Here is a 51,934-nt window from a genome sequence, read left to right as displayed (position 1 = left end):
GTGTCCGCGGCATGGATGCCGCGGCCAAGCCTACAGGGACGTACTTGCGGCGTCCCCGCAATCCGACACCGCCCCGCCATCCCCCGGATAGCCCGCTGTTGCCGTTGCTGTTGCTTGCGCAGTGGCCTCTGCAGGTGCAGGGCGCAGCCCTGCCGAACCCACTACTCCGCTACGTGCTCGACCTCGCGCGGCTCCGGCTTGGTGTCGGGCAGCTGCCAGAAGATCAGCGTCGAGGTCAGGGTGATCGCGCCCACGCACAGGAACGTGGCATGCAGCGCCGCCGTCGCGCCGTGGCCTTCCAGCTGCGTACCGAACGCGGCCAGCAGGCTGCCTGCCGCCGCCGCACCGAAGCCGGCGGCGAGCATCATCACCATCGACAGCAGGCTGTTGCCGGAACTGGCGAACTCGCGGTCGAGATCGCGCAGGGTGACGGTGTTCATCACGGTGAACTGCAGCGAATTGACCGCACCGAAGAACGCCAGCTGCAGCAGGCGCACGCTCAGGTGCTGGCCCGGTGTCATCAGGATGAAGCTGGCCATCGCCAGGCCGACCAGCACGGTGTTGGTCATCAGCACGCGGCGATAGCCGTAGCGTTCAACCAGCTTCACCGCCAGCTTCTTCGACACCATGCCCGCGGCCGCCACCGGCACCATCATCAGGCCGGCGTTCATCGGCCCCAGGCCAAGGCCGACCTGAAGCAGCAGCGGAATCAGCATCGGCATGGCACTGCTGCCGATGCGCGAGAACAGGTTGCCGAGAATGCCGATGCGATAGCTGGGCACGCGGAACAGTGCCAGCGAGAACAACGGCGCGGTGGAGTTGGCGGCATGCAGCCAGTAGCCGACCAGCGCAGCCAGACCGGCCACGGTCATCAGCATCACCAGCGCGTGTGGTGTGCCGAGCCCGGAAATGCCATCCAGCGCCAGTGACAGCACCACCATCGCGAACGCCAGCATGGCGTAGCCGCGCAGGTCGAAACGGGTGCGGTGGCTGGCGTAGTGGTCGGGCATGATCTTCATCGCCGCGATGAAGCCGATGACGCCGATCGGCAGGTTGATCAGGAACACCCAGTGCCACGATGCGATTTCGACCAGCCAGCCGCCCAGGGTCGGGCCGATCAGCGGACCGACCAGTGCGGGGATGGCGATGAAGCTCATCGCACGCAGGAAGTCCTCGCGCGGCACCGAGCGCATCACCGCCAGGCGCCCGACCGGCAGCAGCATCGCGCCACCGATGCCCTGCAGTACGCGTGCAGCCACCAGCTGATGCAGCTGCTGCGCCATCGCGCAGGCCAGCGAGCCGAGGGTGAACAGGATGATCGCCACCAGGAAGGTACGACGGGTCCCGTACCGGTCGGCGATCCAGCCGGAGGCGGGAATGAAGGTGGCCACGGCCAGCGCGTAGCTGAAGACCACCGACTGCATCTGCAGCGGGCTTTCGCCGAGGCTGGCCGCCATCGCCGGCAGCGCCGTGTTGACGATGGTCGAGTCCAGCATCTGCATGAAGATCGCCAGCGATACCAGCCACAGCAGGGGACGCTGGCGGGTGTAGGTCGATGGCGCTGTGGACATGGGGTGTGGCCGGTGCAACGTGGGGGCGCCATGATCGCGCACTGCGGGTCACGGCGCGATCAACATCGCGCCGCGACTGCATGCGGGATGCTCAGCGTTGGCTGTGCGCGTGCACCGCGTCGACCAGCACCTGTACATGGGCCGGGTCCATGTCCGGCGACATGCCGTGGCCGAGGTTGAACACATGGCCCTCGCGCGAACCGCCATTGCCGGCGGCATAGGTGTCGAGCACACGTGCGGCCGCCGCGGCGATCGCATCGGGCGAGGCATACAGCGTGGTCGGGTCCAGATTGCCCTGCAGGGCTACGCGGCCACCGGTGCGGCGCAGTGCTTCATCCAGGTCCAGCGTCCAGTCCAGGCCGAGCGCATCGGCGCCGGTCTGCGACAGCGCTTCCAGGTGCAGGCCGGTGCCCTTGCCGAACAGGATCAGCGGCGTGCGCTCGCTGCCTTCGCCGCGCTCCAGGCTCTCGGCGATGCGCTGCAGATAGCGCAGCGAGAACTCGCGGTACATTGCTGGCGACAGCACGCCACCCCAGGTGTCGAACACCTGCAGGGCCTGCGCACCGGCGGCGCGCTGCGCCCCGAGATAGGCGATCACCGCGTCGGTGGTCACTTCCAGCAGACGGTGCAGGGCCTTCGGATGATTCAGCGCCATCGCCTTGATGCGCGCGAAATCCTTGCTGCCGCCGCCTTCGACCATGTAGCAGGCCAGTGTCCACGGGCTGCCGGAAAAACCGATCAGCGGCACCTGGCCGTCCAGCTCGCGGCGGATCAGGCGCACCGCGTCCATCACGTAGCCCAGGTCCTGTTCCATGTCTGGCACCGCCAGCCTGGCGATGGCCGCTTCATCGCGCACCGGGTGGCGGAACTTCGGGCCTTCGCCTTCGACGAAGTACAGCTCCAGGCCCATTGCATCGGGAATGGTGAGGATGTCCGAGAACAGGATGGCCGCGTCCAGCGGGAAGCGGCGCAGTGGCTGCAGGGTGACTTCGCAGGCGATCTCCGGGTTCTTGGCCATGGCCAGGAAGCTGCCGGCCTTGGCCCGTGCGGCGCGATATTCCGGCAGATAGCGGCCGGCCTGGCGCATCAGCCAGACGGGGGTGCAGTCCACCGGTTCGCGGCGCAGGGCGCGCAGCAGGCGATCGTTGCGGAGAGGGCTGGTCACAGTGGGCATTCCTTGGGCGAAAAGGGCAGCGGCGCAGTCAGTCGCCGTGCGAAAGAATCTGGAAGCCCCGATGCAGTTCTGCATCGCGGGCCTTCTCGTAGGCGTGGCGGGCTTCGTCGGCCTTGAGGTACAGCTCGCGCCGCAGCTGCGAGCGGGCGCCGACGCGGCCGGATTCGCGCAGCAGCTCCCAGCCGCCGAACAGGTCCGGGACCAGGGTCAGGCGCAGGAAGCGCGGTGCCTGGGCACCGTCGGCGGGTTGTTGCAGGTGGACGTGCATGGCGTCGATTGTAGCGGGGGTGGTGTGACCCCTGCCGCAACGCGGTAGTGCCGGCCGCTGACCGGCAACCTCATGAAGCCTCCCCGGTAGCGCCGGGCCATGCCCGGCGAACGCGGAAGCGGTCAGCCTGCGCCCAGTACCTTCAATACCGCCGCTTCATCCACATCCGGCACCACTTCGGCACGGCCCATGCCGCGCCACAGCACCAGGCGCAGGCGGCCGGCGACATTCTTCTTGTCCAGGCGCATGCGGCCGAGCAGGGCCTGCGGGTCCAGTCCGGCGGGGATTGCCACCGGCAGGCCCAACTGCTCCAGCAGGGCCTGCAGGCGCACACGGTCGGCGTCCTCGGCCAGGCCCAGCTGAGTGGAGAGACGGGCCGCCAGCACCATGCCCACCGCCACGGCCTCACCGTGGTTCAGCGCATCGCGCCCCGGTGCGGAGTAGCCCTGTTCGGTTTCGATGGCGTGGCCGAAGGTGTGCCCCAGGTTGAGCAGGGCGCGTTCGCCCTTCTCGAAGGGATCGCGCTCGACGATCGCCGCCTTGTGCCTGCAGCTGCGGGCGATGGCCTCGGCGATCACGGCATCTTCGCCGGCCGCCAGTGCGTCGGCATGCTGCTGCAGCCATTCGAAGAACACCGCATCACCCAGTGCACCGTACTTCACTACTTCGGCCAGACCGGCGCGCAGTTCACGCGGCGGCAGGGTGGCCAGCACGCGGGTATCGGCGATTACCGCACGCGGCGGATGGAACGCGCCGACCAGATTCTTGCCGGCCGGGATATCCACTGCGGTCTTGCCGCCCACCGAGGAGTCGACCATCGCCAGCAGCGTGGTCGGCAGCTGTACGCAGTCGACGCCGCGCATCCAGCAGGCCGCGGCAAAGCCGGCAAGGTCACCGACCACACCGCCGCCGAGGGCGAACACACAGGCATCGCGGGTCGCGCCGAGCGCGGCCAGCGCCTCGATGACCGAGCCGAACTCGGACAGGGTCTTGGAGGCTTCGCCGGCGGCCAGCACATGCTCACCCACAATCAGGTCCGGGCGTGCGGCCAGCAGGGTCTGCCTGACGGCATCCAGATAGCGCGGTGCAACCTCGCTGTCGCTGACCAGCAGCACATGGCGGCCATGTACATGGCTGGCCAGCGCGGAACCTTCGGTCTGCGCGCCGGCGCCAATGGTGATGGAGTAGGGGCGGTCGCCGCCAACGGCGACCTGCAGCAGGGCAGGGGAAGTCATGCAGTGGGGTCCTGTCGCTGCCAGTGCGTGGCCAGCTTGAGCACAAGCTGGGCAGTCGCATCGGCTGCGGTAAACGGGTCGGTATCAAGGGTGACATCGGCCAGGTCGCGATACAGCGGGTCGCGATGCGCGGCCAGATCCTGCAGCACCTGCTCGCGGTCCGGCCGCTGCAGCAGGGGGCGCGCCTTGTCGCGTGACAGGCGCTCCAGCTGGGCCGCGACGCTGACCCGCAGGTAGACGACAAAGCCACGCCGGGCGATCAGGGCGCGATTGTCCGGATCGAGCACGGCACCACCGCCGGTGGACACCAGCTGGCTACGGCCGGCCAGCACCTGTGCCAGTGCCTGGCGCTCATGGGCGCGGAAGCCGGCTTCGCCGGAATGTTCAAAGATCGTGGGGATGCTGGCCCCGGTCGCATCGACGATGGCCTGGTCGACGTCGACGAAGTCCAGCGTGAAGCGCTCGGCGAGGCGGCGGCCGATGCAGGTTTTACCGGCGCCCATCGGGCCGATCAGGATCAGGTTCGGAGCGGGATTCATGCCCTCTGATGCTAACACCTCCGTGCCTTGGCCTTTACGTTCTTCACGTCAGGGTGGAGGTTCCTGCGGGGTTTCCCGCGCCTGACGGAGTGCCTGCCATGTCGGTTGCCAAGGTCATCGAAATCAATGCGTCCTCCCCCAAAAGTGTGGAGGACGCGGTGCGCAGCGGATTGAAGAAGGTGTCCGGGACGGTCAAGGGCATCCAGGGCGCCTGGATCAACGAGACCAAGGTGGTCACCGACAGCAACGGTGAGATCACCGAATGGCGGGTGAACCTGCGGATCACCTTCCTGGTCGAGTGAGCCCGCTCAGCGCAGCGCCAGCACCTGGCGCTGCGCATCCAGCACCACCATCCGGTCGGCAATGGCCGGCAGCGCACGCAATGCCTGCCGGCTGACCCGCTCGTAGTACTGCACGAAGCGCTCCAGCTGCGGCCGGCTCATGCCGTGCCGGCCCGGCTGGGCTGCCTGCAGGTTCTGCTCCTGCTGCCAGCGCCAACGCGGCACCACCGAGAAATTCGGGGGCTGTAGGAACCACAGGCGATCACAGCGCTGCCACAGCGCCGGGTAGTCGCGGGCCAGTGCCTGGTTGCACCAGCGTCGCCAGCGCCCATCGGCATCGGCCTCGCGCTCGAGTGCGTTGAGGGGAGTATCCAGTTCGGCCTCGTCCTGCGCCGGAGTGCCGAGGAACCAGCCCTCGAACACCAGCAGGTCCAGCGGCTTTTCGAGCTGCGGCCACTGCGCTTCGGGCAGGCGCTCGTCGGCCAGTTTGTCGAAGCGGGGCAGGGCCAGCGGCTGTCGTGCGGCCACTGCATCCAGTACCGCATGCGCCAGCGGCAGGTCGTGGGTGCCCGGCGGACCCCGGGTGATCAACAAGGGATGCACCTGACGTGCCAGGCGTTGGCGCTGCGCGCGGGTGAGGTAGACATCGTCGATGGAGAGCGTTGCGGCGTTCAGGCCACGGGCCTGGGCACGGCCGACCACCTGCGCGGCCAGCGTCGATTTGCCGCTCCCCTGCAGGCCGCTGATCGCCAATACTGGAACGGCTGTACTGCTGCCTAGCGCGTCATCCAGCGCCTGCTCGACCACTGTTTCGGGGAATCCTTTCACCTGGGGCATGTACGCAGCAGCGACCATGCCGCCACAATAGCCCAAACCGTGTGAGAAGAATGCTGTCATGAGCGACCTGTACGCCGAAGCCCTGTCGACCTTTGCCGCCCTGTTCGAAGAAGCGAAACAGAGCCGCGAAGTCGAGCCCAATGCGATGACCGTGGCCACTGCCGATACGCAGGGCCGGCCGTCGGCGCGCACCGTGTTGTTGAAGGCGTTCGACGAGCGCGGCTTCGTGTTCTACACCCACCTGGACAGCCACAAGGGCAACGAACTGCAGGCCAATCCGCAGGCAGCGCTGCTGTTCCTGTGGCGCAGCCTGCGCGAGGCCGGCATCCAGGTGCGCATCGAGGGGCGCGTGGAGCAGGTTGCCGACGCCGAGGCCGACGCGTATTTCTCCAGCCGTCCGCGCATGAGCCAGATCGGCGCATGGGCATCGCTGCAGTCGAAGACCTTGAATTCGCGCGAGGAGTTCGACGCGCGCGTGGCCGAGGTCGAGGCACGTTTCGACGGCAAGGACGTGCCGCGTCCGGACGGCTGGAGCGGGTTGCGGGTGGTGCCCGACCGTATCGAGTTCTGGTACGGCGCGCAGTTCCGCCTGCACGAGCGCTGGTGCTATGAAGCGGGTGCGGAAGGGCGCTGGAGCAAGCGGCTGTTGTACCCGTAAGGCGTAGTGATGAGGTGCGTGGCGCTGTATTGCGCGGTGGCATTGGTGCCGTCGCCCGCGCTGGATCACTCGTGGCAGGTGCCGATGGTGCGGGTGGAAGAGATCGAGCTCCTGTTGGCCGATGGGGCGCAGTAGATCCACGCCATGCGTGGATGAGGTGCTTGACGGAAGAGCGGTGCGAACCAAGGTTCGCACCCATCAGGCATCGGTTGGTACCCGCCAGGCAATAGGCGGTTACAACCCCTCCGCGCGCAGCCACCGCCACAGCGTGGTGCGTGAGACGCCCAGCGCCTGCGCCATGCCTTCGCGGTCATTGCGGTGTTCCTGCAGCAGCGTTTCCAACTGCCCACGCGGCGGGCGCTTGCCGTTGTTTTCCACCGGTAGTGCCGCGACGCCTTCGTTTGCCAGCTCCGGCGCCAACTGTAGCAGTCGCGCGGCATCGATCAGCCCTTCACCCGGCTGCCAGTGGATGCGCAGCCGATCCACCAGGTTGCGCAGCTCACGCACATTGCCCGGCCAATCGGCAGCGCTGAGCAGGGTCAGCGCTTCTGCATCCAGCGGTGCATCGATGCCGCGCAGCTGACGGAAGAAGTGCTGCGCAAGCACTGGGATGTCATCGCGCCGTGCGCGCAGAGTGGGCAGTGCGACGCGCAGCGCGGCCAGCCTGTAATACAGATCGCGGCGGAAGCTGCCGGTCGCCGCGCGCTGCTCCAGCGATTGCAGGGTGGCGGCGACCACGCGCAGGTCGACCGGGGTCGGTTCGGTGGCGCCCACGCGCAGCACTTCGCGTTCTTCCAGCACGCGCAGCAGGCGGGTCTGTAGCGGCAGCGGCAGTTCACCGATCTCATCCAGGAACAACGTGCCGCCATCGGCGGCCTCGACCAGGCCGACGCGCCCCCCGCGCCGCGCACCAGTGAAGGCGCCATCGCTGTAGCCGAACAGCTCGGCCTCCAGCAGCGATTCGCTGATCGCACCGCAGTTCAGTGCGACGAATCGACCCCGCCGGCCGCTGGCCGCATGCAGCTGCCGCGCCACCAGTTCCTTGCCGGTGCCGGTCTCGCCGGTAACCAGTACAGTGCTGTCGTGCGGGGCGTACAGCGCGATCTGCGCGCGCACGTCGGCCATCGCGTTGCTGTCGCCGAGCAGCGCATGCGCGTCGGCGCGCGGTGCGGTCCTTCGGCGTGCGGCCGGGCGCGCGTCCGCCGAGCGTGCCAGGGTCTGGGTCAGTTCCAGCGCGTGCTCGAAGGCCTGCCGCACCGAATCGGCCGAGTACAGCAGCACACCCGGCAGGCCTGCCTGTTCGGCATGGTCGATGGCCATGCCGGTGCCGACGATCACTTCGATGCCGTTGGCGCGCAGGTCGGCGATGCAGTCGCGGGCGTCTTCGCGGGTGACGAAACGGCGATGCTCGATGTCCAGGCCGAAGCTCTGCTGGAAGCTGCTGAACACCGGCACGTCGCTGGCGTGGGTAACCAGTCCGATGCGTGGGGCGATGCGGCGCGCCCGCGCCAGCGCTTCCATCAGATCGAAACCGTTGGCCTGGATCGGTACCAGCGGCAGGTCCAGGCGGCCGCGCAACCAGGCCGCGTTGGAGCCGCCGGCGATCACCACGTCGCAGTGCTCGCGGCGCAGGCGCTGGCCGATCACTTCCACTGCTTCCTCGAAGCCGAGGTTGATCTGCTCGATGCGTGCGCGGCGGTCGAACTCAGGAATGACATCACCCAGCAAGCCGGTCAGGCGCGAGACGCTGACAGTCCAGATCACCGGGCGGCCGGGGTCGGCATCGGCGTGGCGCAGGGGCGAGCGGGGCAGGTACATGGTGCGGGGATCGGGTGTGGCGATGTTTCATGATACATCTGTTTCAATGTTTCATATGTTTCACCTCGGTTTGCCGGTCATCCCCGTGAAATCAATCGCTTGCAGGTTGGCATGGTGCTTGCGCTTACCTCTCTGTCCTTCAACCTGGATCGCCGCATGACCGCTTCCACCCCCTTCTCCGCCGGTGCCCGCTTCCGCGAGGCGCTGGCTGCCGAATCGCCGTTGCAGGTGATCGGCGCGATCAACGCCAACCATGCGCTGCTGGCCAAGCGCGCGGGTTTCCGCGCCATCTACCTGTCCGGCGGCGGCGTTGCTGCCGGCTCGCTGGGCCTGCCGGACCTGGGCATCAACACCCTGGAAGACGTGCTGGTGGACGTTCGCCGCATCACCGATGTCTGCGACCTGCCGCTGATGGTCGACATCGACACCGGCTTCGGCCCGAGCGCGTTCAACATCGCGCGCACCGTGAAGTCGCTGATCAAGGCCGGCGCGGCTGCCTGCCATATCGAAGACCAGGTCGGCGCCAAGCGCTGCGGTCATCGCCCGGGCAAGGAGATCGTCTCGCAGGGCGAAATGGTCGACCGCGTGAAGGCGGCTGCCGATGCCAAGACCGATCCGGGCTTCTTCCTGATCGCACGCACCGACGCCATCCAGGTGGACGGGGTGGACAAGGCCATCGAGCGCGCCATCGCCTGCGTCGAAGCCGGTGCCGACGGCATCTTCGCCGAGGCCGCCTACGACCTGGAGACCTACCGCCGCTTCGTTGATGCGGTGAAGGTGCCGGTGCTGGCCAACATCACTGAATTCGGCGCGACCCCGCTGTTCAGCCGCGACGAGCTGGCCTCGGCCGGCGTGGCCATCCAGCTGTTCCCGCTGTCGGCGTTCCGCGCCGCCAACAAGGCGGCCGAGAACGTCTACCAGACGGTCCGCCGCGAAGGCCACCAGCGCAACCTGATCGACAGCATGCAGACCCGCGAGGAGCTGTATGACCGTATCGGCTACCACGCCTTCGAACAGCAGCTCGATGCGCTGTTCGCCGCCAAGAAATAAGCAGTACCCTGCACCATCAAGTTTCGGAGGGAAACATGAACGATACGACCGCAACCCCGACCTTCAAGCCGAAGAAATCCGTCGCCCTGTCCGGCACCGCTGCCGGCAACACCGCGCTGTGCAGCGTCGGCCGCAGTGGCAACGACCTGCATTACCGCGGCTACGACATCCTGGACCTGGCCAACACCAGCGAGTTCGAGGAAATCGCCTACCTGCTGGTGCACGGCAAGCTGCCGACCCGCGCCGAGCTGGTTTCGTACAAGGCCAAGCTGAAGTCGCTGCGTGGCATCCCGGCTGCGGTGAAGGCTGCGCTGGAAGAACTGCCGCCGTCGGCGCACCCGATGGACGTGATGCGCACCGGCGTGTCCGTGCTCGGCTGCGTGTCGCCGGAGAAGGACGACCACAACCATCCGGGCGCGCGCGACATCGCCGACAAGCTGATGGCCTGCCTGGGCTCGATGCTGCTGTACTGGTACCACTGGAGCCACAACGGCCGCGCGATCGACGTGGAAACCGACGATGACTCCATCGGTGGCCACTTCCTGCACCTGCTGCATGGCGAGAAGCCGCAGGATTCGTGGGTGAAGGCGATGCACACCTCGCTGATCCTGTACGCCGAGCACGAGTTCAACGCTTCGACCTTCGCCTGCCGCGTCATTGCCGGCACCGGCAGCGACATGTACAGCGCGATCTGCGGTGGCATCGGTGCGCTGCGCGGCCCCAAGCACGGTGGCGCCAACGAAGTGGCGTTCGAAGTTCAGAAGCGCTATGACAATCCGGACGAAGCCGAGGAAGACATCAAGGCCCGCGTCGAGCGCAAGGAAGTGGTGATCGGTTTCGGCCACCCGGTCTACACCGTGTCCGATCCGCGCAACAAGGTGATCAAGGACGTCGCCCGCGAACTGTCCGAAGAACAGTCGAGCCTGAAGATGTACGACATCGCCGAGCGCCTGGAAACGGTGATGTGGGACATCAAGAAGATGTTCCCGAACCTCGACTGGTTCAGTGCTGTCAGCTACCACATGATGGGCGTGCCGACCGCGATGTTCACCCCGTTGTTCGTGATCGCCCGCACCGCCGGCTGGAGCGCGCACATCGTTGAACAGCGCATCGACGGCAAGATCATCCGCCCGAGTGCCAACTACATCGGCCCGGAAGATCGCGAGTTCGTGGCCATCGACAAGCGCTCCTGATCATCGCCGCTGTTCCACTGCTGCATGCATCCGGCCGGCCCCGTGCCGGCCGGATGTTTTCGCCGCCGCATCGCCGGCACCCGGCCCGCCTCAAGCATTCCGCCAGCCCATGAATATCGACTATCGCAAGAACCTCCCCGGCGCTTCGCTGGACTACTTCGACGCGCGCGCCGCGGTCGATGCCATCCAGCCCGGCGCCTACGCCACGCTGCCGTACGTATCGCGCGTGCTGGCCGAAAACCTGGTGCGTCGCTGCGATCCGGCCACGTTGACCGACTCGCTGAAGCAATTGATCGAGCGCCGTCGTGACCTGGACTTCCCGTGGTTCCCGGCGCGCGTGGTGTGCCATGACATCCTCGGCCAGACCGCGCTGGTCGACCTCGCTGGCCTGCGTGATGCGATCGCCGACAAGGGGGGGGACCCGGCCAAGGTCAATCCGGTGGTGCCGGTGCAGCTGATCGTCGATCACTCGCTGGCGGTGGAGTGTGGCGGTTTCGATCCGCAGGCGTTCGAGAAGAACCGCGCCATCGAGGATCGCCGCAATGAAGACCGCTTCCACTTCATCGACTGGACCAAGCTGGCCTTCGAGAACGTGGACGTGATTCCGCCGGGCAACGGCATCATGCATCAGATCAACCTGGAGAAGATGTCGCCGGTAATCTACGTGCAGGACGGCGTGGCCTTCCCCGATACCTGCGTGGGTACCGACAGCCACACCCCGCACGTGGATGCGCTGGGCGTGATCGCCATCGGCGTGGGTGGGCTGGAAGCGGAGAACGTGATGCTGGGCCGCGCGTCGTGGATGCGCCTGCCGGACATCATCGGCGTCGAGCTGACCGGCAAGCCGCAGCCGGACATCACCGCCACCGACGTGGTGCTGGCCCTGACCGAGTTCCTGCGCAAGGAACGCGTGGTCGGCGCTTGGCTTGAATTCTTCGGTGAGGGTGCCGCCGCACTGACCATCGGTGATCGCGCCACCATCTCCAATATGTGCCCCGAATACGGCGCCACCGCCGCGATGTTCTACATCGACGGGCAGACGCTTGATTACCTGCGCCTGACCGGTCGCGAGGAAAAGCAGGTCGCACTGGTCGAAAGCTACGCGCGCAGCACCGGCCTGTGGGCCGATGACCTGGCCACCGCACAGTACGAGCGCGTGCTGCGCTTCGATCTGTCGACGGTGGTGCGCAACATGGCCGGCCCGAGCAATCCGCATCGTCGACTGCCGGTATCGGAACTGGTCGAGCGTGGCATCGCCGATGCCGCCAAGCTTGAGGCCGGCAAGGCCGAACAGGCACAGGGCCTGATGCCCGACGGAGCGGTGATCATCGCCGCCATCACCAGCTGCACCAATACCTCCAACCCGCGCAACGTGATCGCTGCGGCGCTGCTGGCACGCAAGGCCAACGAGCGTGGCCTGCTGCGCAAGCCGTGGGTGAAGTCGTCGCTGGCGCCGGGTTCGAAGGCCGTGCAGCTGTACCTGGAAGAGGCCGGCCTGCTGCCGGACCTGGAGAAGCTGGGCTTCGGCATCGTCGCCTTTGCCTGCACTACCTGCAACGGCATGAGCGGCGCGCTGGATCCGAAGATCCAGCAGGAAATCATCGATCGCGACCTGTACGCCACTGCTGTGCTGTCGGGCAACCGCAACTTCGACGGCCGCATCCATCCGTACGCCAAGCAGGCCTTCCTTGCCTCGCCGCCGCTGGTGATCGCCTACGCCATCGCCGGCACCATCCGCTTCGACATCGAGAAGGATGTGCTGGGCGTGGACACCGACGGCAACGAGGTGCGCCTGAAAGACATCTGGCCGAGCGACGCCGAAATCGACGCGGTGGTGAAGGCTGCAGTGAAGCCGGAGCAGTTCCGCAGCGTCTACAACCCGATGTTCAACGTGCGCGTGGAGCACGCTGCAAAGGTCAGCCCGCTGTACGACTGGCGCGCGCAGAGCACCTACATCCGCCGCCCGCCGTACTGGGAGGGCGCATTGGCCGGTGAGCGCACGCTGGCGGGCATGCGTGCGCTGGCAGTGCTGCCGGACAACATCACCACCGACCACCTGTCGCCGTCCAACGCGATCCTGGCGTCGAGTGCTGCCGGTGAGTACCTGGCGAAGATGGGCCTGCCGGAAGAGGACTTCAATTCCTATGCGACCCACCGCGGTGACCACCTGACCGCACAGCGTGCCACCTTTGCCAACCCGAAGCTGTTCAACGAGATGGTGCGCAACGAAGATGGCAGCGTGAAGCAGGGCTCGCTGGCGCGCGTGGAGCCGGAAGGCAAGGTCATGCGCATGTGGGAAGCGATCGAGACCTACATGGAACGCAAGCAGCCGCTGATCATCATCGCCGGTGCCGATTACGGCCAGGGCAGTTCGCGCGACTGGGCCGCCAAGGGCGTGCGTCTGGCTGGCGTAGAGGCCATCGTTGCCGAAGGCTTCGAACGCATCCACCGTACCAACCTGATCGGCATGGGCGTGCTGCCGCTGGAGTTCAAGCCGGGCACCACCCGCCTGACCCTGGGTATCGACGGCACCGAGACCTTCGATGTGATCGGTGAAAGGACGCCGCGCGCCGAGCTGCGCGTGGTCATCCACCGCCGCGACGGCCAGGACGTGATCGTGCCGGTCACCTGCCGCCTGGACAGTGATGAGGAAGTGGCGATCTACGAGGCCGGCGGCGTCCTGCAGCGCTTCGCCCAGGACTTCCTGGAAGGCGCCAAGGTGGCGTAAGTCATCCGACGGCCCGGCAACGGGCCGTCTTTCATTGCAAGGAACTGTTCCATGGTATTTCTCCCGCAACTCCGCATTCCCGCCACCTACATGCGTGGCGGCACCAGCAAGGGCGTGTTCTTCCGCCTGCAGGACCTGCCCGAAGCCGCGCAGGTGCCGGGCGCCGCGCGCGATGCGCTGCTGATGCGCGTGATCGGTTCGCCCGACCCGTATGGCAAGCAGACCGACGGCATGGGCGGCGCGACGTCCAGCACCAGCAAGTGCGTGATCATTTCCACCGCTTCGGTGCCGGATCACGACGTGGATTACCTGTATGGCCAGGTGTCGATCGACACGGCATTCGTGGACTGGAGCGGCAACTGCGGCAATCTCAGCACCGCCGTCGGCCCGTTCGCCATCGCCAACGGCCTGATCGATCCGGCGCGGGTGCCGCGCGATGGCCTGTGCACCGTACGCATCTGGCAGGCCAACATCGGCAAGACCATCATCGCCCATGTGCCGATGCGCGATGGTGAAGTGCAGGAGATCGGCGATTTCGAGCTGGATGGCGTGACCTTCCCGGCCGCAGAGATCCAGCTGGAATTCATCGACCCGTCCGACGATGGCGATGCTGGCGCGATGTTCCCGACCGGTAATCTGGTGGACACCCTCGACGTGCCCGGCGTGGGCAGTTTCGAGGTGACGATGATCACCGCCGGCATCCCGACGATCTTCCTCAACGCTGCCGACCTCGGTTACATCGGCACCGAACTGCAGCCGGCGATCAACGAAGACAAGGCGGCGCTGGAACGCTTCGAGAAGATCCGTGCCCATGGTGCATTGCGCATGGGCCTGATCCAGACGCTGGAGGATGCGGCCACCCGCCAGCACACGCCGAAGGTGGCCTTCGTCGCTCCTGCGCAGGACTACGTGTCGTCCAGCGGCAAGGCGATCCCGGCTGCGGACATCGATCTGCATGCCCGCGCGCTGTCGATGGGCAAGCTGCACCACGCGATGATGGGCACCGCTGCAGTAGCGATCGGTACCGCCGCGGCCATCCCCGGCACGCTGGTCAATCGTGCTGCTGGCGGCGGCGAGCGCGAGGCCGTGACCTTCGGGCATCCGTCGGGCACGTTGCGCGTGGGTGCGCAGGCCGCACTCGTTGACGGCCAGTGGACGGTGTCCAAGGCCATCATGAGCCGCAGCGCCCGCGTGCTGATGGAAGGCAAGGTGCGCGTGCCAGCCGAGTGATGCTCTGGTAAACGCCAACCACGGTTGGCGACTACCGGGCCGCGGAGACCGATTGCTTTGGTAGATGCCAACCTTGGTTGGCATGGTGCACGGGCAACCGTGCACCCCGACGAGGAGACCTGCGATGTCCGACAACCACACCCCATCCAACGCGCGTGCAGCCTGGGATGCGCTGCTGGTGGACATCGTCGACTACGTGCGTGACACGCGCATCGACTCGCCACTGGCGTTCCAGACCGCGCATCACTGCCTGCTCGACACGCTTGGCTGCGGGCTGGAGGCGCTGTCCTTCCCCGCCTGCAGCAAGCTGCTGGGACCGCTGGTGCCGGGCATCAGCGTGGCCAATGGCGCGCGTGTCCCCGGCACCAACTTCGTACTCGATCCGGTGCAGTCGGCCTTCAACATCGGCGCGATGGTGCGCTGGCTGGATTTCAACGACACCTGGCTGGCCGCCGAATGGGGCCACCCCTCGGACAACCTGGGTGGCATCCTCGCCGTGGCCGACTGGCTTGGCCGCAACGCAGCCGCGTTGCGACGCCCGCCACCGACCGTGCATGACGTGCTGCTGGCGATGATCAAGGCGCACGAGATCCAGGGCGTGCTGGCGCTGGAGAACTCCTTCAACCGCGTTGGCCTGGACCACGTGCTGCTGGTCAAGGTGGCCACAACCGCCGTCGTCGCGCAGATGCTGGGTCTGGACCGCGAGCGGATGCTCAATGCGGTGTCGCTGGCCTGGGTGGATGGGCAGGCGCTGCGCACCTACCGGCATGCGCCCAACACCGGCTCGCGCAAGAGCTGGGCGGCCGGTGATGCGACCAGCCGTGGCGTACGCCTGGCGCTGATGGCCGCCACCGGCGAGATGGGCTACCCCAGCGTGCTCAGTGCACCGACCTGGGGCTTCGAGGCGGTATCGATGCATGGCCAGGCGCTGACCCTCGGCCGCCCTTTCGGCAGCTACGTGATGGAAAACGTACTGTTCAAGATCAGTTTCCCGGCCGAGTTCCATGGGCAGACGGCGGTGGAGGCGGCGATCCTGCTGCACCATCAGCTGCGTGCGCTTGGGCGAACGGCTGCGGACATCGAGCACATCGCGATCCGTACCCAGGAAGCCTGCATCCGCATCATCGACAAGCAGGGCCCATTGCATAATCCCGCCGACCGCGACCACTGCGTGCAGTACATGGTGGCCATCGCGCTGCTGCATGGGCGGCTGATGGCCGAGGATTACGAGGACGACATGGCGGCCGATCCGCGCATCGACACGCTGCGGGCGAAGATGGCCTGCCATGAAGATCCGCAGCTCAGCGCCGACTACCTGGACCCGGACAAGCGCAGCATCGCCAACGGCCTGACGGTGCGCTTCAACGACGGCAGCGCGCTGCCGGAGGTGCTGGTGGAGTACCCGCTGGGCCACGCGCGCCGGCGCGAAGAGGGTATCCCGCTGCTGATGGACAAGTTCCGCCGGCATCTGGCGCACCGCTTCCCGACTGCCCAGCAGCAACGGATCCTGGCCGCCTCGCTGGACCCGGTCGCGCTGGCGGCGATGCCGGTGACCGACTATGTGGACCTGTACCTGCCGGGGTAGGGGGGGCTTTGGTGGGTGCCAACCTTGGTTGGCACGGCCTCGGCATCACCCGGTCGAGGTCCGGCGCCAACCAAGGTTGGCGACTACCGGGTTTCCGGTGCCGGGTGCCCGGCGTCAACGCCTTGACGCGGCGGCCTTATAATGGGCGCCTCGATCAAGGAGTGACGACATGAGCGGTCCGGCACGGCGGATGCGGTGGGGATGGGCGGCGGCGGTACTGGCAGGAGGCCTGTTGCTGGGCCTGGCCGGTTGCCGCAACGACAGCGGTCAGCTGCCGAAGGCCAGCGGCGAGGCCATTGCCACCAAGGCCGAGCAGGTGAAGGAGTTCACCCTGCTGCGTGCCTACCCGGACCAGAAGAGTGAAGGCCTGTCGCTGGCGCTGGAGTTCTCGCGCCCGTTGGTCGGCACCCAGGACTTCGACAAGCTGGTGCGCTTCGAAGAGAAGGTCGGCAACGATGACAGCAGCTGGACCCTGTCCGACGACGGCCTGACCCTGCGCTACCCCTTCGTCGAAGCCGGCAAGGAATTCAGCCTGGTGGTCTCGCCTGACCTGCTGGCCGCCGATGGCAGCCGCCTGGGCAAGGAACTGAAGCAGAAGGTGTTCAGCGGCGAGCTGAAGCCGGTGGCCGGTTTCGCCTCGCAGGGCAGCGTGCTGCCGGCCAAGGACAGCCGTGGCCTGCCGGTGGTGTCGGTGAACGTGCCGGAAGTCGATGTCGAGTTCCTGCGCGTGCGCGAAAAGGATCTGCCGACCTTCTTCAGCCAGTACCAGCGCGGTGGTCGCCGTGGCAGCTGGGAACTGAGCAGCGACTACGAGCGCAGCCCGATCAACAAGCTGGCCGAGCCGGTCTACGTCAACCGTTTCATTCTGGGTGGCAAGCAGAACGAGCGGGTGCTGACCTACCTGCCGACCCAGGACATCAAGGAACTGCAGGAGCCGGGGTTGTATTTCGCCCTGCTCAAGCGCACCGGTGACTACGAGGGCGAGTTCGATACCGCGTTCTTCTCGGTCAGCGACATCGGTCTGCACACCCGTGCCTACAAGGACAAGCTGTTCGTACACACCGCCGCGCTGAAGGACGGTGCATCGCTGAAGGGCATCGACCTGCGCGTGCTCGATGCCAAGGGCGAGGTGGTGCTGAAGGGCAGCACCGACAGCAACGGCAATGCGCTGCTGAACTACACCCTGGACGCCACCCACGTGCTGGTGGCCAGCAGCGGCAAGGACACCAGCTTCCTGCCCTTCAACCAGCCCGCGCTGGATCTGAGCGAGTTCGCCGTGGCCGGCCGTGACAACGCCTGGTTCGATGTCTACGCCTGGTCGGGCCGCGACCTGTACCGCCCGGGTGAGACGGTGCGCCTGTCGGCGCTGCTGCGTGACAACGATGGCAAGCCGGTGAAGAGCCAGCCGGTGTTCCTGCGCCTGAAGCAGCCCGACGGCAAGACCTTCCGCGAAACCCGCGTACAACCGGGCGAACAGGGCTATATCAACTTCGAGCAGACCATTCCCGCCGAGGCGCCGACCGGGCGCTGGCAGGTCGAGTTCCGCACCGACCCGGCCAGCAAGGAAGCGATCCAGGGCATGACCCTGCGCATCGAGGAGTTCCTGCCCGAGCGCATGAAGCTGGACCTGGACAGCGCCCAGAAGACGCTGAAGCCGGGCGAAGACCTGCGTCTGCAGGCCAACGGTGCCTATCTGTATGGTGCCCCGGCCGATGGCAACCGCTTCACCGCGCGCATGGCGGTGGCCGCCGAGCAGAAGCCGGTGGAGGGGCTGCCGGGTTACTTCTTCGGCGACCCGACCCTGCAGCTGCCGCGCGAAGCCAAGGATGTGATCGACACCACGCTGCCGGCCAATGGCCAGCTGCGCGAAGACGTGTCGTTGCCGGAAGAAGCGGTCAAAGCGAAGGCGCCGATCGCGGTGGTACTGTCTGGCAGCCTGTATGAAACCGGTGGCCGCACGGTCACCCGCACCCTGAAGCGGGTGGTGTGGCCGGCCGCCGCACTGGTCGGCGTGCGCCCGTTGTTCAACCCGGACGACGGCGCTGATTCCAACGGCAACGCGCGCTTTGAACTGATGCGCGTGGATGCGGACGGCAAGCCGCAGCCGGCCAAGGGCCTGAAGATCACCCTGGTGCGCGAGCTGCGCGACTACCACTGGACCTTCAACGACAACCGCTGGGATTACGATTTCACCCGCCGTTTCGAAAACAAGGAAACCCGTACCGTCGATGCGGGCGGCAGCGCGGTCGCCTTCGACTTCCCGGTGGAGTGGGGCGAATACCGGGTGGACGTGTTCGATCCGTCCACCGGCCTGACCAGCCGCTATCCCTTCCGCGCCGGCTGGAGCTGGGGCGATGACAACCGTGGCCTCGATGCCCGCCCGGACAAGGTCAAGTTGGGCCTGGACAAGACCGGCTACAAGGCCGGCGATACCCTGGAAGTGACGGTGACCCCGCCGCACGCCGGCAAGGGTGTGCTGATGGTCGAGACCGACCGCATGCTGTACGTGCAGGACATCGACGCCAAGCCCGGTGCCACCTACAAGATCCCGGTCACCGCCGATTGGGAGCGCCACGACGTCTACATCACCGCCCTGGTGTTCCGCGGTGGCAGTGCGCCGAGCAAGATCACCCCCGCCCGTGCTGTAGGCGTGGTGCACGTGCCGATGGACCGCAAGGGCCGCACCGTGGCCGTCGGCCTGGTCGCACCCAAGCAGATGCGACCGGAGCAGGACCTGCCTGTGACGGTCAGCGCACCGCAGCTGGCCGGCAAGACCGCGCACGTCACTGTTTCGGCGGTGGACGTGGGCATTCTCAACATCACCCGCTTCCCGGTGCCTGATGCTGGCGCGCACTTCTTCGCCCAGCGCCGCCTTGGCATCGATGCCTATGACATCTACAGCCGGGTGATCGAGAGCTTCGACGGCAGCAGTGGCAAGTTGAAGTTCGGTGGCGACATGGCACTGCAGGCGTTGCCGCAGGCCAAGCGGCCGACCGCGCGCGTGCAGACCGTGGACCTGTTCTCCGGCCCGGTGCAGCTCGATGCCAAGGGCATTGCCCGCATCCGCCTGAAGGTGCCGGACTTCAATGGCACCCTGCGTGTGTCGGCGCTGGTCTACAGCGATGACCAGTACGGCAAGCGCGATGTGGAAACCGTGGTGCGCGCGCCGATTCTGGCCGAGGCCAGCATGCCGCGCGTGCTCGCCCCGGGCGACCGCAGTACGGTGACCCTGGACGTGCAGAACTTCACCGGCAAGCCCGGTCAGTTCAACGTGCGCGTGGACAGTGAAGGCCCGCTCAGCCTGGGCGAAGGCACGCGCAGCGTGCAGCTCAATGCCGATGCCAAGACCACGTTGAGCTTCCCGTTGTCGGCGCGCGAGGGCCACAGCGTGGCCAAGGTGCGCGTGCGTGTGGATGGCAACGGCTTCAAGGCCGACCGCCGCTACGATCTGCCGGTACGCGCGGCGTGGCCGCAGGTGCTGCGCTCGCAGGTGCGCACGCTCGATCCGCTGGCTGCGGTGAGCCTGGATGGCAGCCTGATGGACGGGCTGATGTCCGAATCGGTCAATGCCCGCCTGCTGGTCAGCCCGTTGCCGCCGATCCCGTTCGCCAGTGCGCTGCAGGGCGCGCTGAACTACCCCTACGGCTGCGCCGAACAGACCACCAGCAAGGGCTACGCCGCGCTGATCCTGGACCAGGCGACTTCGTCCATGCTCGGCGCTGATGGCCTGGACGCGAAGACCCGTCGCGAGCGCATGGAAGGTGCGTTCGGTCGCCTGGCATCGATGCAGGTGGCCAACGGCAACTTCTCGATGTGGGGTGACGACGGCTACGTGAACCCGTGGCTGACGCCGTACATCGCCGAGTTCCTGCTCGATGCCAAGGACGGTGGTTTTGCGGTGCCGGACAACGTGCTGCAGAAGGCGCTGAACCGCCTGAGCGAAGACCTGCTGTCCGGTGGCAACCAGTTCTACGGCCAGGAAAAGCGCGAAAGCCTGAAGTTCGCCAACCAGGCGTACTCGGGTTACGTGCTGGCCCGCGTCAACCGCGCGCCGCTGGGTACCCTGCGCACGCTGTATGACAACGAACGCAGCAAGGCCGTGGGTGGCCTGTCGCTGGTGCATCTGGGCGTGGCGCTGTCGCTGCAGGGCGATGCCAAGCGTGGCCAGGCTGCTCTTGCGGCCGGCTTCGCCAAGTCCAGCAGCGAACGCCCGTCGTACTTCGGCGACTACGGCAGTGCCGTACGTGACGACGCGCTGATGATCGCGCTGACCCACGAAAACAAGCTGGCCAAGCCGGCATGGGATGCACGCGCGGTCGATCTTGGCCGCGGCCTGGATGCGCGCCGCAACAGTGGCTGGATGTGGCTGAGCACGCAGGAGCAGGTGGCCATCGCCCGCCTCGGCAAGGCATTGGCTGCCAACCAGAAGGCACTGGTGGCCGGTGAGCTGGTGATCGGTGGCAACAGCGAGGCCATCGGCGAGCGCAAGCTGTTTGGTCGCAACTTCGATGCTGGGCAGCTGGCCGCGGGCGTGCGCTTCACGCCGCAGGGGCAGCCGCCGATGTTCGCCAGCATCGATGTGGCTGGCATTCCGCGCAGCGCACCGGCGCCGGACAACAGCGTGATCGGCGTGGAGCGCAGTTACTTCGGCACCGATGGCAAGCCCTGGTCGCCGCGTCCGCTGAAGGAGGGCGAAGCGCTGATCGTGCGCGTCACCGTCACCGCCGACAGCGAGATGCCCGATGCGTTGCTGACCGACCTGCTGCCGGCTGGCCTGGAGATCGAGAACCTCAACCTGGGCGATGCCAAGCAGTGGGCCGACGTGGTGGTGGATGGCATCACCATCAGCGACCGCAGCGAAGCGGCCGATACCAAGCACGAAGAGTTCCGCGACGACCGCTACGTGGCGGCACTGAAGCTCTCGCGTGGCAGCAAGGCCAACGTGTTCTATCTGGTGCGTGCGGTCACCCCGGGTACCTACACGGTGCCGCCGTCGCTGGTGGAGGACATGTACCGGCCGCAGCTGCGCGGCGTCGGCCGCAGCAACCCGACCACGTTGACGGTGGTACAGCCGTGATCGTGCGGACGGGCTGCGACGGCGCGGCCCGTCCCATAGGACGCCGTGGATGAAGGTGGGATCGCTGAAGACGCGGCTGCCGCACCTGCGGCAGCGGCTGCAACCGCTGTGGCCGTGGCTGCGCTGGGGCAGCGCGGCATTGCTGGTGCTGCTGCTGGTGCTGGATGTCGTCTTTCCACCACCATTGCCGAAGCAGCGCGACACCAGCACGCTGGTGATTGCCGCTGACGGCAGTCCGTTGCGTGCGTTCGCCGACGCCGAGGGCGTATGGCGCTATCCGGCGTCGGTCGATAGCGTTTCGCCGCTGTACCTGCAGGCGCTGCTGACCTACGAGGATCGATGGTTCTGGCAGCACCCGGGCATCAATCCGCTGGCGATCCTGCGTGCCAGCGGGCAGTTGCTGCGCGGTGGCCGCATTGTCTCCGGTGGTTCGACCCTGACCATGCAGGTGGCGCGCATTCTGGATCCGCATACACGCACCCCGTGGGGCAAGCTGAAGCAGATGCTGCGTGCGGTGCAGCTGGAAGTGCACCTGTCCAAGCGCGAGATCCTCGCGCTGTATCTGGAGCGCGCACCCTACGGTGGCACCATCGAGGGCGTGGAGGCGGCCAGCTGGGCCTATCTGGGCAAACCGGCCGCGCAGCTTTCGCATGCCGAAGCCGCACTGCTGGCGGTACTGCCGCAGGCCCCCAGCCGGCTGCGCCCGGACCGCCATCCCGAAGCCGCACAGAAGGCGCGCGACAAGGTGCTTGCGCGCATGGCCGAGCTCGGCGCGTGGACGCCGGACGAAGTGGAAGATGCGCGCATCGAGAACGTGGTTGCACGCTCGCTGCGTCCGCCGCTGCATGCCGCACTGCTGGCCCAGCGCCTGCACTCTGCGCACCCCGGGCAGGCACGGATCCAAAGCAGCATCGACATCGGCCTGCAGCGCACCCTGGAAGAGCGCGTGGCCAGCTATTTCTCCACGCTGCCCGAGCGCACCTCGGCGGCGCTGCTGGTGGTAGACAACCAGACCCTGCAGGCGCGTGCCTACGTCGGCACGCTGTCTTTCGGTGATCGGCAACGGCTGGGCCACGTGGACATGGTGCAGGCCTGGCGTTCCCCGGGCTCCACGCTGAAGCCGTTCCTGTACGCGATGGCACTCGATGATGGCCTGATCCATTCCGAGAGCCTGCTGGTGGATGCGCCGCAGAGTTTCGGCAACTACCGACCAGGCAACTTCGACATGGCCTTCAACGGACCGATCAGTGCCGCCAGTGCCTTGCGTCTGTCGTTGAACGTGCCGTCGGTGGACCTGCTGCAGCGGGTGGGTGCTGCACGCTTTGCCGCGCGCCTGTCGCATGCCGGTATCCAGCTGCGTTTCCCACCGGGCAGCTCGCCCAATCTGTCGCTGATACTTGGCGGCACCGGCGCGCGCCTGGAAGACCTGGTCGGTGCGTTTGCCGCACTCAATCGCAACGGTATTGCCGGCCGCGTGCGCTACACCGATGACGAACCGATGATCGAGCGCCGGCTGGCGTCGCCCGGTGCCAGCTGGATCGTGCGCGAGATGCTGGAATCGAACCCGCGCCCGGGCTATGGCGTTGGTACGTTCGACGTTGGCGGGCGGCCGCGCGTGGCCTGGAAGACCGGCACCAGCTATGGCTACCGCGATGCGTGGGCGATCGGTAGTACCCGCCACTACACCGTAGGTGTGTGGGTGGGGCGGCCCGATGGCACGCCCTTGCCCGGCCAGTACGGTGCGGTCACCGCGTTGCCGCTGATGTTCGAAGTGGTCGACAGCCTGCCGCGCCAGCGCGGCGATGCGGCGGCCGCGCCGATGCCAGCCAGCGTGACCGAGGCGGACATCTGCTGGCCGACCGGTGAACTGGCCGAAGCGTTGCCCACCGAGCTCTGCCAGCGACGCCTGTCGGCTTACCTGTTGGACGGTGCGGCGCCGCCCACGTTCCCGGAGCGCGACGCGCGGCGTTGGCAGCCCGGTCGCCAACGCTACTTGGCCGACGCGCACAGCGGCCTGCGGATATCGGCTGATTGCAGCGCACCGCATGAAGAAGTCGCGCGTGAGTTCGCGCGATGGCCGGCGCTGCTGTCACCCTGGCTGCCCAAGGCCACGCGCGATGTCTCACAGCTTCCCGCGTTGTCGCCGGACTGCCGCGACGATGGTCGCGAGGCCAGCGTGGCCCTGCATATCGATGGCCTCAACGAGGGCGCGACGCTGGCGCGTGCGCCGAATGCCGAGCATGGTGTACGCCTGCAGCTGCGGGCATTGGGTAGCGAGCAGGCCGTGGATTGGCTGCTGGATGGTCGCTGGATCGCGCAGACGCGTGGTGCGCAGCTGATGCAACGCGAGTTCACCGATCCGGGCGCGCATACGTTGACCGCGCTGGCCGCAGACGGTGCCTGGACGCAGGTACGGTTCAACGTCCTCAGGTAGGTGCTGATCTTGGCCATGACCCGGTAGATGCCAACCTTGGTTGGTACGCGCAGAAGCTGCCAACCAAGGTTGGCAACTACCGGGGTATTCGCAGGCTAGGGCCCGGCGCTGCTATTCCCCGATCCAACCCTCCAGCAGGTCGGCGAACTCGTCTGCGTGCTCCTCCTCCTGCGCCAGGATCTCCTCAAGGATGCGCTTGGTGGTGGTATCGCTGTCGCCGATGAAGTTGATCATCTCGCGGTAGCTGTCGATGGCGACGCGCTCGGCCACCAGGTTCTCGCGGACCATGTCGCGCAGGTCGCTGCCTTCCTTGTATTCGGCGTGCGAGCGTGCGGTCAGCGTGTCCGGGTTGAGGTCAGGCTCGCCGCCGAGTTGGACGATGCGTTCGGCCAGCTTGCCGGCGTGCGCCTGCTCCTGCTGTGCGTGCTCAAGGAACTCGCCCTTGACCGCATCGGCCAGCATGCCCTTGGCCATGAAGTAGTGCCGGTAGTAGCGCAGCACGCATACATATTCGGTGGCCAGCGCGTCGTTGAGCAGCTTGATCACCACCTTGCGGTCGGCGCTGTAGCTGTCGGTGATCGCACCATCCTCGATGTTCTTCCGCGCCCGCTCGCGCAGGGCCTGGCGATCGCTGATGCCATCGATCCTGGCGGACGGAGAGGTGTTGCTGGCTTTGGCTGGCTTGTTGGACATGGCTCGCCGTTTTCCTTTGCAGTGAGGGTTTCAGGTTGGAAGGTGCTCCAGCACATACTCGGCCGAAGACACCTCGAACTGTCCGGGTTCCTCGATCCAGGCCGCGCGCACCGTGCCGTCCACCACGTACAGGGCAAAGCGGCGCGAACGGATGCCCATGCCCGAGGCACTGGCATCAAGCTCCAGGCCAAGCGCGCGGGTCAGTTCGGCGTTGCCGTCGGACAACATCAGCAGACCGTCGGGCACGTGCTGGTCAGTGGCCCAGGCCTTCATCACGAACGGATCGTTGACCGCGATGCAGTACACATCGATGCCGCGCTTGCGGAAGGCATCGAACGTTTCCACGTAGCCAGGCAGGTGGCGCGCCGAGCAGGTAGGGGTGAAGGCACCGGGCACGGCGAACAGCACCACCTTGCGCCCGTCGAACAGGGCGTGGGTATCGAGGGTCTCGATGCCTTCGCGGATGCGCTTGAGGGTGACTTCCGGAATGCGGTCGCCGACATGGATGATCATGGGAACTCCTTGCTGGATGAGGGTAGGGGCCAGGAGGGGACGGACGCGTCAAGACATTGGAAAACCCATGTATACACCCCATCTCAGTCGTCCGCGGCGGGCCGTCAGCCACAGCATGGGGCAGGGCGATGGCAGGCGCATTGCGCTGGATCAGTCGGCCTCACCATTGCCGCACGATCGGCGGCGTAGCATCGCCCGCGCGTAGAATGAACCCGGGGCGGCGCCCACTGGCGCGGCCGAAGCGAATCGAGGTAGCTGGATGGAATTCAAGGATTATTACGCCACCCTGGGGGTGGAACCGAGCGCGGGCGAGGCGGAAATCAAGACCGCTTATCGCCGGCTGGCACGCAAGTACCACCCGGACGTCAGCAAAGAAGCCGGGGCCGAAGACAAGTTCAAGGCCATCAACGAGGCCTACGAGGCGCTGCGCGATCCCGAGAAGCGCGCGGCCTATGACCAGCTGCGCGCGCAGGGCTATCGCCCGGGCGAGGAATTCAACGTGCCGCCGAACTACGGCGGCGGCGGTTTCAATTTCGAGGAAGTGTTCGGCGGCGGCGGTGGCCCCAACGGTGGCTTCAGCGACTTCTTCGAGAGCCTGTTCGCGCGCCAGCGCGGCGGCCAGGGCGCGGGCCCCGGTCCGGGCTTCAGCAGCCACGGCCATGCACCCAACCGTGATACCCGGGCCAAGCTGTCGGTACCGCTGGAGGCGGCCTACAACGGCGACAGCCTGCGCATCACCGTCAACGGCAAGCAGCTGGACGTGCGCGTGCCCAAGGGCATCCGTCCTGGGCAGGTGATCCGCTTGGCCGGGCAGGGCAACCACGGCGGCAACCTGCTGCTGGAAGTGGAGTACGCCGCGCATCCTCAGTTCGAGGTCGATGGCCGCAACATCCTGTACACGCTGCCGGTTACCCCGTGGCAGGCGGCTTTGGGCACCAGCATCAGCGTGCCGACCCTGGGCGGAGCGGTGGAACTGAAGATTCCGGCTGACTCCGATGCCGGTCGCAAGCTGCGCCTGCGTGGGCGTGGCCTGCCGGGCAGCCCGGACGGCGATCAGATCGTCGAGCTGGAGATTGTCGCCCCGGCGGCGACCGACGAGGCGCAGAAGAAGGCCTATCGGAGTCTGGCCAAGGCGTTTGGCGAAACGATCTGAGATCTGCTTTGGTGGGAGCGGGCCTCGGTCCGCACGAATCGCGGCGGCAAACCGGTCCGACGGTAGTGCCGGCCGCTGGCCGGCAAAGGCATGCCAACCAAGGTTGGCATCTACCAGGGCGCCGTGCCGACCAAGGTCGGCACCCACCAGGAGCGGTGTGTCAGCCCTGGCCGGCGAACACCCGCTCCAGCACTTCGGACAGTTCGTCTTCCGAGAACGGCTTGGTGATGTAGGCCTTGGCGCCCTGGCGCATGCCCCACATGCGGTCGGTGTCCTGGTCCTTGGTGGTCACCAGGATCACCGGAATGTGCCGGGTCGCTTCATCGCGGGCGAGGGTGCGGGTGGCCTGGAAGCCATTGAGGTTGGGCATCACCACGTCCATCAGCACCAGGTCGGGCAGTTCGGCCTTGGCGGTCTCCACCCCGGCCGCGCCATCGGTGGCGGTCAGGATCTGGTGCCCGAGCTTCTCGACGATGCGCTGTATCCCCAACAGCTGCGACGGTGAGTCGTCGACGATCAGAATGCGTGCCATGTTGTTCCCCATGTGATGCCGGAAGTGTAGTACCGGCATCCTGTTGGCGGGAGGGCGACGGCTGCCGTCCGTCGCCTGCCTGCGACGTTCAGTCGATCCGCACCACCGTGCGGCCAAGCGAGCCGCCCGCCAGCATGCGATCGAACACCGCGGGCAGTCCGTCCAGGCCGACTTCGGCGGTGCAGATGCGGTCCAGATGCTGGGGTTTCCACGCGTCGCCCAAGCGTGCCCACACTTCTTCGCGCAGCGCGCGCGGGGCATTGGCCGACGACACACCAAGCAGCGAGACACCGCGCAGGATGAAGGGCATCACGGTCATGTCCAGCGTCGGGCTGGCGGCCAGGCCTGCACTGACCACGCTGCCATAGGGCACGGTCTGTGCCAGCAGGCTGGCCAGCATCGACCCGCCGGCGTTGTCCAGGCCACCGCCGAAGCGTGCCGACTGCAGCGGCCCGGTGTCGGCAAGGGCGTCACGCGGCAGCACTTCGGCAGCACCGATGGCGCGCAGGAAGTCGATCTGCTCCGGTTTGCCGCTGATCGCGTGCACGGCATAGCCGGCGCGGCTGAAGATGTCCACGGCCAGGGCACCGACCCCACCGCTGGCGCCAGTGACCGCCAGTGGCCCCAGCTCTGGCGTCTGCCGGTTGTCCTGCAGGCGCAGCAGGGCCAGCGCGGCGGTGAAGCCGGCGGTGCCCAGCACCATTGCCTCGCGCGGGCTCAGGCCTGCCGGCTGGGCGATGACCGCGCTCGATTCCAGTCGCACGTACTGGCTGTAGCCGCCATCGCGGGTTTCGCTGAGGCCGCAGCCGGTGGCCAGTACCGCATCGCCCTCGCGCCAGGCCGGATCGGTGGAGGCGACCACCGTGCCGGCCACGTCGATGCCGCCCACCAGCGGGAAGCGCCGCAGGATCCGGCCTTTGCCGGTACCGGCCAGGGCATCCTTGTAGTTGACCGAGGACCAGTGCGCGCGGATCAGCACCTGGCCGGGGTTGAGGTCGTCCAGACTCAGCGGCACCAGGCCGCTGCGGTAGCCGGCGTCGTCTTTTTCGATGCGGAAGGCGGTGAACGGGGCGGTGGGGGCCATCGGCGTTGCCTGACTTCGAGGAAAACGCCACCTTACCCGTTCGGGGGCCTTTCAATCCTGCCGGTCAGCCCCATCTTGTATGATCGGTAGTGGTTCACGGCTGGCGTTGCGGGAAGGGCCCGCGTCGCAGCCCACATCTTGATGGAGCGTGCATGGCCTGGAATACACCCGGCGGCAACAAGGGCGGACAAGGCCCCGAGGACAATCGACGCGGGCCGTTCGGGTCGCGCGGCGGTGGCAATGGTGGCGGCTGGGGCGGATTGCCCGGACCGCTGAAGGATCTGTTCGACGGCGGCATCCTGCGTTGGGTGGCGGCAGCAGTGGTCCTGCTGGTGCTGTTCTCCAGCTTCCAGCTGATCGGCGAACAGCAGCGTGGCGTCGTGCTGCGCTTCGGCCAGTTCTCGCGCATCCTGACCCCAGGCCCGAACTTCAAGTTGCCCTGGCCGATCGAATCGGTCACCAAGGTCAACGCCACCGAGATCAAGACCTTCTCGATCCAGGTGCCGGTGCTGACCCGCGACGAGAACATCGTCAACGTCTCGTTGAACGTCCAGTACCGCATCGATGACCCGCAGCAGTATCTGTTCGGCACTGTCGATGCCAACCAGGTGCTGGAACAGTCGGCGCAGAGCGCGGTGCGCGAGGAAGTCGGCCGCGCCGACCTCAACGTCGTGCTGAACAACCGTGGCCCGCTGGCCGTGGCCGCTGAAGAGCGCCTGCAGACATTGCTGCGTGCCTTCAAGACCGGTCTGACCGTGACCGGCCTGACCCTGCAGGACGCCCGTCCGCCGGAGGAGGTCAAGCCGGCCTTCGACGAGGTCAACGGTGCCCAGCAGGTCAAGGAGCGCCTGATCAACGAAGCCCAGGCCTATGCGGCCAAGGTCGTGCCTGAAGCGCGTGGCCAGTCCTCGCGTGCCCGTACCACCGCCGAAGGCTACAAGCAGGCCGTGGTGTCCAAGGCCGAGGGTGATGCCCAGCGCTTCAGCCTGCTGCAGGCCCAGTACAAGGAAGCACCGGAAGTCACCCGCAAGCGCTTGTGGCTGGAAACGGTGCAGCAGGTGTTGAGCGAGAACCGCAAGGTCATCGGCGGCGATGGCCGTCAGCTGATCTACGTGCCGATGACCGGCGATACCCGTGCCAGCACCTCGGCACAGGCGCCGGTACCCAACCCGGATGTGGTGATGCCGTCGCTGCCGGGTACCACGGCAGTGGAAACTTCCCGTGATCCGGGCCGGCCGGTGGGCCGCCCGACCGGGCGTTCGAGCGGCCGTGAGGAGGGCAGCCGATGAGAAATTCACTGTGGATCGCCGTTGTCGTAGCGGTGCTGCTGGGCCTGCTGGGCTCGGTGTACGTGGTTCGCGAGGACCAGACCGCCATGGTCCTGAACCTGGGCAAGGTGGTGCGTTCGGACATCAAACCGGGCCTGCACTTCAAGCTGCCCGTGGTGGAAACGGTGCGGGTGTTCGACCGCCGCTTCCAGGTGCTGGACACCGCGCCGGCCCGCTACTTCACCGCCGAGCAGAAGGACGTCAGCGTCGACTTCTTCGCCATCGGTTACATCTCCAACGTGGGTGATTACTTCCGTGCCACCGGTGGCGATCCGCGTATCGCCAATGCCCGCCTGGCACCGATCATCACCGACTCGCTGCGCAACCAGATCAACTCGCGCACCCTGCAGCAGCTGGTCTCCGGCGACCGCAGCGAGCTGATCGCCGAGCAGCTGAAGGGGATCAACGAAGCCGTTGCCGGCCTGGGCATGCAGATGATCGACCTGCGCATCAAGCAGGTGGACCTGCCGACCGACAGCCAGGTGATCAATGACGTGTACGAGCGCATGCGCGCCCAGCGCAAGCAGGAAGCAGCCAAGCTGCGCGCCGAAGGCGAGGAGCAGTCGCTGACCATCCGCGCCCAGGCCGACCGCGACAGCACCGTGCTGATCGCAGAAGCCGAACGTGATGCCCAGCGCCTGCGTGGTGAAGGCGATGCCGAAGCCGCGCGCATCTACGGCAAGGCCGGTTCGGCTGACCCGTCGTTCTACGCGTTTTACCGCAGCCTCGAGGCTTACCGCGGCTCGATGACCGACGGCAACGGCGTGATCGTGCTGGACAAGAACGACCCGTTCCTGCAGTACCTCAAGAACGATCGCTGAGACCACACGGCAGTACCTCACGGGGCCCGGCCAAACGCCGGGCCCCGTGCTTTTCCGGAGTTCCCCCATGAAAGATCTGTTCGCCGCCGTCTGCCTGGTCGCGGTGCTGGAAGGCCTGTTGCTGTTCGCGGCCCCCGTGGCCTGGAAGCGCATGGCCGAACGCCTGCTGGACCTGCCCAGCCCGGCCCTGCGCAGCTTTGGTGGCCTGGTCCTGCTGGCCGGGTTGAGCCTGCTGTGGTGGGTGCGGCATTAGCAGGGGTCAGTACCCTTTCCGCAGGAGAGGGATCTGACCCCGTTCCGGACGTCCAGACGGGCGGCTGACCGGCTGGTGAAGCCGCCCGTCGGAAAGGTGGCACCAGACCCCGGAAACCCGGATAATGCACAAAAGCCGGACGGGCCTCCCCGTTCGGCTTTTTCCGTGTCTGGGCCTTCCATCGCCGGCCGCTCCCCGTTTGGAGCCGCCACCCAAGCGCTGGCCAGCCCCGCTGCGGTTTACCCGTCCGCGGCCCCGATGGCCGCAACAAATAGAGGAACCCGTCATGGGTCAGTCTGTCGTAGTGCTTGGTGCCCAGTGGGGCGATGAAGGCAAGGGCAAGATCGTCGATCTGCTCACTGAGGAAATCGGCGCGGTCGTGCGCTTCCAGGGCGGCCACAATGCCGGCCACACCTTGGTCATCAACGGCAAGAAGACCGTCCTGCACCTGATCCCGTCGGGCATCCTGCGTGACGATGCGCTGTGCCTGATCGGCAACGGCGTGGTGATCTCGCCGGCTGCGCTGCAGAAGGAAATCGCCGAGCTGGAAACCTCCGGCGTGGAAGTGCGTTCGCGCCTGAAGATCTCCCCGGCCGCGCCGCTGATCATGCCGTACCACATCGCCCTGGACCAGGCGCGCGAACGCGCTGCCGGCGGCAAGGCGATCGGCACCACCGGCCGTGGCATCGGCCCGGCCTACGAAGACAAGGTGGCGCGTCGCGGCATCCGCATCGCCGACCTGCATTACCCCAAGCAGCTGGAAGAACTCCTGCGCACCGCGCTGGACTACCACAACTTCGTGCTGACCAAGTACCTGAACACCGACGCGGTCGATTTCCAGAAGACCTTCGACGAAGCACTGGCCTTCGGCGAATACGTGCAGCCGATGAAGTCCGACGTTGCCGGCATCCTGCATGACCTGCGCAAGCAGGGTAAGCGCGTGCTGTTCGAAGGTGCGCAGGGCGCGCTGCTGGACATCGACCACGGTACCTACCCGTACGTCACCAGCTCCAACACCACTGTCGGTGGTGCGCTGGCCGGTGCCGGCGTCGGCGCCGACGCGATCGACTACGTGCTGGGCATCGCCAAGGCCTACGCGACCCGCGTTGGCGGTGGCCCGTTCCCGACCGAGCTGGACGATGAAATCGGCCAGGGCATCCGTGACCGCGGCGCCGAATACGGTGCCTCGACCGGCCGCCCACGTCGTTGCGGCTGGATGGACATCGTCGCCCTCAAGCGCGCCGTGGCCATCAACGGCATCAGCGGCCTGTGCATCACCAAGCTGGACGTGCTGGACGGCATGGAAAAGCTGAAGGTCTGCATCGCCTACGAATACAACGGCAAGCGCACCGAGTACGCGCCGCTGGACGCGCAGGGCTGGGAAGAGTGCACCCCGGTGTACCTGGAGTTCCCGGGCTGGACCGAGAACACCCACGGCATCACCAATTGGGACGACCTGCCGCCGGCCGCACGTGCCTACCTGCGTTCGCTGGAAGAGCTGGCCGGCTGCCCGATCAGCATCGTCTCCACCGGCCCGGACCGCGACCACACCATGGTCCTGCAGGATCCGTTCGCCTGAGCGACTGCCTGGTAGCGTGAAGAAAATGCCCCGCGAAAGCGGGGCTTTTTCGTTAGTGTGTACGCAGTGCCAGCAGGAAAGCGGACCGATGACCGGCGATGTCAGCGCGAAAGGGACGCGGGTGCTGCGGATCACCCTGTGGGTGTTCTGGGGCCTGTGGGCAATCGCCTGTGTGGTGTTGGCGGTGGGCGCTGTGGCCAACCACCTGGCGTCACGCACGCAGACCCTGCCGCTGGTGCTGAGCCCCGGTGCGAGCGCGGAGATCGCGGTCTACCGCTTCATTGATGATCGCCTGCGGTTGCGGCTGCGCTACCCGCCCAACGCCGCCGACCCGACACCCGACCCCGACGTGCTGATGCGTGTCGAAACCCCCAACGAGCATGCGGACTTCCGTGCAAGCGTGCGATCAGGCCCGCCCGCGACGGATGTCGTGCGCAGAGTGGAAATCGTTGAAACGGCGGGTTTCATCGCCGCGTACTTCGGCTATGGCCGCGGTGACGCATTGCCCTGTGGCCGATCCTGGCTGCGGGTAACCGTGCTGGAGGTGGAGCCGGCGCTGGCCGGCAGGCCGGCAACCGTCGAGCTGCAACCGCCGCTGGATCTCCTGAAGCTGACCGACCTGGACTACATTTGGCTGTGGCCATTCTTCTTCTGGAAACTGGTGGCGCTGTTGCTGCTGATTCCAGGTATCGTACTGGTGATCTTCACCATCGCGCTGCGCAGGAAGGGGCCACGCGCTGTATAGACGCCCCGAACAAACCGTGCGGGTTGCGGCTTAATCCCCTCCATCCCCTTTTTTCAGCAATGGATAGGGATTGATCGACTCGCCCTTCCACCATTGCTTCTCCGGCCCCAGCACGTGCATCTCGAAATGCAGGTGTGGCGCCTCGGGGTTGGCGTTGCCGGTGCTGCCGACGTAGCCGATCACATCGCCGCGCTTGATGGTCTGCTTCTCGGCCAGGCCGTCGGCGTAGCGCTGCAGGTGCGCGTAGTAGTAGCACCAGCGGCCGCTGGGTTCGAACTGGTAGATCGTCAGGCCACCGCGTTTGCTGTCGAACAGCTTCTCGACATGGCCATCGGCCACCGCCAGCACCGGCGTGCCGGCAGTGGCCATGATGTCGATCGCATCGTGCACGCGGCCTTCGCTGCGTGCGTCGGTGAAGGTGTCGCGCAGTTGCGACAGCGCAATACCCTGTACCGGCAGCAGCAGGCCCGGGAGGGGGGCGGCCGCTGCGGCTGGGGCGGGCGCAGCGGTTGCCGTCGCCGCCTGCTCCGCGGGTACGGCAGGTGCGTGGTCCGCCGCAACCACTGCAGAAGGGTGGACAGCCGCGCCATCGGACGGCTCGCCATCGCGCTGCAGCCACCACCCGGCGGCCACGCCCATCACCAGCCCCAGCACGATCAGTTGCACAAGTCGCATCGGCTTACTCCTGCATCACTACGACTACCGACGTATCCACCGCCGCGGCCACGCGCAGTGCATCCCAGTTGGTCATGCGCACGCAGCCATGCGATTCGGTCTTGCCGACGTGGCCGGGCACCGGCGTGCCGTGCAGGCCGTAATGCGGCTTGGACAGGTCGATCCAGACCCGGCCGACCGGATTGTTCGGGCCGGGCGGAATCGTGGCCTTGCGATCGCCCTTCTTCGCGTCCCAGAACAGTTTCGGGTTGTAGTGGAATGGCGGGTCCGGGTAGACGCCGAGGATCTTCCACTCGCCGATTGGCAGCGGGTCATGCTCGCTGCCCGACGACACCGGTACCTGCGCGATCACCTTGCCCTGCGCGTCCAGCAGTTGGAGGGTGGAGTCGGATTTGTCGACCACCAGCTTGGCGGCCTTGGGCAAAGCGGCAGGCGCAATGTTGGGCACCTGGATGCGAGTGCCGGCCTTGCTCAGATCCACACCGGGATTGAGTGTCTTCAGCAGCTCCGGGGTGGCGTGGAAACGTTCGCCCAGTGATTCTTCGACACTACTGAAGCCAAGGGATTTCAGTTTGGCCTGTTCGGCCGGCTTCTTCGGGATGGCGACAAAGGGACCGGCCACGTCTTCGGCGGTCAGCGTGTAGCTTGCCAGCGGACCAACCGAATCGGCCTGCAGAGTCTTCCAGGTGGCGTCGTCCAGTTCACCGCTGACCGTCAGCCCGTGGGCGGCCTGGAAGCCGGACACCGCGCGCCGCTGGTTGCTGCCCACTTCGCCATCGATCTCGCCCGGGGAGAAATTCGCGCGATCCAGCAGCACCTGTGCATGCAGGGGCGAGCGTGCCGCCGTGTCAGGGCCGGCTTCTTCGGCAATCGGCGCGGGCAGGCCGGCTGGTGGCGGGGTCTGCGCGAAGGCGGGCGAGATCAGCAGCGACAGCGCAAGCAGGGCGGGGCGGCATACGGGCATGGGCGTCTCCAAGCAGGTAACGCCCTCACCCTGCCTGCAAACGCTGCGTAGCTGCCGTGAAAAGGAACTGATGCCGGCATGAGCAGCTGGGGCGTATCGCTGCTCCAAAGACCCTCCGCAGAAGGGGAGGGCGGCGCCTCACCAAGGTGAACGGCTTCCGACGCAGGCGAGCTTGGGGCGATCAAGATTCCCGGTCGGCAGGCCGATATGGGCGCATCCCCCCCGTTTTGGATTCACCCCATGAACTACTTGAGGAACGTCAGGGTTGCCTGGCGTCTTGGGCTTGGCTTTGGCCTGTTGTTGCTGCTGGTTGCCGCCGTGGTCGCCACCGGCGCTACCGCCACCACCGTGCAGAAGCGCGCGATGGAGCAGGTGGTCGAGGTTGGTGTAGCCAAGGTACGGCTGCTGTCGGAGATGCTCGATGCCAACAACCAGATGATGGTCGTGCGCCGCGAGATGCTGATCCGCCAGGGCGAAGACCGTGCCCACGACGAGCAGCGCATCGCCGCTCTGGTCAAGCGCTACGAGGCCAGTTGGACTGCCTACCAGGCCCTTCCCGGCGATGCCGAAGGCAAGGCGATCGGCGAGACCATCGCCGCCAAGCGCGCGCTCGCCCGTCCGCTCAACAAGCAGACCAGTGAGCTGATGGAGCAGGGCGATTTCCCCGCTGCCGTGGCGCTGACCCTGGGCCCGGTGCAGGAAGCGGCCAATGGCTGGAACAAGGCCCTGGCCGATGGCGTGGCCTATGAAGAAAAGGAAAGCCGCGAGGCGGCTGCCGAGGCGATCCACCTGGGCGAGCGCAGCCTGCTGCAGCTGCTGGCGCTGGGCGGCGTGGCCCTGCTGGTCGGCATCGCCGCATCGGTGTTGATCGGCCGCAGCATGACCGGCCCGCTGGCGCGTGCGGTGCAGTTGGCCGAACGCCTGTCCAAGGGCGAACTGGACCAGGAATTCCGTCTTGGCGGGCGTGACGAGCTGACCCAGCTTGGCGAGGCCATGGCCAGCGTGCGCCAGAGTGTGCAGGCGGCGATCGGCGCGCAGCTGCAGATGGCCGAACAGCATGAAGCCGGTGCGATCCGTTACCGGATGGATGCCAGTGCGTTCCCCGGCGACTTTGGTCGCATGGTGCAGGCCACCAACCATCTGGTCGAGTCGCACGTGCAGGTGCAGCTGCTGATGGCCGAGGTGATGCAGCGCTATGCGATCGGCGATCTCACCCGCGATCTGCCCGAGTATCCGGGCGAGAAGGGCACGCTGACCCGCACCCTGGCGGCGGTCAAGCAGAGCCTGATGGCGATCAACGCGCAGATCGATGAACTGGCCCGTGCTGCGCGTGCCGGCGATTTCAGCATGCGTGGCGACGCCGCGGCATTCCAGTATCAGTTCCAGGCGATGGTGAACCACCTCAACGGCATGATGGCCAGTTCGCAGGCCAGCATCGCCGATGTCTCCGACGTGCTGCGCGCCATCTCGCATGGCAACCTCACTGCGCGCATGGACGGTGAGTACGAAGGTGTTTTCGCGCGCATGCGTGACGACGCCAACACCACCACCACGCAGCTGACCGGCATCGTGCATGGCATCCAGGTGGCCGCCGACAGCATCAACAACGCGGCGCAGGAACTGGCCGCCGGCAACAACGATCTGTCGCGCCGTACCGAACAACAGGCCGCGAATCTGGAAGAGGCTGCCGCCTCGATGGAAGAGCTGACCTCGACCGTGCGCCAGAACGCCGAGCTGGCCCGCCAAGCCGACAGCGAAGCGCACGCGGCCGGCGTTGCCGTGCGCGAGACCGAGCAGGCCATGGCGCAGATGGCCAGGGTAATGGGCGAGATCGATCAGTCTTCCGCGCGCATCTCGGAGATCTCCACGGTGATCGATGGCATCGCCTTCCAGACCAATATCCTGGCGTTGAATGCCGCGGTGGAAGCGGCGCGCGCCGGTGAACAGGGCCGCGGCTTCGCGGTGGTCGCCAGTGAGGTGCGTACGCTGGCCCAGCGGGCGGGTGTGGCCGCCAAGGAGATCAAGGAACTGATCGAGGACGCCGCCGCCAAGGTGCAGAGCGGCCTTGCGGTGACCGTGCAGTCCGAAGCCGCGATTGCGCGCGTGGCCCAGGCCAGCTCGCGTACCACCCTGCTGATGAGCGACATCGCCGCCGCCAGCAAGGAACAGGCTGCCGGCATCGAGCAGGTCAACCAGGTGGTGGTGCAGATGGACCAGGTGACCCAGCAGAACGCGGCCCTGGTGGAAGAAGCCACCGCTGCCAGCCGCGCGCTGGAAGAGCAGGCACATGCACTGACGACGTCGGTGTCGGTGTTCCAGCTGGAGCAGGGGGCGCGCATGCCCATCGTGCCTGCACGCGCGGCGTAAGCCAACGGCAGCGCGATGTTGGAGGGCGCCCTGCATGCGATGACCCGCATGCAGGGCGTCGATGCACGCAACGGTTGAGTGCCGTTAGCGCCCGCGCGCCGAGCGTTCGATCAACCAACCGGCCGCGTACAGCAACAGCAGCGTTGGCGGAACCAGCACCGCATACGCGGTCGACCAGGGCTTGCCGTACAGCAGGCCGCCTGCGCCGATGGCATCAAGCGCGGCAGACTGCAAGGTGATGGGCAGCGCCATCAGGATGTAGGTACCCTTCGGGTCCGCATCCGACTGTGCGCCGTGAACCAGCCACGCGGTAAACAGCAGGTAGGCCACGCACAGCGCAAGGCCGGTCCAGCTGAACAATCGTCGCATCTTCATCCGCAGGCCTCCTTTCAACGGACCTCGAAGCGGGCCTGCAGCGGCAGGCTCACATTCCGCAGCAGATCCTTGACCACCACCTGCGCGGTCCACGTGCCTTTCGGATCGCCGGGCTCGGCGACGAATTTCAGCTGCACGTTGGTCATGTACAACAAGGTGGGTGGACCCGGCAGACGGGCGGTGAAGCAGGGAACATCGCGCTCATCCGCGCTGGTGCTGCCGTTCGGGCGCAGCATGCGCACGTCGCAGTGGACCTTGGCTGCGCCATCCTCGCCCAGTTGCGGGTTGGACAGGAACGTCAGCACGAACAACTCTCCGCCCAGCTGCACGTCGCTGGCCTCGGTGAAGTTCGGCGTGGTATCCGCTGGGGTTTCCCACTTGGCCCGCCAATCGGCGTCGGAGGTGACCAGCAGCGATGCCGCAAAGCCATCCCTGGATTTCATGGCATCGGTCTGCGGCACCGCCTTGCCGTCGCCATTTATCCAGCCATCGCTGGCAAAGGTGGTCAGTGGCAGCATCAGGGCCATCATGGCCAGTGCGTCGGTCCATCGCATCAACAGCTCTCCCGGGTAGTCGCATCCTGCGGCGAAGCCGGCAGTATCGCGCAACCTTGACCGGCACAGCAGGGAAGAGCCAAAGAAGAGGTTTCGTCGCCTGCCGATCCGGGCGATGCTTGCCAGCAAAGGAGGTGCCATGGGAGAAAAGCAGGGCGTTTATGCCGCGTCGGTCGCGCCGCTGCACGTCGCGCCGCTGCACGTACTGATGCTGCCAGGCCTGGATGGCACCGGCAGGATGTCGACCTCGTTCCTGTCCGCCCTGCACGCTCATGGGCTGACGACGCAGGCCATCGCACTGCCTGCACAGGGAGCCCAGGATTACGCCACGCTTGCCGAGGGGCTGTGGCCACGGTTGCCACACGGACCATTCGTACTGCTTGCCGAGTCCTTCTCAGGCCCGTTGGCGGTTGAACTCGCAATGCGGCATCCGCCCGGGCTGCGCGGAGTGGTACTGGCCGCTACCTTCGCACGTCGGCCCGTGCCATTGCCGGCAGCCGGCGCGGCACTGCTGTCGCCGGCCTGGCCGATGCCTCCCGTAGCGTTGCTGGCACGCCTGCTGCTCGGGCGATGGCGCACCCGCGAGGACCTGTCGATGTTGCGCGATGCGTTGGCTCAGATCCCGGCCGCCACGCTGCGGCAGCGCGCCGCAGCAACCCTGAGGGTGGACGTACGTGCACTGCTGCCGCAGATCACGGTGCCGACGCTGTGCCTGCAGGCGCGTCAGGACCGGTTGCTGTGGCCGCCGAGTGTGGCCGAACTGCAGGCGCTGTTGCCGCATGCGCGGCACGTTGCACTGGAAGGGCCGCATCTGCTGCTGCAGGCCTGTGCCGAACCGGCCGCCGCCGTGGTGGCCGGTTGGGTGAGGGCGCTGCCGACTGCGGACTAACTGCTGGCGCGGGCAGGTGCCGTCTTCTTCGTGCTCCTGCGCGCGCTGCCGCTGCGCTTGCCGCCACCATCCTGCTTGTTCACGGTGGCCCAGGCGATGCGCTCGGCGGTGCCTTCGCTGGCACCGCGTTCGCGCTCACTCGCTTCGATATGCTCGGCCTGGCGTTTCTGCTTGTCGGTATAGGCGGATTTGTCACCACGGGGCATGGGAGTTCTCCTGTCGGATGATCAGGCCAGCAGGCGCAGCTTCGGCTCGCGCGCCCACTGGCGGGTGGCGGCAGCGGTGAGGAAGGCTTTGCTGTCTTCCGCCTCGACGGTGCCTGCATCGTTGCCGACCCGTGCTGCTTTCAGCAGGGCCTGTGCGCCTTCGTCACTGGCGATCGCTTTGAGATGCGCCCAGGCGTCGCTGACGAAGCCTACGGCCGCCGCTTCCTTGGCCAACGCCTTGCCAGCATCGGCACTCAGCACCGCGGCCACCGCATCGAACACCACCGACGGGGTACCGGCCAGCTGTCCATCGGCGGCCTGCAGCTTGCCGTCGCTGAGCGTGGCGCCACCGACTTTCGGTGCGACCAGCTTGACGCTGGCGCCGGCTTTTTCAACGGCTTTGCGCAGGTTGGCGATCACTCGCGCATCGGAACCTTCGTCGAACAGGATGCCGATGCAGCGCCCCTGCAGCACTGGCTTGTTGCGGCCGATCACGCGTACTTCGGGTGCGGCGGGCAGGTCCTGCGCGGGGGTTGCCGTCGGTGCCGGGTCGGGCAGGGTACGCAGGGCCAGCCCATCGGCCACGCGTTTGGCCAGTCCTTCGTCGATGTTGAGCAGATGGCTGACGGTGCGCACGCGCACCTTCTCCGTTTCCACCTTCGACAGCTCGAACACCAGCGCCGAGGCCAGGTGCGCCTGCTCCGGTTTCTCCAGGCTGCGGAAGAACATCCGTGCCTGGCTGTAGTGGTCGGCAAAGCTCTCCGCACGGGTGCGGCCCTTGCGCCCGTCATCGGCGCTGGCATGGCTGCGGAAACCGGCGGGGGTCTCGCGCGGACTGTCTTCCTGCAGCGAGCTGGGATCGTAGGCTACGCGTCCCTTCGGCACCTGCATCTGCATGTGGCCATCGCGCTGGTGGTTGGCGAACGGGCACTTCGGTGCGTTGATCGGGATCTGGTTGAAGTTCGGCCCGCCGAGGCGGATCAGCTGGGTATCCAGATAGGAGAACAGCCGCCCCTGCAGCAGCGGATCGTTGCTGAAGTCGATGCCGGGCGGCACGTTGGCCGGGCAGAACGCAACCTGCTCGGTCTCGGCGAAGAAGTTGTCCGGCCAGCGGTCCAGCACCATGCGTCCGATCACCTGCAGCGGTACCAGCGACTCGGGGATGATCTTGGTCGGGTCCAGGTGGTCGAACGGGAAGCCGTCGGCCTGTTCCTCGCTGAACAACTGCACGGCCAGCTCCCACTCGGGGAAGTCGCCGCGCTGGATCGCCTCGAACAGGTCGCGCCTGTGGAAATCATTGTCGGCGGCCTGCAGTTTCAGCGCCTCGTCCCAGATCGTGGATTGCAGACCCAGCTTCGGGCGCCAGTGGAACTTGACGAAGGTGGAGTTCCCTTCGTCATCCAGCAGACGGAAGCTGTGGATGCCGAAACCTTCGATGGTGCGCAGCGAGCGTGGGATCGTGCGGTCGCTCATCGCCCACATGATCATGTGCATCGACTCGGGCATCAGCGAGACGAAATCCCAGAATGTGTCGTGCGCGCTGGCGGCCTGCGGGAACGCGCGGTCCGGTTCCATCTTCACCGCATGGATCAGGTCGGGGAACTTGATCGCGTCCTGGATGAAGAACACCGGGATGTTGTTGCCGACCAGATCCCAGTTGCCTTCCTTCGTGTAGAACTTCACCGCGAAGCCGCGCACGTCGCGCGGGGTGTCGACCGAGCCGGCGCCGCCGGCGACGGTGGAGAAACGGGTGAAGACCGGCGTCTTCACCCCGACCTCGGTGAGGATCTTCGCCCGCGTCACCTTGCCCAGTGACTTGGTCAGTTCGAAGAAGCCATGGGCAGCCGAGCCGCGCGCGTGGACGATGCGCTCGGGAATGCGCTCGTGGTCGAAGTGGGTGATCTTCTCGCGCAGCAGGAAGTCTTCCAGAAGGGTCGGTCCACGCGGCCCCTGGCGCAGGGAATTCTGGTTGTCGGCGACCGGGATGCCCTGGTTGCTGGTCAGTACCGGATGGGCGCCTCCTGCGAACTGATGCAGTTCATCGCCCTGGCCGCGGCTGTCACGGTCGGCGGATGTGGTGGCGGGAGCGCGCTTGCCGGTCGGCTTGCTGGCGGCCATGGAGGATCTCCTGGAGCGGATAGGGGGCAGACCCCAGACATTGGCGCCGGCGGCGTTAATGCACGGTCCTGTAGGAGTGAACGCGCAGACAAATCGGCGGCTCGGGTATGCTTGCCGCATGCGAGTCGAACCCGCCGACATCGAAGCCCTGTTCGACGCCATTCCGGACGTGCTGTTCTTCATGAAGGACCGCCAGGGCCGCTACACCTACGTCAACCAGACCATGCTGCGACGGCTGGGCCTGCGTGCGCGCAAGGACGTGATCGGGCGCACGGCGGCCGAGATCTACCCCACTGGCCTGAGTGCGGACTATGTCGACCAGGACGCACGTGTGCTGTCCGGCGAGGTGATCGAGAACCTGATGGAACTGCACCTGTTCGCCAACCGCGAACCGGGCTGGTGCCTGACCTGCAAGCGCCCGCTGGTGGTCGACGGGCAGGTCGAAGGGCTGATCGGCATCTCCCGCGACCTCGGCCAGAAGGACAGCCTGGGTACCCAGTACGAGCAGCTGCGGCTGGCCCTGGCCCACCTCAATACGCACTACGCCGAGAATGTGCGCATGCAGACCCTGCTGGACATCACCGGATTCTCGTTGTCCAAGCTGGAGCGCAGCTTCCGCAAGGTGTTCCAGATGACGCCGCAGCAGGTGCTGACCCGGTTGCGGATCCAGATGGCCATGCACCTGCTGCATGGCAACGAGAGCATCGCCTGCATCGGCCAGGCCTGCGGTTTCAGCGACCAGAGCGCGTTCACCCGCAAGTTCAAGGCTGAAACCGGTTTCTCGCCGCGCGCCTACCGCGCCCGTATTGGTGGCAATGTCGGCGAGCCGGTACCGGCCTGAGTTCCCTGCTGCGCTGTGCCTATCCCCGCGGCGGCAGGACACGGTAAGGTGTCGCCCTTGTCGCCGCCGCCAGCCCTGCCGATGCCCGCCACTCCCGATCAGACCGCTTCGCCCTCCCGCCTCGGCCATTCGCTCAAGCCACGCCAGCTGATCATGATGGGGCTGGGCAGCGCCATCGGCGCCGGCCTGTTCCTCGGCTCCGGCGTGGGCGTGCAGGCGGCCGGCCCGGCAGTGCTGGTGTCCTACCTGGTGGCCGGCGCGCTGGTGATCATCGTGATGAACGCGCTGGGCGAAATGGCCGCCGCCAAGCCGACCAGCGGCGCGTTCTCGGTGTATGCAGCCGACGCCATGGGCGCCACCGCGGGCGCCACCGTGGGCTGGCTGTGGTGGGTGCAGCTGGTCATCGTCATCGCCGCCGAGGCGGTGGGCGCGGCCGGGTTGCTGGCCACGGTCTGGCCGGTGGTGCCGGTACCGATGGCAGCACTGGCCTTCATGCTGTTCTTCACCGCGATCAACCTGCTCGGGGTGAAGAACTTCGGCGAATTCGAGTTCTGGTTCGCCATCCTCAAGGTGGCGGCGATCCTGGCCTTCATCGCCGTTGGCGTGGCACTGCTGATGGGCTGGCTGCCGCAGGTGGCCTCGCCGGGACTGAGCAACTTCACCGAGCACGGTGGCTTCGCACCCAAGGGCCTGGCCGGTATCGGTGCGGCACTGCTGGTGGTGGTGTTCGCCTTCGGCGGCACCGAGATCGTGGCCGTCGCGGCGGCGGAAACCGAAGACCCCGAGCGCAGCATCGCCCGTGCCATCCGCACCGTGGCCTGGCGCATCCTGGTGTTCTACATCGGTTCGCTGAGCGTGATCATCGCCGTGGTGCCGTGGACCAGCGAAGCGTTGAAATCGCCGTTCGCCGCGGTTCTCGATGTCGCCAATATTCCGGGTGCGGCCACGGCCATCACCCTGATCGCGGTGATCGCCCTGCTGTCGGCGCTCAATGCCAATCTCTACGGCGCCTCGCGCATGATGTATTCGCTGGCGCAACGCCGCGAAGCACCGGCCGTGCTGGGCTGGACCGACCCGCGCCAGGTGCCGGTGATCGCGGTGCTGGCCAGCGTCCTGTTCGGCTTTGCTGCCACCATCATGGAACTGCTGTTCCCGGACAAAGTGTTGCCGGTGCTGCTGAACATCGTCGGTTCCACCTGCCTGCTGGTGTGGACGTTGTCGCTGGTCTCGCAGCTGGTGCTGCGCCGTCGCGCCGACCGCCTGGGCACGCGCCTGCCGTTCCGCATGGCGGGCTTCCCGTGGCTGACCGTCTGTGCGCTGGCGATCCTGGCGCTGATCTTCGGCCTGCTGCTGAGTGAAGCGCATACGCGCCTGCAGTTCCTGTCGATGGTGGCGCTGACGGCGACCATCGCGGCCAGCAGCGCCATTGCCCGGCGCATGCGCGAGGCCTGATTCTGTACAGCCGACCCTACGGTCGGCTGCTGTTCGGGCAGACGTCAGCCGAGCATGGGCTCGGCTCTACAGAAGGCATACATCCCGCGTGCGATGCTGATCGCGTGGGCCGCACCGGCCCGACGAACGGGAGCACCGCATGCTGCGCAGCCGCCCCTTCCTGATGTTCACCGGCCAGGCCGAAGCCGCGCTGGCCCTGTACGCCGAAGCCTTCGCCGAATTCCGCCTGCTGGCCCTGCAGCGCCACCCTGACGGGGCGGGCGCGGGCGTGCCCGGCCAGGTCCGCCAGGCCATTTTCCTGCTCGGCGGCACCCACTACCTGTGCTTCGACAGTCTGGATGTGCACGACTTCACGTTCACGCCCTCGATGTCGCTGTTCGTGGAATGTGCGGGTGCCGAATCGTTCGAACGTGCCGCGCGCGTGCTGGGTGACGGCGGGCACTGGCTGATGCCGGTGGGCGAGCAGGATTTCAGCAGCCGCTACGGCTGGGTGCAGGACCGCTTCGGCGTGTCGTGGCAGTTGAGCCTGGGGCAGATGCCGGATCCATGATCGGATGTGTTGTGGGTGTGGACCTTGGTCCACACGCCCTCATGAAAACGGCCCGCTTGCGCGGGCCGTTCTTTTACCGATGCCGCAAAGGCTTACGCCTCGACTTCATCGTCCTTGTAGGCATCGACCGGGATGCAGGCGCACATTACGTTCTTGTCGCCGTACACGTTGTCCACGCGTGCCACCGGCGGCCAGTACTTCTGCAGCTTCAGGCTGGGCAGCGGGAAGGCGGCCAGCTCCCGCGGGTAGGCGTGGGTCCATTCGCTGGCGGTCACTGCCGTGGCGGTGTGCGGGGCGTTCTTCAGCGGGTTGTCCTCGCGGTCCAGGCGGCCGTCTTCGATCGCGGTGATCTCTTCGCGGATCTGGATCATCGCGTCGATGAAGCGGTCCAGCTCGTGCAGCGATTCGCTTTCGGTCGGCTCGACCATCAGCGTGCCGGCCACCGGGAAGCTCAGGGTCGGGGCATGGAAGCCGAAGTCGATCAGGCGCTTGGCCACGTCTTCAGCACCGATGCCGCTGGTCTTCTCCAGCGGACGCACGTCCAGGATGCATTCGTGCGCGACCAGGCCGTTGCGGCCGGTGTACAGGGTCTTGAAGTGCGGGGCCAGGCGCTTGGCGATGTAGTTGGCGTTGAGCTGGGCGACCTGGGTGGCCTTGCGCAGGCCTTCGGTGCCCATCATCGCGATGTACATCCAGCTGATCGGCAGGATCGAGGCGCTGCCGAAGCTGGCGGCGCTGACCATGCCGACCGGACCGTTGTCACCCAGCTTGCCCGGCAGGAACGGGGCAAGGTGCGACTTGACCGCGCATGGGCCAACACCCGGGCCGCCGCCGCCGTGCGGGATGCAGAAGGTCTTGTGCAGGTTCAGGTGCGAAACGTCCGAACCCCACTTGCCCGGCTTGGCCACGCCGACCAGGGCGTTCATGTTGGCACCGTCGGTGTACACCTGGCCGCCGTGCTTGTGGATGATCTCGCAGATCTCCACCACCTCTTCCTCGAACACGCCGTGCGTGGACGGGTAGGTCATCATGATCGCGGCCAGGCGGTCGCTGTACTTCTCGGCGTTGAGGCGGATGTCCTCGACGTCGACGTTGCCGTTGGCATCGGTCTTGGTGACCACGACCTTCATGCCGCACATCTGTGCCGAGGCCGGATTGGTGCCGTGCGCCGAATCCGGAATCAGACAGATGTCACGGTGATCTTCGCCGCGCGAGCGGTGGTAGGCGCGGATCGCCAGCAGGCCGGCGTACTCGCCCTGCGCGCCGGAGTTCGGCTGCAGGCTGACGGCATCGTAGCCGGTGCACTCGACCAGCATCGCTTCCAGCGAATCGATCAGTTCCTTGTAGCCCAGCGCCTGCTCGGCCGGCACCAGCGGGTGGATCTGCGAGAACTCCGGCCAGGTCACCGGAATCATTTCGGCGGTGGCGTTGAGCTTCATGGTGCACGAGCCCAGCGGGATCATCGTGCGGTCCATCGCCAGGTCCTTGTCGGCCAGCGAACGCAGGTAGCGCAGCAGCTCGTGCTCGCTGTGGTGGGTGTTGAACACCGGGTGGGTCAGGAACGCGGACTGGCGCAGCAGGCCGGCCGGCAGCGCGTCGGCGGTGCTGGCATCGAGCGCGTCCACATCAACGGTGACGCCGAACAGCGCGCCCACGGCGACGATGTCGGCGCGGGTAGTGGTCTCGTCCAGGCTGATGCCGACCGAACTGCTGTCGATCGCACGCAGGTTGTAGCCGGCAGCACGGGCCTTGGCATGGATCGCGTCGGCGTCGACACCGGTGACGTGCAGGGTGTCGAAGAAGTTGGTACCAACCTGCACACCGGCGGTACGCAGCGCGCTGGCAAGGATGGCGGCCAGGCGATGGGTGCGGCGGGCGATGCGGGTCAGGCCTTCCGGACCGTGGTAGACGGCGTACATCGAGGCCATCACCGCCAGCAGCACCTGTGCGGTGCAGATGTTGGAGGTGGCCTTCTCGCGGCGGATGTGCTGTTCGCGGGTCTGCAGGGTCAGGCGGTAGGCCGGGTTGCCCTGCGCGTCGATCGAGACACCGATCAGGCGGCCCGGCATCGAACGCTTGTAGGCGTCACGGCAGGCCATGAACGCCGCGTGCGGGCCACCGAAACCGAACGGCACGCCGAAACGCTGGCTGTTGCCGACCACGATGTCCGCACCCCATTCGCCAGGGGCGGCCAGCAGGGTCAGGGCCAGCAGGTCGGTGGCCACGGCCACCAGGCCGCCGCGCGCGTGCACGGCATCGACCAGCGCCTTGTAGTCGCCGACCAGGCCGAAGGTGTCCGGGTACTGCAGCAGCAGGCCGAAGGCTTCCGCTTCCAGTGCTTCGGCCGGGGTGCCCACGCGCAGCACGATGCCCATGGGCTCGGCGCGGGTGCGCAGCAGTTCCAGCGTCTGCGGATGCACGGCATCGTGCACGAAGAAGGTGTCCGACTTCGACTTGGCCGAGCGCTTGGCCAGGGTCATCGCTTCAGCGGCGGCGGTGGCTTCATCCAGCAGCGAGGCGTTGGCGATTTCCATGCCGGTCAGGTCGGCGCACAGGGTCTGGAAGTTGATCAGCGCTTCCATGCGGCCCTGCGAGATTTCCGCCTGGTACGGGGTATAGGCGGTGTACCACGCCGGGTTTTCCAGGATGTTGCGCAGGATCACGTTCGGCGTGTGGGTGCCGTAATAGCCCTGGCCGATGAAGCTGCGCAGCACGGTGTTCTTGTCGGCGATCGCGCGGATCTTCGCCAGCGCCTGCACTTCGGTGATCGACTCCGGCAACGCCAGCGGCGCCGGCGACTTGATCTTGGCCGGGACGATGGCATCGGTCATCGCATCCAGCGATGCGTGGCCGATGACGCCGAGCATCTGCGCGATCTCGGCATCGTTGGGGCCGATGTGGCGCTCGACGAACGCCGAATGGTGCTCGAGCTCACGCAGGGAAGGGGTGTTCTGGGACATGGCGAAGGATCCGTCAGGAAAGGGCACACGCACGGGCACAAGCCGCCGGTCGGCGGTCTGCGGGCGCCCCTCTGTCCTTTTGCCTGAGAGTTTAAAAGCGCGGAAAACCGCAGCTTCGTGCCCCTTCGGCGCCGGATCGAACCGGTCTCTCCAGAGTTCTGTTACGGGTGGTATCGGGCCTGAGCGATTACGGGCGTTGCGCCTTCGGCAGCGGTGACCTGCTTCTCCCACCGTGTTGCCCGCCGATTATAGCCTCTTGCCAGTGCCCGACGGTGGCCCGGAGCGACCTCACAGGCCTGAATGGCCGATGGCCCGGGCGTGCGTTCTGTGCACCCGTGCATGGCGTCGCACGCATTCCCCACCTATGATGGCCGGATTCTCGTATTCATCTGGCGCCGTCCCTGCTGCAGGGGATCGGCGCCCGCCGTGCGTGTCACGCATGGCCCTGCCGGACGCTTGCCCGATGACCGCCGCTGTTGCTCCTTCCACCCGCCGCATGGCCCTGTTGCTCGCCGGCCTGGCCATGTTCGGTCCGTTCTCGATCGACACCATCTTTCCTGCGTTTCCGCAGCTGGCCCAGCGCCTGGCGGTGGACGAGGTGGCGGTGCAGCAGACCATCAGCGTCTACCTGCTGTTCTACGGCCTGATGAGCCTGGCCCACGGCCCGCTGTCCGATGCGTGGGGACGCAAGCGGGTGATCCTCGGCGGCCTGGTGATCTTCGTCGGCGCCTCGGTGGGCTGCGCGTTGTCCACCGACCTGACCACGCTGCTGGCGTTCCGCGCACTGCAGGGCCTGTCTGCCGGTGTCGGCATGATCGTCGGCCGCGCGGTGATCCGCGATCTGTACCACGGCCACGACGCGCAGCGGCTGATGAGCCAGGTGTCGATGCTGTTCGGTATCGCCCCGGCCATCGCGCCGATCATCGGCGGCTGGATCCTGCTCAGCGGTGCCGGCTGGCCGCTGATCTTCTGGTTCCTGGTGGTATTCGCGCTGGTGCTGCTGGCGGCCACCGCGCGCTTCCTGCCGGAAACCCATCCGGCGCAGGCACGGGTCGCACTGTCGCCACGCACGTTGATGCGCGACTACGTGCGCATCGGTTTCAACCCGCGTTTCCTGCGCCTGGCGCTGGCCGGCAGCATCGGCTTCGGCGGCATCTTCCTGTACATCTCCTCGGCGCCGGCCATCGTGATGCAGCACCTGCATCTGGGTGAAGGCGGCTTTGCCTGGCTGTTCATTCCCACCATCGGCGGCATGACCACCGGTTCGTTCCTGTCCGGGCGCATGGCCGGGCACAGCACGCCGACGCGGCAGGTGGCCCTCGGCTTCACCTTGTGTGCGGTCTCTGCCGTGTTGAACATCGGCTACGTCAGCCTGGCGCCGCAGTTCGCGCTGCCGTGGGCGGTGATGCCGATCTTCCTCGGCGGCATGGGCATGGCGCTGATCTTCCCGATCCTGGCGCTGGCGGTGCTGGACATGTATCCGCAGCAGCGCGGCCTGGCCTCGTCGCTGCAGGCCTTCGTGCAGCTGATGATCAGCACCGTGGTGGCCGGCGTGGTATCGCCACTGCTGCACGACAGCCCGCTGCATCTGGCACTGGGACAGGCGGCCTTCTTCGCGGCCGGCTTCGTGTTCTGGTATTGGGAGCATCAGCGCGAGCGCGCATCAGAGGCAGCCGGCACGGCGCATTGAGCGTCGCGCAGGGGTAGGGCGCGCGAGTACGAGCGGCGGCCTTGCGGCGCTGCGTGCAGGGGTTAGGCTGGGGTTTCCAGCGAGCCGGTTCGTGGGTGCACGACAGCCAGCCATCCCGATGTCGTCGTATGAGGTACCCGCATGGCTGCGCAGCAGACCTACCGCCTGTTCGAGGTGGCGTTGAAAGAGCGCCGCGTTCTTTCTCCTTCCCTGGACCGCATGGTGTTCACCGGCGCCGACGTAGCGCGCATGAAGACCGAAGGCCCGGACCAACGCATCAAGGTGTTTTTCCCCTTGCCCGGCCAGGACGCCCCGGACGTGCCCCGCGGCGACGACTGGTACGCCCGTTACCGGGCACTGCCCGATGACGCGCGGCCGCCGATGCGCACCTTTACCCTCCGCCAGCTGCGCGCCGGCGACTGCGAGGTCGACGTCGACTTCGTGCTGCATGGCGAGACCGGACCGGCCTCGCGCTGGGCCACGCACGCACGGCCGGGCGATCGCGTGCTGCTGCTGGCCCCCGACGCTGACTGCGCGGACAGCAGCGAAGGCTGGGAATGGAAGCCGCCAGCCGGGGGGGGGCAGGTGCTGCTGGTGGCCGATGAGACCGCATTGCCGGCGGTGGCCGGCATCCTTGAGGAACTGGCCGGGCTGGCCGATCCGCCGCGCACGCTGGCCCTGCTGGAGATCGCCCAGGCGGGTGATGCGGTGCCATTGAAGGCACCGGCCACGGCCGAACTGGTGTGGTTGCCACGCGGGCAACAGGCCCATGGGCAGCGGTTGCTGCAGGCCGTGCAGGCGCGGCTGGCGGCGGCCTCGGCTGCGGCCGAGGCCGCCGAACTGGACGAGATCGACGTCGACGCGCAGATCCTGTGGGAGCAGGCTGATGCCAGCGCGGACGGCGCGATGTATGCCTGGGTGGCGGGTGAGGCCGGCGCGGTGATGGCGATCCGCCGGTATCTGCTGAAGGACTGCGGCCTGGATCGCCGCGCGATCACCTTCATGGGCTACTGGCGGCAGGGGCGGGTGCTGGACTGAGCCGATACCGTGCCGGTGTGAACCAGCATGCAGGGGGCGTGGGTTATCCTTGCGCCCCCGCAATGCAAGCCCCACCGATGTCTACCTCTTCCAAATCCCGCCGCGACCAGCGCCGTCGCCAGGAACAGCAGGCTGCCAACAAGGCCGCCGCCACCGCCTCGCCCGTCGAGCCGCACGCCGAACTGCGCGACACCCAGCGCACGCTGCTGGCCGGCGTCGTCCGTCGCGATGGCGAATGGGTGCTGGGCATGGATGGCCGCATCGCCGGCCAGAGCGAAAGCGCGGCACAGGTGCTGGCGCTGATCATGCAGGCCGGTGAACTGCACGAACGGCAGGGCACGCCGGTGCGCCTGGTCTATTCGGATGCGCTGCGCGATGCGGCACAGGCCGAAGCCAACGAGAAGGGGCAGACCTTCGAGGAATTCAAGGCCGCGCTGGCCGCACAGCTGGCGGCGAAGAAGAGCAACTGATCGCGCCGAATCTGTAGAGCCGAGCCATGCTCGGCTTACCGTGCGCAGCACGGTGGAAAAGCAGCCGAGCATGGCTCGGCTCTACAAGATCTGGAAAGGGGCGGATCCTCGCGGACCCGCCCCTTCTTTCATTTCGCCGCCGCTGCCGGTGCCGCGCTGGCCTGCCAACCGCACATCTGGCCTTCGTTCTGCTGCTTCAACCAGGCGTTGACCGGGCTGAAGTACTCGATCATCGGGCCGGCATCGAGCTTGTCCGAGCCGGTCAGTTCCTTCAGCGTGGCCTGCCACGGCTGGCTGGCGCCCTTGCTCAGCATCGCCCAGTACTTCTGGCCGGCTTCCTTGTTGCCGTAGAAGGTGCACTCGTGCAGCGGGCCCTTGAAGCCGGAGGCATCGCACAGGCCCTTGTAGAACTGGAACTGCAGGATGCGCGCCAGGAAGTAGCGGGTGTACGGAGTGTTGCCCGGCACGTGGTACTTCGCGCCCGGATCGAAGAACTCTTCACCACGGGTGGTGGCCGGTGCCACGCCCTGGTACTTGGCCTTCAGGTCCCACCAGGCCTTGTTGTAGTTGTCCGCGGTGATCGAACCATCGAACACGCCCCAGCGCCAGCGGTCGATCATCAGGCCGAACGGCAGGAACGACACGCCCGACAGCGCCATGCGCATCTGGTTGTTGATGACCGCCTCGCGGCTCTCGGTCGGCGCGTCGACCAGCCCGATCGAACTGAGGTACTTCGGCGTCATCGCCAGCACGATGGTGTCGCCGATCGCTTCATGGAAGCCATCGTTGGCACCGCCCTGGAACAGCGGCGGCAGCGGGTTGTAGGCCAGGTCGTAATAGATGTGGCCCAGCTCGTGGTAGATGGTGGTGAAGTTTTCTTCGTTGGGCTTGATGCACATCTTGGTGCGCACGTCGCCTTCCATGTTCATGTCCCAGGCACTGGCGTGGCAGACCACGTCGCGGTCATCGGGCTTGATGAACTGGGTCTTGTCCCAGTACGACTGCGGCAACGACGGCATGCCCAGCGACACGTAGAAGTCCTGCGCACGCTCGGTCATCTGCTTGGCGGTGCGCAATTCGGCTTCGCGCTGCGCCTTGTACTGCGCGGCCACGTTGGCATCCTTGCCGGCCTTGGCCAGCGCCGCGCTCAGGTTGGTCTGGTACTGCTTTTCCAGCGCCGCGGTGATGTCCAGGCTGCCGGCGCCCGGGTACGGTTCCAGCTGGTCCCACAGGTTGGACCAGTCCTGCTGCCACATGTTGCCCATCAAGTGCGCGGCGATCAGGCCGTTGCCCACCTCGGCCTTGTCCTTGCCATAGGTCTTGTCCAGCTTGCCGCGCGCATAGCAGTGCAGCTGCTCATACATCGGCTTGACCTGTTCCCACAGGCGATCGGTTTCCGGGCCGATCTGCTCCGGCGGCATGTCATAGCCACTGCGCCACATCTGCCCGGCATCGGTGAAGCCCATGCCCTTGGCACCTTCGTTCACCAGGCCGACGAACTTCTGGTAATCACCGCGCATGCTCTTGGTGGTGCTGTGCCAGCCCTGCCAGGCATCGAGCTGCTGGTCATAGTCGCGGCTGCGCGCCAGCACCTGCTCCAGTTCGCCCAGCTGGCGGCAGGAGTTCGGATCGTTGGCGTCGGTGCAGTACTTGCCTGCGCCATAGCTGCCTTCCATGCGGGTGGCGATCTGGGTCAGCTCGGCCAGCTTGGCCGGGTCGCGCGGTGCCGGCATCGACGACATCAGCTTCAGCAGGTGGATCGCGCGCTTGCTATCCTCGCTCATCGGCTTGCCATCGAACTTGCCGGCCTGCTCGATCCAGCTGTTGAGCTGGGTCAGCGAACGCTCGTTGGCCTTGGCCGCGATGCGCTCTGAATCGCTGTTGATGTAGGTGGAGGACAGCCACTGGGCCGAGGTCATCTCCGGGTAGGCCGCCTTGAATTCGGCATTGATGCGGGCCACGAACTGGTCGGCGGTTTCGCCGGCCGGTGCGCTGCTGCCGGCGGTGTCGGTGCCTGGGGCAGGTTCCTTCTTGCAGGCTGCCAGGGCCAGCGTAGCGGCGGCGATTGCCGCGGCCAGCAGGAGATGACGGTGTTTCACGGGCGGTCCTTGGGTGGTGAACGACCGCCGAAGGCTAGTGGGCAGGGCTTGCCACCGCAAGTGGCGGAAGTCGGCCGGGCGGCGCCCGGCACCCGCAGAGGCCTTCAAGCAACGGCAACGGCCGAAGCAACAGCAAGAGCGGGCTATCCGTGGGATGGTGGGGCGGTGTCGGAGTGCGGGGACGCCGCAAGTACGTCCCTGTAGCAACTGTGTTTGCAGGAGGAGCTTCGGCCCTTCCTGCAGACGGGCACGGTAGTGCCGGCCGCCGGCCGGCAGCCTCTGGATGTACGCACGCACTGAGGTCAGG

Annotated in this window: 43 protein-coding genes and 1 riboswitch (1 of these 44 only partly in view); of the genes, 23 read left to right on the top strand and 20 right to left on the bottom strand. The window is 66.7% G+C overall.

The genetic code is table 11. The features are described from left to right. Nucleotides 1-161 precede the first annotated feature (161 nt). The 5 genes from mdtD to WKB25_RS09350 form a co-directional block, all read right to left on the bottom strand. Nucleotides 162-1,571, bottom strand: a complete 1,410-nt coding sequence (mdtD, locus tag WKB25_RS09370; RefSeq protein WP_100460053.1) for a multidrug transporter subunit MdtD — start codon at nt 1,569-1,571, stop codon at nt 162-164. A 91-nt stretch (nt 1,572-1,662) separates the two neighbouring features. Further along, on the bottom strand, nt 1,663-2,745 hold the full coding sequence (gene hemE / locus WKB25_RS09365) for a uroporphyrinogen decarboxylase (protein ID WP_340570130.1): 1,083 nt from the start codon (nt 2,743-2,745) through the stop codon (nt 1,663-1,665). 28 nt (nt 2,746-2,773) lie between these two features. Beyond that, complete coding sequence (locus WKB25_RS09360; RefSeq protein WP_099818886.1) at nt 2,774-3,013, bottom strand: WGR domain-containing protein; 240 nt, start codon at nt 3,011-3,013, stop codon at nt 2,774-2,776. Between the two features lie 122 nt (nt 3,014-3,135). After that, nucleotides 3,136-4,248, bottom strand: a complete 1,113-nt coding sequence (gene aroB, locus WKB25_RS09355; RefSeq protein WP_340570127.1) for a 3-dehydroquinate synthase — start codon at nt 4,246-4,248, stop codon at nt 3,136-3,138. Beyond that, nucleotides 4,245-4,787 carry a shikimate kinase gene (locus WKB25_RS09350; RefSeq protein ID WP_340570126.1) on the bottom strand — a complete coding sequence of 181 codons (543 nt, stop codon included), beginning with the start codon at nt 4,785-4,787 and terminating at the stop codon, nt 4,245-4,247. The genes aroB and WKB25_RS09350 overlap by 4 nt, the downstream gene beginning before the upstream one ends. Before the next feature lie 98 nt (nt 4,788-4,885). On the opposite strand from WKB25_RS09350, the gene WKB25_RS09345 reads away from it, so the two are divergent. Continuing rightward, nucleotides 4,886-5,089, top strand: a complete 204-nt coding sequence (locus WKB25_RS09345) for a dodecin family protein (RefSeq protein WP_340570123.1) — start codon at nt 4,886-4,888, stop codon at nt 5,087-5,089. 6 nt (nt 5,090-5,095) lie between these two features. Here the strand turns inward: WKB25_RS09345 and WKB25_RS09340 are convergent, their stop codons facing one another. Beyond that, nucleotides 5,096-5,923, bottom strand: a complete 828-nt coding sequence (locus WKB25_RS09340; RefSeq protein ID WP_340570121.1) for a kinase — start codon at nt 5,921-5,923, stop codon at nt 5,096-5,098. A 40-nt stretch (nt 5,924-5,963) separates the two neighbouring features. On the opposite strand from WKB25_RS09340, the gene pdxH reads away from it, so the two are divergent. Beyond that, entirely contained in the window at nt 5,964-6,563 is a 600-nt protein-coding gene (pdxH, locus tag WKB25_RS09335) for a pyridoxamine 5'-phosphate oxidase (protein ID WP_340570119.1), read from the top strand. A 234-nt stretch (nt 6,564-6,797) separates the two neighbouring features. Here the strand turns inward: pdxH and prpR are convergent, their stop codons facing one another. Next, nucleotides 6,798-8,381, bottom strand: a complete 1,584-nt coding sequence (gene prpR, locus WKB25_RS09330; protein WP_340570118.1) for a propionate catabolism operon regulatory protein PrpR — start codon at nt 8,379-8,381, stop codon at nt 6,798-6,800. A 156-nt stretch (nt 8,382-8,537) separates the two neighbouring features. Between prpR and prpB the strand changes: the two genes are divergently transcribed. The 7 genes from prpB (at nt 8,538) to pbpC (ending at nt 23,678) form a co-directional block, all read left to right on the top strand. Further along, on the top strand, nt 8,538-9,431 hold the full coding sequence (gene prpB, locus WKB25_RS09325; RefSeq protein ID WP_340570116.1) for a methylisocitrate lyase: 894 nt from the start codon (nt 8,538-8,540) through the stop codon (nt 9,429-9,431). Nucleotides 9,432-9,466: 35 nt separating this feature from the next. Further along, a complete protein-coding gene (prpC, locus tag WKB25_RS09320; RefSeq protein WP_089236472.1) occupies nt 9,467-10,624 on the top strand; it encodes a 2-methylcitrate synthase in 1,158 nt (385 codons plus the stop codon). Nucleotides 10,625-10,733: 109 nt separating this feature from the next. Next, the gene (acnD, locus tag WKB25_RS09315) at nt 10,734-13,352 is read left to right on the top strand and encodes a Fe/S-dependent 2-methylisocitrate dehydratase AcnD (RefSeq protein WP_340570114.1); all 2,619 of its coding nucleotides are present in this window, start codon (nt 10,734-10,736) and stop codon (nt 13,350-13,352) included. 51 nt (nt 13,353-13,403) lie between these two features. Further along, nucleotides 13,404-14,582 (top strand): 2-methylaconitate cis-trans isomerase PrpF, encoded by a 1,179-nt coding sequence (gene prpF / locus WKB25_RS09310; protein WP_340570112.1) that lies wholly within the window; start codon nt 13,404-13,406, stop codon nt 14,580-14,582. A gap of 124 nt (nt 14,583-14,706) precedes the next feature. Further along, complete coding sequence (locus tag WKB25_RS09305; RefSeq protein WP_340570110.1) at nt 14,707-16,167, top strand: bifunctional 2-methylcitrate dehydratase/aconitate hydratase; 1,461 nt, start codon at nt 14,707-14,709, stop codon at nt 16,165-16,167. Between the two features lie 190 nt (nt 16,168-16,357). Then, nucleotides 16,358-21,244: an alpha-2-macroglobulin gene (locus WKB25_RS09300; RefSeq protein ID WP_340570136.1), complete on the top strand. Its 4,887-nt coding sequence runs from the start codon at nt 16,358-16,360 to the stop codon at nt 21,242-21,244. Nucleotides 21,245-21,293: 49 nt separating this feature from the next. Further along, nucleotides 21,294-23,678, top strand: coding sequence for a penicillin-binding protein 1C (pbpC, locus tag WKB25_RS09295; RefSeq protein ID WP_340570108.1), 2,385 nt, complete (start codon nt 21,294-21,296; stop codon nt 23,676-23,678). 111 nt (nt 23,679-23,789) lie between these two features. Here pbpC and WKB25_RS09290 read toward each other — a convergent pair whose 3' ends face one another. Both WKB25_RS09290 and WKB25_RS09285 read right to left on the bottom strand, forming a co-directional pair. Then, nucleotides 23,790-24,371 (bottom strand): ferritin-like domain-containing protein, encoded by a 582-nt coding sequence (locus WKB25_RS09290; RefSeq protein WP_340570106.1) that lies wholly within the window; start codon nt 24,369-24,371, stop codon nt 23,790-23,792. A 30-nt stretch (nt 24,372-24,401) separates the two neighbouring features. Continuing rightward, complete coding sequence (locus tag WKB25_RS09285) at nt 24,402-24,884, bottom strand: peroxiredoxin (protein ID WP_340570105.1); 483 nt, start codon at nt 24,882-24,884, stop codon at nt 24,402-24,404. A gap of 259 nt (nt 24,885-25,143) precedes the next feature. On the opposite strand from WKB25_RS09285, the gene WKB25_RS09280 reads away from it, so the two are divergent. After that, nucleotides 25,144-26,037 carry a DnaJ C-terminal domain-containing protein gene (locus WKB25_RS09280; protein WP_340570103.1) on the top strand — a complete coding sequence of 298 codons (894 nt, stop codon included), beginning with the start codon at nt 25,144-25,146 and terminating at the stop codon, nt 26,035-26,037. Between the two features lie 160 nt (nt 26,038-26,197). Here the strand turns inward: WKB25_RS09280 and pilH are convergent, their stop codons facing one another. Next, nucleotides 26,198-26,569, bottom strand: coding sequence for a twitching motility response regulator PilH (pilH, locus tag WKB25_RS09275; protein ID WP_005410644.1), 372 nt, complete (start codon nt 26,567-26,569; stop codon nt 26,198-26,200). An 88-nt stretch (nt 26,570-26,657) separates the two neighbouring features. After that, nucleotides 26,658-27,653, bottom strand: a complete 996-nt coding sequence (locus tag WKB25_RS09270; protein ID WP_340570101.1) for a YhdH/YhfP family quinone oxidoreductase — start codon at nt 27,651-27,653, stop codon at nt 26,658-26,660. Between the two features lie 152 nt (nt 27,654-27,805). On the opposite strand from WKB25_RS09270, the gene hflK reads away from it, so the two are divergent. From hflK to WKB25_RS09245, 5 genes are all read left to right on the top strand, one after another. Continuing rightward, nucleotides 27,806-28,942 carry an FtsH protease activity modulator HflK gene (hflK, locus tag WKB25_RS09265; protein WP_340570100.1) on the top strand — a complete coding sequence of 379 codons (1,137 nt, stop codon included), beginning with the start codon at nt 27,806-27,808 and terminating at the stop codon, nt 28,940-28,942. Then, complete coding sequence (locus WKB25_RS09260) at nt 28,939-29,802, top strand: protease modulator HflC (protein ID WP_340570098.1); 864 nt, start codon at nt 28,939-28,941, stop codon at nt 29,800-29,802. Before hflK ends, WKB25_RS09260 begins: the two co-directional genes overlap by 4 nt. Before the next feature lie 67 nt (nt 29,803-29,869). Next, nucleotides 29,870-30,055, top strand: coding sequence for a DUF2065 family protein (locus WKB25_RS09255; RefSeq protein WP_089236459.1), 186 nt, complete (start codon nt 29,870-29,872; stop codon nt 30,053-30,055). Nucleotides 30,056-30,341: 286 nt separating this feature from the next. After that, nucleotides 30,342-31,634 carry an adenylosuccinate synthase gene (locus WKB25_RS09250; RefSeq protein ID WP_025877044.1) on the top strand — a complete coding sequence of 431 codons (1,293 nt, stop codon included), beginning with the start codon at nt 30,342-30,344 and terminating at the stop codon, nt 31,632-31,634. A gap of 88 nt (nt 31,635-31,722) precedes the next feature. Continuing rightward, nucleotides 31,723-32,379 (top strand): hypothetical protein, encoded by a 657-nt coding sequence (locus WKB25_RS09245; protein ID WP_340570135.1) that lies wholly within the window; start codon nt 31,723-31,725, stop codon nt 32,377-32,379. Nucleotides 32,380-32,409: 30 nt separating this feature from the next. Here WKB25_RS09245 and WKB25_RS09240 read toward each other — a convergent pair whose 3' ends face one another. Together WKB25_RS09240 and WKB25_RS09235 are read right to left on the bottom strand one after the other, a co-directional pair. Further along, entirely contained in the window at nt 32,410-33,054 is a 645-nt protein-coding gene (locus WKB25_RS09240; RefSeq protein ID WP_340570092.1) for a M23 family metallopeptidase, read from the bottom strand. 4 nt (nt 33,055-33,058) lie between these two features. Next, nucleotides 33,059-34,018 (bottom strand): L,D-transpeptidase family protein, encoded by a 960-nt coding sequence (locus tag WKB25_RS09235; RefSeq protein ID WP_340570090.1) that lies wholly within the window; start codon nt 34,016-34,018, stop codon nt 33,059-33,061. 240 nt (nt 34,019-34,258) lie between these two features. Here WKB25_RS09235 and WKB25_RS09230 point away from each other — a divergent pair, with 240 nt between their 5' ends. Further along, nucleotides 34,259-36,385, top strand: coding sequence for a methyl-accepting chemotaxis protein (locus WKB25_RS09230; RefSeq protein WP_340570088.1), 2,127 nt, complete (start codon nt 34,259-34,261; stop codon nt 36,383-36,385). Between the two features lie 84 nt (nt 36,386-36,469). Here WKB25_RS09230 and WKB25_RS09225 read toward each other — a convergent pair whose 3' ends face one another. Next, nucleotides 36,470-36,760, bottom strand: a complete 291-nt coding sequence (locus WKB25_RS09225; protein ID WP_340570086.1) for a hypothetical protein — start codon at nt 36,758-36,760, stop codon at nt 36,470-36,472. A 14-nt stretch (nt 36,761-36,774) separates the two neighbouring features. Then, the gene (locus WKB25_RS09220; RefSeq protein ID WP_340570085.1) at nt 36,775-37,314 is read right to left on the bottom strand and encodes a hypothetical protein; all 540 of its coding nucleotides are present in this window, start codon (nt 37,312-37,314) and stop codon (nt 36,775-36,777) included. Between the two features lie 139 nt (nt 37,315-37,453). Here WKB25_RS09220 and WKB25_RS09215 point away from each other — a divergent pair, with 139 nt between their 5' ends. Next, entirely contained in the window at nt 37,454-38,203 is a 750-nt protein-coding gene (locus WKB25_RS09215) for an alpha/beta hydrolase (protein ID WP_340570084.1), read from the top strand. On the opposite strand, the gene WKB25_RS09210 is transcribed toward WKB25_RS09215, so the two are convergent. Together WKB25_RS09210 and WKB25_RS09205 are read right to left on the bottom strand one after the other, a co-directional pair. Then, the gene (locus tag WKB25_RS09210) at nt 38,200-38,409 is read right to left on the bottom strand and encodes a hypothetical protein (protein WP_340570138.1); all 210 of its coding nucleotides are present in this window, start codon (nt 38,407-38,409) and stop codon (nt 38,200-38,202) included. The genes WKB25_RS09215 and WKB25_RS09210 overlap by 4 nt on opposite strands. Before the next feature lie 21 nt (nt 38,410-38,430). Next, nucleotides 38,431-40,527 (bottom strand): catalase, encoded by a 2,097-nt coding sequence (locus WKB25_RS09205; protein WP_340570083.1) that lies wholly within the window; start codon nt 40,525-40,527, stop codon nt 38,431-38,433. 118 nt (nt 40,528-40,645) lie between these two features. On the opposite strand from WKB25_RS09205, the gene WKB25_RS09200 reads away from it, so the two are divergent. The 3 genes from WKB25_RS09200 (at nt 40,646) to WKB25_RS09190 (ending at nt 43,370) form a co-directional block, all read left to right on the top strand. Continuing rightward, nucleotides 40,646-41,368, top strand: a complete 723-nt coding sequence (locus tag WKB25_RS09200) for an AraC family transcriptional regulator (RefSeq protein ID WP_099818914.1) — start codon at nt 40,646-40,648, stop codon at nt 41,366-41,368. Nucleotides 41,369-41,449: 81 nt separating this feature from the next. Beyond that, nucleotides 41,450-42,820, top strand: a complete 1,371-nt coding sequence (locus tag WKB25_RS09195) for an amino acid permease (protein ID WP_306669828.1) — start codon at nt 41,450-41,452, stop codon at nt 42,818-42,820. A 139-nt stretch (nt 42,821-42,959) separates the two neighbouring features. Next, on the top strand, nt 42,960-43,370 hold the full coding sequence (locus tag WKB25_RS09190; RefSeq protein WP_340570081.1) for a VOC family protein: 411 nt from the start codon (nt 42,960-42,962) through the stop codon (nt 43,368-43,370). A 92-nt stretch (nt 43,371-43,462) separates the two neighbouring features. Here the strand turns inward: WKB25_RS09190 and gcvP are convergent, their stop codons facing one another. After that, nucleotides 43,463-46,330 (bottom strand): aminomethyl-transferring glycine dehydrogenase, encoded by a 2,868-nt coding sequence (gene gcvP, locus WKB25_RS09185; RefSeq protein WP_340570080.1) that lies wholly within the window; start codon nt 46,328-46,330, stop codon nt 43,463-43,465. Between the two features lie 61 nt (nt 46,331-46,391). Next, nucleotides 46,392-46,494, bottom strand: a riboswitch (glycine riboswitch). Nucleotides 46,495-46,793: 299 nt separating this feature from the next. Between gcvP and WKB25_RS09180 the strand changes: the two genes are divergently transcribed. The 3 genes from WKB25_RS09180 (at nt 46,794) to WKB25_RS09170 (ending at nt 49,528) form a co-directional block, all read left to right on the top strand. Further along, on the top strand, nt 46,794-48,020 hold the full coding sequence (locus WKB25_RS09180; RefSeq protein ID WP_340570079.1) for a multidrug effflux MFS transporter: 1,227 nt from the start codon (nt 46,794-46,796) through the stop codon (nt 48,018-48,020). 141 nt (nt 48,021-48,161) lie between these two features. Further along, the gene (locus WKB25_RS09175; RefSeq protein ID WP_340570078.1) at nt 48,162-49,058 is read left to right on the top strand and encodes a siderophore-interacting protein; all 897 of its coding nucleotides are present in this window, start codon (nt 48,162-48,164) and stop codon (nt 49,056-49,058) included. A 77-nt stretch (nt 49,059-49,135) separates the two neighbouring features. Continuing rightward, complete coding sequence (locus WKB25_RS09170; RefSeq protein WP_340570077.1) at nt 49,136-49,528, top strand: hypothetical protein; 393 nt, start codon at nt 49,136-49,138, stop codon at nt 49,526-49,528. Between the two features lie 128 nt (nt 49,529-49,656). On the opposite strand, the gene WKB25_RS09165 is transcribed toward WKB25_RS09170, so the two are convergent. Both WKB25_RS09165 and WKB25_RS09160 read right to left on the bottom strand, forming a co-directional pair. Then, nucleotides 49,657-51,627, bottom strand: a complete 1,971-nt coding sequence (locus tag WKB25_RS09165) for a M2 family metallopeptidase (protein WP_340570076.1) — start codon at nt 51,625-51,627, stop codon at nt 49,657-49,659. A 302-nt stretch (nt 51,628-51,929) separates the two neighbouring features. Continuing rightward, nucleotides 51,930-51,934 carry the 3' portion of an IS110 family transposase gene (locus WKB25_RS09160; RefSeq protein WP_340570074.1) on the bottom strand. The gene runs 910 nt beyond the window's last position, so 5 of the gene's 915 nt are visible here — the last part of the coding sequence; its start codon lies off the right edge, out of view; the stop codon is at nt 51,930-51,932.

The sequence above is a fragment of the Stenotrophomonas sp. G106K1 genome, assembly GCF_037969685.1.
GTDB classification, from domain to species: domain Bacteria; phylum Pseudomonadota; class Gammaproteobacteria; order Xanthomonadales; family Xanthomonadaceae; genus Stenotrophomonas; species Stenotrophomonas lactitubi.
This window is presented reverse-complemented; position numbering and strand designations above follow the sequence as displayed.

What these genes read in the sequence shown, in the direction of transcription:
- mdtD (WP_100460053.1), bottom strand. Translation starts at nt 1,571, where the DNA reads ATGTCCACAGCGCCATCGACCTACACCCGCCAGCGTCCCCTGCTGTGG.
- hemE (WP_340570130.1), bottom strand. Translation starts at nt 2,745, where the DNA reads ATGCCCACTGTGACCAGCCCTCTCCGCAACGATCGCCTGCTGCGCGCC.
- WKB25_RS09360 (WP_099818886.1), bottom strand. Translation starts at nt 3,013, where the DNA reads ATGCACGTCCACCTGCAACAACCCGCCGACGGTGCCCAGGCACCGCGC.
- aroB (WP_340570127.1), bottom strand. Translation starts at nt 4,248, where the DNA reads ATGACTTCCCCTGCCCTGCTGCAGGTCGCCGTTGGCGGCGACCGCCCC.
- WKB25_RS09350 (WP_340570126.1), bottom strand. Translation starts at nt 4,787, where the DNA reads ATGAATCCCGCTCCGAACCTGATCCTGATCGGCCCGATGGGCGCCGGT.
- WKB25_RS09345 (WP_340570123.1), top strand. Translation starts at nt 4,886, where the DNA reads ATGTCGGTTGCCAAGGTCATCGAAATCAATGCGTCCTCCCCCAAAAGT.
- WKB25_RS09340 (WP_340570121.1), bottom strand. Translation starts at nt 5,923, where the DNA reads ATGGTCGCTGCTGCGTACATGCCCCAGGTGAAAGGATTCCCCGAAACA.
- pdxH (WP_340570119.1), top strand. Translation starts at nt 5,964, where the DNA reads ATGAGCGACCTGTACGCCGAAGCCCTGTCGACCTTTGCCGCCCTGTTC.
- prpR (WP_340570118.1), bottom strand. Translation starts at nt 8,381, where the DNA reads ATGTACCTGCCCCGCTCGCCCCTGCGCCACGCCGATGCCGACCCCGGC.
- prpB (WP_340570116.1), top strand. Translation starts at nt 8,538, where the DNA reads ATGACCGCTTCCACCCCCTTCTCCGCCGGTGCCCGCTTCCGCGAGGCG.
- prpC (WP_089236472.1), top strand. Translation starts at nt 9,467, where the DNA reads ATGAACGATACGACCGCAACCCCGACCTTCAAGCCGAAGAAATCCGTC.
- acnD (WP_340570114.1), top strand. Translation starts at nt 10,734, where the DNA reads ATGAATATCGACTATCGCAAGAACCTCCCCGGCGCTTCGCTGGACTAC.
- prpF (WP_340570112.1), top strand. Translation starts at nt 13,404, where the DNA reads ATGGTATTTCTCCCGCAACTCCGCATTCCCGCCACCTACATGCGTGGC.
- WKB25_RS09305 (WP_340570110.1), top strand. Translation starts at nt 14,707, where the DNA reads ATGTCCGACAACCACACCCCATCCAACGCGCGTGCAGCCTGGGATGCG.
- WKB25_RS09300 (WP_340570136.1), top strand. Translation starts at nt 16,358, where the DNA reads ATGCGGTGGGGATGGGCGGCGGCGGTACTGGCAGGAGGCCTGTTGCTG.
- pbpC (WP_340570108.1), top strand. Translation starts at nt 21,294, where the DNA reads ATGAAGGTGGGATCGCTGAAGACGCGGCTGCCGCACCTGCGGCAGCGG.
- WKB25_RS09290 (WP_340570106.1), bottom strand. Translation starts at nt 24,371, where the DNA reads ATGTCCAACAAGCCAGCCAAAGCCAGCAACACCTCTCCGTCCGCCAGG.
- WKB25_RS09285 (WP_340570105.1), bottom strand. Translation starts at nt 24,884, where the DNA reads ATGATCATCCATGTCGGCGACCGCATTCCGGAAGTCACCCTCAAGCGC.
- WKB25_RS09280 (WP_340570103.1), top strand. Translation starts at nt 25,144, where the DNA reads ATGGAATTCAAGGATTATTACGCCACCCTGGGGGTGGAACCGAGCGCG.
- pilH (WP_005410644.1), bottom strand. Translation starts at nt 26,569, where the DNA reads ATGGCACGCATTCTGATCGTCGACGACTCACCGTCGCAGCTGTTGGGG.
- WKB25_RS09270 (WP_340570101.1), bottom strand. Translation starts at nt 27,653, where the DNA reads ATGGCCCCCACCGCCCCGTTCACCGCCTTCCGCATCGAAAAAGACGAC.
- hflK (WP_340570100.1), top strand. Translation starts at nt 27,806, where the DNA reads ATGGCCTGGAATACACCCGGCGGCAACAAGGGCGGACAAGGCCCCGAG.
- WKB25_RS09260 (WP_340570098.1), top strand. Translation starts at nt 28,939, where the DNA reads ATGAGAAATTCACTGTGGATCGCCGTTGTCGTAGCGGTGCTGCTGGGC.
- WKB25_RS09255 (WP_089236459.1), top strand. Translation starts at nt 29,870, where the DNA reads ATGAAAGATCTGTTCGCCGCCGTCTGCCTGGTCGCGGTGCTGGAAGGC.
- WKB25_RS09250 (WP_025877044.1), top strand. Translation starts at nt 30,342, where the DNA reads ATGGGTCAGTCTGTCGTAGTGCTTGGTGCCCAGTGGGGCGATGAAGGC.
- WKB25_RS09245 (WP_340570135.1), top strand. Translation starts at nt 31,723, where the DNA reads ATGACCGGCGATGTCAGCGCGAAAGGGACGCGGGTGCTGCGGATCACC.
- WKB25_RS09240 (WP_340570092.1), bottom strand. Translation starts at nt 33,054, where the DNA reads ATGCGACTTGTGCAACTGATCGTGCTGGGGCTGGTGATGGGCGTGGCC.
- WKB25_RS09235 (WP_340570090.1), bottom strand. Translation starts at nt 34,018, where the DNA reads ATGCCCGTATGCCGCCCCGCCCTGCTTGCGCTGTCGCTGCTGATCTCG.
- WKB25_RS09230 (WP_340570088.1), top strand. Translation starts at nt 34,259, where the DNA reads ATGAACTACTTGAGGAACGTCAGGGTTGCCTGGCGTCTTGGGCTTGGC.
- WKB25_RS09225 (WP_340570086.1), bottom strand. Translation starts at nt 36,760, where the DNA reads ATGAAGATGCGACGATTGTTCAGCTGGACCGGCCTTGCGCTGTGCGTG.
- WKB25_RS09220 (WP_340570085.1), bottom strand. Translation starts at nt 37,314, where the DNA reads ATGCGATGGACCGACGCACTGGCCATGATGGCCCTGATGCTGCCACTG.
- WKB25_RS09215 (WP_340570084.1), top strand. Translation starts at nt 37,454, where the DNA reads ATGGGAGAAAAGCAGGGCGTTTATGCCGCGTCGGTCGCGCCGCTGCAC.
- WKB25_RS09210 (WP_340570138.1), bottom strand. Translation starts at nt 38,409, where the DNA reads ATGCCCCGTGGTGACAAATCCGCCTATACCGACAAGCAGAAACGCCAG.
- WKB25_RS09205 (WP_340570083.1), bottom strand. Translation starts at nt 40,527, where the DNA reads ATGGCCGCCAGCAAGCCGACCGGCAAGCGCGCTCCCGCCACCACATCC.
- WKB25_RS09200 (WP_099818914.1), top strand. Translation starts at nt 40,646, where the DNA reads ATGCGAGTCGAACCCGCCGACATCGAAGCCCTGTTCGACGCCATTCCG.
- WKB25_RS09195 (WP_306669828.1), top strand. Translation starts at nt 41,450, where the DNA reads ATGCCCGCCACTCCCGATCAGACCGCTTCGCCCTCCCGCCTCGGCCAT.
- WKB25_RS09190 (WP_340570081.1), top strand. Translation starts at nt 42,960, where the DNA reads ATGCTGCGCAGCCGCCCCTTCCTGATGTTCACCGGCCAGGCCGAAGCC.
- gcvP (WP_340570080.1), bottom strand. Translation starts at nt 46,330, where the DNA reads ATGTCCCAGAACACCCCTTCCCTGCGTGAGCTCGAGCACCATTCGGCG.
- WKB25_RS09180 (WP_340570079.1), top strand. Translation starts at nt 46,794, where the DNA reads ATGACCGCCGCTGTTGCTCCTTCCACCCGCCGCATGGCCCTGTTGCTC.
- WKB25_RS09175 (WP_340570078.1), top strand. Translation starts at nt 48,162, where the DNA reads ATGGCTGCGCAGCAGACCTACCGCCTGTTCGAGGTGGCGTTGAAAGAG.
- WKB25_RS09170 (WP_340570077.1), top strand. Translation starts at nt 49,136, where the DNA reads ATGTCTACCTCTTCCAAATCCCGCCGCGACCAGCGCCGTCGCCAGGAA.